Raw genomic sequence first — 56,298 nt, 5'->3', positions numbered from 1 at the left:
GCACCAGGCACGAGAGCCGTTGGTGCCAGTCGTCAGCGACCAGGCATCGGCCAAGGCATCGACGATGACCAGTCCCCGTCCTGATTCGGCTTGGTCGTCGGGAGCGGTAGGAGAAGCGGGTGCGGGGCGGGAACAGCCGCCGTCGGTGACGGTGATCTCGATCTCCAGGCCGACGCTGGCCAGACTCCTGCGGTCGACGCACAGAACCAACGGCGGACTGCCCGAGACGAAGGCGTTCGTCGCGAGCTCCGACCCGATCAGGCGGGCGTCAGCAAGTACGTCCGTCTCAGTGCCGCGCAGCGCCAGCGTTACGGCGCCCCGGGCGACCTCGGCCGCTTCCGGTCCGTACGGCAGATCCGTGATCAGGGTCATCGTGCTGTCGCCAGCGACGCGCCCGCGTCCGGGGGCGGAGGTTGGTCGTCCGGCGTCACGGTCCAGCACATCGCCCGGTCGGCCTGGGGAGGTGCTCGTGTGCTGTTTCAAGGCCCACCTCTTTCTCCGTCGGCTCGGAAGACGGGCGCCTCCGCCGGGATCCAAGAACACAGGAGGGGGACGGTCAGACAGGACCCGATCAGTGGGTCAACTCGGTCAACTTCCATGCGACGGTGGTGAATCGTCCGTCCAGGGGCATCACCATGGGGCCCGCGAAGTGATGGACGAACCACTGGAGCGAAGGGTGGTCGCACGTGGCACCGCAGACAGGCGAGCCCAATGTCGTACTGGCGGGGTGCCTCGACGAACTCGGGTGGAGCCCGAAGGCGCTCGCTCGCAAGCTCAACCGAGTGTTCGGCGCGGGGACGGTGGCCGAGTCGGCGCCGTACCACTGGCGGGATGCCGGCTCCCTGCCGCGCTCGCCATTGCCGATGATGGCCGCCTACGTGCTCTCCCAGGAGCTGGGTAGAAATGTCTCGGTGGCCGAACTCTGGCAGGGCCGTGTGGGCGACTCGTCAGCGCTCGTCCCCGCGGACACGGATCTCGCGCGACCCTGGACCGTGCAGGGCATGGAGGCGATCGTGGAGGACTGGGTGATGGGAGGGCTCGTCGACCGTCGCCGGTTCCTCGCGATCTCGGGCGCGGGACTCCTCGCGATCGTCGCCCAGTACCTCGACGGCACCGCGGGACGCGGTCAGTACACGCCCCGAATGACGTCGTCGCTCGGCACCGATCCGCTCGTGGACCAGGTCGAGCAGCACCTTCCCATGCTCCAGTTGCTCGACGACGAGCACGGAGGGGCACGTCATCTGCCCTACGTCGGAGCACAGTTCCGGGCTGTCGGGCTGCTGATTCGCGAAGGCGGCCACTCTCCGGCTGTCGCGAGCCGTCTGATCCGCGCGCTCGCGGAGATCGGCCAGCTGGCCGGCTGGATGGCCTTCGACGCGGCCGATCACGGACTGGCGCAGCGCTACTTCGTCACGGCGCTCCGGGCCGCGCATCAGGTAAACGATCTTCCCCTGTGCGCCCACATCCTGGGCGACCTCTCCTTCCAGGCGGCGAGTCGAGGACACCCCGCGGACGCCATCGCCCTCGGAGAGGCCGCCCGCCGTGCGAGTGACGCCGCCCCGCTGGCCGTCCGGGCGTCCGTCCTGTCCCGGCTCGCCTACGCGTACGCCGCCGCCGGCCGTGACAACGACTTCGCCCACACTCGTGGCGCTGCCCGCGAACTGATCGCAAGCCGGGACGGCGGCCAAGAAGAGCCTCGCTGGATGTACTTCCTCACCGACAACCACCTGGACTGTCAGGCCGGTTACGGCCTCATCCAGATGGGTCGTGCACAGCAGAAGGCGGAGAGCGGAAAGAAGAGCCGCCGCTTCCTCGCTCAAGGAACCGAGATGCTCAGATCCGGGGCGTACGACGTCCCGCGCGGCGACCCCAGCCAGCGCCGAGCCATGTTCGAGGGAGCCTGGCTGGCCCTGGGCCACAGCGCCCACGGAGACCTGGAGGCAGCCTGCGAGATCGGCCAGATCGCCGCCGACCGCCTCGATGTCGTCCGCTCGCCTCGCAGCGCGGCGCTGCTCCACCAGCTTGCCGCCGACCTCCGCCGCCGTCAGCGCAACCCTCACGTGCGCGGCTTCCTGCCAGCCCTGGAGGACGCCCTCGCCCAACACGCCCCATCGACGCAACCCGGCCGTTAGGGTCAGGGTCATGACCGCAAGGGAGCGCGTTGTCGTCGTCGGGGCTGGGGTGGCTGGGCTCACCACGGCCGTCGTTCTCGCCGAGGCCGGGGCTTCGGTGCACGTGATCGCCGAGCAGGTGCCGGGGGTCACGTCGCTGGCGGCCGGGGCGATGTGGGGGCCTTACCTGGTCGAGCCGAAGGACAAGGTCGACCAGTGGGGACAACGGTCCCTGGAGATCTTCCGGGAACTGGCCCAGGACCCGGCGACGGGCGTCCGGCTCACCAGTGGCATCGAGGCATCCCGCACGGCCGAAGCCGCGCCGGACTGGGCCACCACTTTGCCGGGTTTCCGACCGTGCGAGCGAGCCGAACTGCCGGCCGGATTCACGGCGGGCTACCGGGTCACCGTGCCACTGATCGACATGCCCACCTACCTCGACTACCTCCTGCGCCGGCTCCGCGATGCCGGGGGTGTGGTCGAGCGGCGACGGCTTACCTCGCTCTCGGACGCCGGTCCCGCTGCGGCGATCATCAACTGCGCGGGCCTTGGCGCACGCCACCTGGTCCCGGACCCTGACCTCCGGCCCATCCGCGGCCAGCACGTCGTCGTCACCAACCCCGGGCTGACCGAGTTCTTCTCCGAGGACACCGGCCTCTCCCCGGACCTCCTGTGCTTCTACCCCCATGGCGACACCGTCGTCCTGGGCGGTACAGCGATCGACGGCGAGGGCGATCTGGCCGCCGACGACAAGACGGCGGCCGGCATCCTCGCCCGCTGTGCTGAGGTCGAGCCCCGACTCGCGCAAGCCCGGGTTCTGGAACACCGGGTCGGCGCTCGGCCGACCCGCGCCACAGTCCGCGTGGAGAAAGAGGCACGGGAGGACGGCACCGTGGTCGTACACAACTACGGGCACGGAGGCGCCGGCGTCACGCTGTCGTGGGGGTGCGCCGAGGAGACTCGGATGTTGATCGCCGCCAAGTGATCGCCCCCAGACGTTCGTGGCAGAACGGCAGCCCGGGCGACGGGCCAGTCGGATCGGGTGCACAGCGCCACGAGCCGGAAGATGCCCGACACGGCGATATCGAACCAGCTCACCGTCCTTGACCTGCGGGATCGCCGGTTCTTCCGCGGCAACTCGGGCGGCCCGAAGAAGACGTTCGCCGAGCACACCCCGGATCTGACCTTCCGCCATGGCCAGTGCACCACTCTGTTACGCACCATCCGGGAGGCCATCGCGCTGGCCTCGGCGGCCAGCAGGCGTCCGCCTTGCTGATCTCTCCACGCGGCGATGTCCGTGGACGGGGAGATGACCGGCAATCTCTACCCTGCTTCGGAGTAACCAGCGAGTATCGTGGCACCGGCCTTGAGTACGGCGCACGACCTGCATGGTTATGGCAGCTCCTCTTCCAGCTCGTCGTCCCCTGCGTCGCCGTCACCCGGATCGTGGCTGCCGAAGTCGGGGTGGTCCCTGTCGGCGTGGTGGGCGAGGTGGAGCGGGGCGGAGCGAAGGGTGCGGTGGTCCGTAGCCACCGTCGTCACTCTCTCGAACGTGACCTGCGTCGACGCCGACACCGATGGAATGCGCACGCTCCTCGTCCCCGTGGGTGAGCGACTTCTTTCCGTCCTGCCGCATCGGCCACACCAAGCCCGACCGTCGGGCCTTCCAGGCCGTGACCGACCACTTCCACACGGACCCAAGTGGCCTGATCCACATCGGTGACGACTGGACGTGCGACATCGTGGGTGCCGTCGAAGCAGGGGCGCGCGCCATATGGATCTCGCGCGGAAGGCAGGTCCCCGACGAGTCCCTGCTCGTTTACCACGGTGTGCCTTCGCCGACGACTTGGCGGCAGCCGCCGCCCACGTCCAGGACCTCGCACCTCGGAGCGCCACATGAGCCTGTTCACCGGAACCGCCAGCTACTACCGCCAGTTCCGCCCCGGTATCCCCGAAGACGTCACCGTGGCCCTGGACCAGGCCGCCCCCACCCGGGCCGACGGTCCGCGACGCCTGCTCGACGTCGGCACCGGCACCGGGCTGGTCGCCGAGGCGCTGCTCGGCCGCTTCGACGACATCATCGCCATCGACAACGACGCCGACATGCTCGCCACGGCGGAGTCTGCGCTGCGTCCAAAGGTGTCCGAAGGCACGCGCCTGTCGCTCGTCGAGAGCACAGCCGAGGACTTCGTGCCGCCCGCCGGCTGGGAAGCCGACCTGGTCACGATCTGCCGCGCGTTCCACTGGCTCGACCAGGCAGCCGTCCTGTCGCGCCTGGACGATCAGGTCGCGCCCGACGGTGTCGTGGCCATCTTCGGCGACAGCAGCTTCTGGACCGCGACCAGCCCCTGGAAGGAGGCCGTCCGGGACGTCATCAAGTCGTTCCTCGGCGAGGAACGGCGGGCCGGCTCCGGCACCTTCCAGCACCACAACCGCCCCTACAGCGAGATCATGGAGGAGTCGCCCTTCGACCAGGTCGAGGAGGCACGGATTCCTGTCCACCGCACCTGGACCACCGAGAGCATCCTCGGCTACCTCTACTCCACCTCCTTCGCCGTACCCCACCTCTTCGGCGACCGGCTGCCGGAATTCGAGACCGCGGTCAAGGAGCGGCTCGCGGACTTCAGCGAGGACGACACCTTCCCGGAGGAAAACCAGTTCCTGATCCGCTTCGGGCGGCGGAGCAGGAGGTGACGACCGGGAGCACCAGGCGGGCGTTCGCCGCGCTCACCGCACCGCGTGTGGCGGCGGAGCTCGGCGAGCTGTCCGTCCTCTGCCTGCCGCTCGGGTCGGTCGAACAGCACGGTCCGCACCTGCCGCTGGGCACCGACACCGTCATCGCCGAGCGATTCGCGCACCGTCTGGCCGCGTACTTGGCGGGTCACCACGACCTGTGGGTCGGGCCGGCCATGCCCTACGGCCTCTCGCCCGAACACGCTGTCGCGCCGTGCTGCCGCAGACCTCGCCCGTCACCGCGCACACCTTCAACTACGCGCCCGTCGCGGTCGGCGTCGTCATCGCCTTCTGCGGCATCTGGTGGCTGGCCTCCGCCCGCAAGTGGTTCCTCAACCCGGCCCACCCGCGCAACTCCACGCTGGATCGGAAGGAGGTCGGCGGGAGGGCCGGCGTCCGCTGAGAGGAGCGGCCGGATACGGTGCTTGCCGCGAAACGGCTGAAGCGTGTCGGGCGAGCACCGAAAGCCCCAGGTCGTCGGCGCCCAGCCGCAGTGGGCAGCGGCCCACGCTGACCGAAAACCCCTCACTCCAGGTGATCGCATCTCGACCCGCTGTCAGTGGTGCGTGCTCTCATAGCCTGCGCGCGGATCGTCAACAGCCTGTGGATAGGGGGGAGTTACTCCATGGCGGTAGGGATGGAGGCGTGCGAGCGGGTCGCTGTGCCGATAAGGGCCCTTGCCCGGTCTGCTGAACGCAGCCTGTCGGTTGAGCCGGGGGCGGCCCGATGAGTGGCCGACGTCCGGCGCGGCGTCCTGCACGGCGGCGGCCGGCCCGCCGTTCGAAGAAGCAGGACGACCAGCTGGCCCTGTTGGGCGCGGGGGTCCTGGCGATCGGGTTGGTGATCACCGTTGTGCACTGGCTGCTGGTGCACTGGTGGATCCTTCTCATCGCTGCCGTGGCCGCCGCGGTGGCCGGTGGCCTCTGGCTGCAGCAGGCGCGGCAGCGGGCCGAGTGGGAGCGTGTGCGTGGTCGCGCGCTGCGGATGCGGATCGCGGAGCTGGACGCCTTGGACCACCGCGCGTTCGAGTTCACCGTACGGGACCTGATGCGGCGGGACGGCTGTCAGGCGGAGCAGCTCGGCGGTGCCGGCGACAACGCCTGCGACGTACGCGCCGTCGATCCCATGGGGCGCGTCTGGGTCATCCAGTGCAAGCACCGCCGGGACGGAGACCGGGGCTCCGCCGTCGGGGTCGGTGTCCTGCAGCAGGTCAACGGCACCGCACGGCAGGTCCACGGAGCGGACGTCGCGGTCGTGCTCACCAACGGCCGTTTCTCCTCCAAGGCCATCCCCTGGGGCGCGGAACACCGGATACACCTCGTGGACCGCCGTCTGCTGGGTGAATGGGCGGCCGGCTCCCGACCGCTGTGGGACCTGCTGGACCGCATTCCCCCGCCGCGCCGCCCCACCGCCCTGTCCTGACGCGGGGGCAGGGCGGTCAAAGCGACGGAGCCGCTGGCCGGGGCTCGTCCGCCCCGGCGGCTGCGAACGGGGCAGGTGACGCTGCTGTCCGCTTCGCGCGGCTGCCCCGATCCAGCCATTGACCAGGCACTCCGTCGCCAATCACCGGTGATCGAAACGTGGCGCTGTCGAGTTCCGGCTATGCAGGAAGGCGGGATGTCAGAGTGTTGTGCGCGGGAGGGCTGGCCAGGTGGATCTAAGTATCAACGTGGCGGTTCTGCTTGCTGTCATCATCATTGTGCGATTGCGCCGACGTACGCATGCCCGGAGCCGATTCGATGAGAAGCTGACCGTGGTCATCGTGCTGGTGTTCGGCGTGCTGATCGCACCCACCAGCTTCGGGCAAGGCGTCCTCCACGTCGTGGGCCAACTCGCCCACAGTCTCTCGCAGACCAGCAGCCCTTGAGCGAGTACTCGGCGTACGCGTTGAGAACCACTCAGGGTGCCCCGGCACGCTTGTAGCCAGCCCACAACCGGCCGCCGGCCTGCTCGAGCACCTCGTCCACGACGGCCACGAGGGGCTCGGTTCTCCCGACCAGTACCTCCTGTAGGCCGTGGTGGAGGCGTGTGCTGAGCCCTGGCGCGGCCGTCTCAAGGCGGCATGCCAGCCACTTGCCACCGCCACCCCACGAACCGCCGATGGCCAGCGCGAGCTCGCCTGTGCGTCGGACCAGTTCGGTCGCGATGAACAGACGCTCGCTCTGGTCGCTGCTTCCCGCGAGGTCGTCCAGGAGATCGGTGATCGCGTAGCGGCGGTCGTCGATCTCTTCCGCCGACACCGGGGGCGGTCCGGCGGCGGTCAGCTTCCGGGCCTGTGCGGCGAGGCGCGCTCCGAGTCCGTCAGTGTCGAAGAGCAGCAGCCCGTCGGCACACATCCACAGCAGCGGTGACCGGCGCTTGCGTAGTTCCCGTTCGACGTAGGCGTGCCACGTTGCCTCGGTGTGAACGAATATCTCCACCGGCCAGTCGGCGTACTGGAGGCTCGCCCGGTACGGCGCTGGGCTTCCGTGGAGCAGGACCACGATGTCGAGGTCCGACGTCGCCGTGCGGCGGCCTGTCACGACGCTGCCGCCCAGGAACGCGGCGCGCGCTTCGGGGTGCTGTTCCTCTACGACGGCGCGTGCGGCCTCGATCGCATCCATGCGGCAACTATCGGCACTGCCCCCACCGCGCGCACGCCGTTTTCCGCGGCTGGACCGCGAGGTCTCGTGCTCTACGTCTTTAGTTCGCCGGGGGCAGACAGCGAAGACCCATGAATGACTGGCCAACGCCGCAGCGGCATGTGAACCTGGACGACCTTCTCGCAAAAGCACCAGGTCAGAGAGGTGATTGCCCGTGACTGCGGCACCCCAGGGCCCCGGATTCTCCACCACCGTCGAGGCCCTGCGGCTGCGTGAGTGGCTGCTCGGCCCGGGTCAGGCCACGCTCGTGATAGATCAGTTCTCCGCAGACGATTTCCACCTGGTCGTGGACGACCGCGCGGACGTGCACGTCAATTCAAAGGACGGGCGCTTCTACCTTGGCTGGTTCCCGCTCGGGCGGCCTGGTACCGACGGCGAGGGGTGGAAGATCGCCGTCACCGGTACGGCCAAGGTGCGTGGCTACCAGATGTCCTTCGACACCGAGACGCCGGCGGATGTGGTCGCCGCCGCGGTCGCTCGCGTGCTGGAGACCTCCCGGAGGGCATGACACTCAGAGGCTCGAGTCGGAGCCCTTGGGGGAGCCCGTCGTCTGCCCGGTTAGGGCGAGACGGGGCAGCCCGGCCATCTGCCACCCGGCGCCGCCGCAAGGCCGGCCCGGCACCTCCACCCAGCTGCACGCACCGCTGGCGGCATCAAGCCCCCAACCCCCCAACCCCTTGGAGGCGCACCTGCATCCCGACTTCCCCACCGATCCACCCGCTCCGGCCTGCGTCCCGTCCGCGTACTGGGTCGGTCCCCGGCACCTGGCCGGTGACGACGGACGCCTGTACGACTCCGTTGCTGACGTGCTCGTCGGCCTGGGTTGGACGAGCCTGACGCTCGTGCGCGGGCGCAAGGAGCCGGACGAGGCGCCGGAGGACCGTCAGGTCCTGCGCAGCACTGTCCTGCACATCAGTCCGGATTGCCTGCGGTGGGCGCAGTGGGTCCTGCCGGACGAGCCGTTCCATCTGGGGAATCTGCCGATCGCGTGGCAGGTGTCCGCTCGTACGGATCGGAGCAGCCCGCTCGCCCAGTGGTCGGCCTACTTCACTCCCGGTGTCCCGGGAGAGGTTCTCGCCGACTTCGTTGCCGCGGTCGATGTCCGCGGTCAGCCCGTCCTGCCGTGTGGTGGTCCCGAGCTGGTCCTCGACGCGGTTTCGGCGCATGGTTGGCTGCGCGACGTCGACCAGCCCGGCGCGGGGGCGACGGATCCGACGTTCGCCTCACACATCCGCCTCGGTGAGGTGCCGCCCCTCATCCAGGATGGCGGTCCACTGGCGCTGGTGGCTGAGGCGGACGATGCGGCTCTGGCCGGGTGGCAGGCGTGGGCCGAGCCGGTGCTCGGCGCGGGCTACCTGTGGGGGGCTTCATTCGGCGCCAGCGTGCCGCACGACCTCGTCGCCGCTTTCGCCGGCTCCCTCAGTTCCAGCGCGCCAGTGCTGCGCCGGGTGCTGCCGGAGAGCACACGCGATCGGCTCCTGCGCGCTCCGGCCATCTGAGGGCCGTCCAACGCATTGAAGCCGGGCCTTCCCAACAGGGAGGCCCGGCTTCGTGCTGGTGTGCCTTGTTCGGCGTCTGGGGGGGGCGTCACGGTTCGCGATTGCGGGGAGGGTCCGTCGCTGCGCCCCGTGTTTCGCTGACTTTCGCTGCTCAGCGCCGACGGCTGGGGTCGTTCACGCTGCCCTGCGTCGGCAGCGCGCGGGACGCCGAGGACCCTTGGCGCCGCCTGCTTCCCGCGGGCGTGTCGTGGGGGCGCTCGGGCAGGGCGGGCAGGTGGGCGCTGCGCCGCAAGCGCCAAACGAGGACGTCGCTTATGGAGGTCGCGGTGTCGAGCTCGCGCCGTCGTGCGGCTTCGGTCAGCAGGGCGGCCGGGTCATGGCCGGCTCTGCGAGCGTCGTCGAGTGTGGCGGCCAGGGCAGGCCAGCCAGGTTCGGCCTGGACCCGTTCGGCAAGCTCCGGCAGCACCTGGTGGAGAAGGTCGGCTTGCCGTTGCCGAACACGCTGGGCCATACGGCGGCCTCGCTGCCCGAGGGCCGCCATGGGCTCACCTGCGGCGGCCTGGTAAGCGGCGCGCAGGTGTTCGGCGGCTTGTCGGGCGGCGGCGGCCTGCTGGCTGTGGTGCTTCTTCGCGTGCCAGTTCGCCGCGGCGGTGGCGAGGAAGAAGGCCATGTCGATGAGCATGGCGGTGGTGGCACCGTCTTCGCCGCGGCCGAGGGCCGGTCCGCTGTGGACGAGATCGCGGGCGGCCTGGCGCAGGGCGCGGTCGTTCCCGCGTACGGCCTTCACATGGGAGCGGCTGGCACGCTCGAACACGAAGGCCGCCTCGCGGAGCTCAGCGCGGGTGTGGGCGGCGGAGGTCTTGGCGAGCGCGTCGAGAATCTCCCCCGCCGCGGCGATCTGGGCCGCTGCTGCCCCTTCGTCACCGTGATCAATGACCAGGAGGGCCTGCCAGGTGGCGGCGGTGGCCCGGCGCCGCGCGAACGCGGGACCTGTCACATCCGGCAGGACCGGCTGCTCCGGCCCGGAGCCGTCCGCCGAAACGGCCTCCGCGGGAAGCGTCCACCGTTCGCGGATGCGGGGCAGGGACAGATCGGGTGCGAGAGTGGAGCCCGCATAGAACACCGGCTCCTTCTCACCATTGCGGTCGTCGGGCAGCGCGACCTTGTAGCCGAGCAGGTCGCCCGAGGGCGCGACGCGCTTGCGGATCAGAAGACCGGCGGCGGCCAGCCGGTCGAAGAACTCCTCCTCGCTCGTCGCGCCGGCCACCGCACGCCGTACGGTCTCCCGCAGCTCCTCGCGCGCCGGGCGCTGCCGCCCCTCGCGTTCGGCCTTGTGCCGCTCCGCACTGGTGGCCCGCTTGGCGGCGGTGCCGTCCCCAGGCGCGACCTAGTGCAGGCCGAGTTCCTTTTCGATCAGCCGGCACTCGGCCTGGGCGCGTTTGCCGGAGCGGTGGTGGTTGGGCCGGCGCCCGTCCTCGCGGACCAGGGTGGCGATGATGTGGATGTGATCGTCGGCGTGCCGGACTGCTGCCCAGCGGCAGCCAGCCCCGTCGCCAGGGTCGATGCCGCTGGCGGCAACCACGCGACGGGCGATGTCACCCCACTGCTCGTCGGACAAGATCGGATCGCCGGGGGCGGCACGCACCGAGCAGTGCCAGACGTGCTTGTCGGGACGCTGGTCCGCGCCGAGGAGGGACAGGGGCTGGTCGAGGAGGTGCTGGAGGTCCTTCTTCATGACCGCAGGGTCGCGGCCGGGGTCGGGGGCCATGCCGTCGAAGGAAGCGACCAGGTGCGGGTCGATGTGCTCCTCGTGGGTGCCCTTGCCGTACAGGTAGTGCAGGAGCCCGAGCGTGTTACTGCCCTGCTGGTGGATACGAGGGATCAAGCCGCCTCGCCCTCCTGCCCGTTGGCGACCCTGTCGGCTGCCCGCTGGACGGCCCGCGCGGCACGCTGCAGGTCGGCGAGGGCAGCGGCGAAGTGCGGTGCGTCGACACCGGAGTTGAGCGCCTTGACGGCCTGGTTGACGTTGCTGCCCGCCCAGCCGAGCTGACGACGCACACCGAACAGGGCAGTCAGGACGTCCCGCTCGGTGGCGATGGCCGCTGCGGTCCGGGACTGGTCGCGGGCAGCGGCCAGGGCGGAGTGGGCCAGGAACCCGGCCACGCTCATGCCGACGTGGTCGGCGCCGGCCTGGATGATGGCGAGCTCGTGCTCGTTGAGGCGGACGCTGTGAGCGGGGCGCTGCCTCTTGTCACGCGGACGCGACTTCCCCTTCCTGGCCGCGCCCTTCGGGCGGCCCTTGCCTGGCTGCGATCCGCCCTCGGTCGCAGCCTTCCCGTCCGGCGCCCCCTGGCGCCGGACGGGCCCCGCCACCTCCAGGGCGGGGCCGGGTTCGGGCGCTCCCCCTGCGGGGGAGTGTCCGGACCTCCAACTTGCTCCCGATGGGGCAGGGGTGATCGGCAGAAGGTCTTCGCGGTTGGCGGGGGTGTGGTGGTGCGGGGTGTGCATGGGACCTTTCGGATGGGGGTGTGGTCGGGAGTGTGGGTGCTGTGAGGATCAGTGCGACGGAGCGCTGGCTGCGGCTTTGAGCTGGGTCTTGAACTCGCGGACGACTCGTCCGACGCCGTCACTGGAGACGGTGTAGCCGGCGGCGCGCAGAGCGTTCTCCACCCGGTCGCGTCCGACGCTGCCGGTCTCCTTGTAGATGCGGCGGGTGTGCTTGAGGATGACCTCGTCGGAGGCGCGGGCTTTGCCGTCGTCGTGTTTTTTCCGGGCAGCCTGTTTCCGCTCGCGCCTGCCCGACACGCTGCCCGAGCTGTTGCCCGTGAGCGGTCGGCTGTTTTCGATCTCTGCCCGTGCGGGTAGCCCGTGCGCCGGTCGGGCAGGCTGCGGACGGACAGCTGGAGGCACCTCGTCGTCACCCGAATCTGATGGATGCGGGCGGGCAGTGTCCTCTGCCCGCGGCAGCGGTTCCGGGCGGGCGGGGCGCGGGCGGCTGTGCCCGGATTCACGGGCTGTGTACGAGGCGGGGACCGCCCAGCGCGGCGGCAGCGTGATGGAGGCGAGGTCGAGGGCCTGCTTGCGGGTGGCGAGCTTGCGCAGCAGCAGCTCGTCCTGGAGCGGATCGCCGTCGACGTCGGCCCGCTCCAGGGCCTGGTGCAGGCGTTCTGTCAGGCGTCGTTGCCGTCGCTTCCTGGACTTGTTGCCGCTCGTCGCCTCGGCGCGCAGGATCAGGGCGACGGCCTCGCTCAGCGCGCGGTCGCGGATGAGTCGGGCGGCGTCGGCGTCCTGGTCGGCGATGCCGAGGCGGGCGAGCAGGCGCTCGCGGGCCTGGCGAACGAGGACGGCGGACAGGCTGCGTGAGGCGGCGTCAGGGGTGCGGTGGCGCAGCTCGATGCCCATGGCCAGGTGCCACAGCATCGCGGCCATGACCGGGCCGACGAAGGCTCGCACGGTGCCGCCGACCAGCCCGGACTCGGCGTAGGCGGGCAGGATCTGCACCGCGGTGATGATCCAGGTGAGGGTGCCGGGCAGGCCGGGTGCCTGTTTCGGGCCGTTGAGGTTCTGCCGGGCCATCAGGGCGGTGGCGAACAGGGCCAGCTCGGCGGCGGCGAACATCGCGACGCGCTCGGCGGTGCTGCCCATGTCGAGGTAGTCGGCGGCGAACCGCCAGCTGGTGTCCGCGCTGTAGGCGGTGCAGCCGAGCGCGGCCATGGCCGCGACGGGCACCGCGACGGTGCCGCGCCAGCGTTTGGTGCCGGGCGGCCGACGGCGCTGCTGGCGGATCAGCCATCCGGTGAGCAGGCCGAGCAGCACGAGCGAGACGAGGAGCGCCAGGGCCGGCACCGGGGAGGTGGCCCAGTCCGGGAGGAGCGGCGTGCCGCTGTTTCGGGTGGCCAGGGAAGCGAGGGTCAGAGGCGGCAGGAGGGGTCTCCAAGGTGTAGAGGAACCGGGAGGGCCGGTGATCACGGCGGAGCGGTGAGCGGCCTGCGTGAGGGGCCAGCGCAGGCCAGGCAGGTGTGAGCGCGGGCCGCGCGGCGAGGCAGGCGGGGGCGGCCGGTCAGGCGCCGGGCGCTGTGCGGCGTCGTCGGTCGGGGCCGTCGAGGATGACGCGCTCGGTCATCTCGGCGAGGCGGGAGGCGACGCGGTCACCGAGGGCGCCGCGTAGCTGCTCCATCGGGAGATTGGTGGTGATGAGGGTCGGGAGCATGTGCTCGTACCGGTGGTTGATGAGCCGGTAGGTCAGCTCCTCAGTCCACTCGCTCGTCTTGGCCGCACCGAGGTCGTCCAGGACAAGTAGCGGGCACCGCGCCAGTGTCTGCAGGTCACGTTCGGCGTCCTGGCCGGCGCGGGGGCGCAGGCGCGCGTGGAGGTCGGCGGTGGTGGTCGCTTCCCAGCGCAGGCGGACTCCCTGGGCGAGCAGGGTGCGGATGGCGCCGTACGCCTGGTACGTCTTGCCCGTGCCCGTGGGGCCGGCGATCAGCAGCGACGGACCTTCGGCGATGCCCGGCCCACCGGGGCCGGGGCGTCCGGCGCGGGCGATCTCGTCGGCCCAGACGGTGACCTTCGGGTGGTCGGCCAGGGCTCGGCGGTAGCGGGCGGGGATCCTGGCGTCGGCGAGTTCCAGCGCGGTGACGGGCTCGACGTGCCCTTCCTCGACGGCGGCGGTGGCGAGGTCGATGCCGCGACCGGCAAGGATGCCGTTGAGCCGGTCGGCGAGCGGGCCGACCCGATGGGGCTCGCGGGTGAGGGTGGCGGTCAGAGGTCACCTCCGTAGGCGGCTTCGACATCGGCGGGGTTTGTCCACGCCCTGTGGACAACCGGCGCGGTGGGGGCCGCGTTCATGGCTTCGTGCACGAGGCTCGGCAGCATGCTGGGGTGCAGGCCCTTGGCGCGGTGCAGGGCGAGCCCCGCCCGGACGTGAGCGGGCGCGATGCCCTCCTCCAGCAGCTTGCGTGCCTCCCGGCCGAGATGGCCCAGGACGTTCCCGGGCGGACGGTGTGCGCAAGCGGCGGCGTACTCGGCGATGAGCTGGTTGGCCGAGACGGTGCCGGGTGCGGGGGCGCTCGCGCCCCCCGAAGGGGTATCTCCTAGATCCATGATCCTAGGTCCTAGATCCGGACCGTGAGGCGTCACCGCTCCCTCACTGAATCCTCCCTGCCGTCTCACGGAGGACTCCGTGAAATCGCTCTGACCTGCGGTTTCCTCATTTGGGGCGGGATTCACCGCAGGGTTGTGTACTTGCCCGGAGCCCCCACGGAGGGCTCCGTGAGACAGCGGTGCGGGCTCCGTGATGCCAGCCCCCGCAGCCGGCGCGCCAACGCCCGGCTCGGTGCGAGCCGGCGTGTCGTGGTGCGGGCAGGCGGGAAGGCGGCTCCCGCTGGGGCGGTTGATCTTCTGATGCTGCCGCCAGGTGACGATGTGCAGGTAGCGCTTGTCGTCCGGGCCCTTGTAGCGGCATATCAGCCCGGCGTCGGCGAGCTGGGCGAGATCCTTCTCGACGTCGGCGGGTGTGTGTTCGGGCCGCAGGACCCACAGCTGCCCAGCGATGATCGCGGCGTGGTCGCGGTGGCGGCCCTGGTCGTCAGCCTGGGTGAGCAGACCGAAGAAGGTGCGCTCGGCGGTCAGGGAGACGGCGGCCAGGGACTCGGAGACGAAGGCTTCGGGCTTGATGGTGCGGATTCGTGCCAAGAGGGGCGGTCCTCACTCGGTGACCGGTGGGCTCGGTGCCCACGGTTCACCGTCGGTCGGGGGCGGGACGGGCGTGAAGGGCGGGGATGTCCGGCCGTTGGCGCGGGAGCGTTGATGGCCGCTCGCGCTTTCCGGGCGTCGTCAACATAGCCACACCCAGGTCGCACGAGTCCAGCCCTTACCGGCGCAATCTCTCACGGCAGAAATGCCGCTGGAAAACGAGTCGGCGAGGGCGGTGCGAAAACGGTAGGGCACGATCGCCGGTTGACCAAATAGTTGCCCCGCGTCCCGAGCCAGAAGGATCACATCGGCAAGCCGTTGACGTCCCGTGAGCGACGAAGCTACAACACAACACCCCACGTCAGAGACGGTCTCTGGTGTCGGGACCGGTTCGGGGACCCGGCCTCGCGCCAGTACCCCGACCGCCTCGCTCACCGATTGAGCGTGGCGCAACATAGCCGACGATCCCCGGTTAACCAAACCGGTGAATGCACGCTACAACTGGAGCCATGGCAGCACGATCTCTGGAAATAGGGCCCGCAGGAATGCTGGCGGCTCGCACCATCGAAATCCTCCGCACGGAACGCGGCCTTGGGCAGCGCCAACTCGCCGCGCGATGCACCGCTTTGGGTCGCCCTATGTCCAACACGATGCTGTCCCGCATCGAACTCGCCAAGCGGCGATGCGATATCGACGACCTCGTCGCCATCGCCGAAGCCCTGCAGGTATCACCCGCCGCCCTCCTCCAGGGCCCGGGCGCCGCCTGAGCCGCTCACACATCCGTCCCCGCCCTCGCGACCAGGAGCCGCCCCCTTGCACCGATCCACGCCCGCGCCCGTTCCCCACAGGCCGTCCGACGCCCCTCCGCCCCGCCTCTACCGTCCCGAGGAGATCGCCGACACCCTCGGCTGCTCGGCCTGGTGGGTCAAGGACCGAGCGCGACGGCGCCTGATACCCCACACCCGGGTCGGCCGTGCCTACCGCTTCACCGCCGAGCACCTTGGGGAGATCATCCGCCTCTATGAGGAGCGGCCGGCCCAGCCTACGCAGGCAGCTGCAGGGGCTACCGAGCCGTACTTCACGCGCGGTACGCAGACCGGCTCCCCGCAACCTCACCGCCCTGTCGTTGCCCCGACGACCCGCCTACGGGCCCGCCCGCCGCGCCGGCAGCAGCAGTACAGCACTGTCGCGTGACCCGATCGCATCTGCCGTAGACGAGGACAATTAGGAGGGGGACAGCGGGACGTGGGTTTCGCGGAGAAGCGCGGAAACTACTGGCGCGGCCGGTACAAGGTTGCGCCCGGCAAGCACAACACGGTCGTCGACGACAACGGCAAGGCGATCAGGTTCGCCACCAAGGGCGAGGCCCAACGGGCAGCGGCCGAGGCCGAGAACAAGTACCGGCGCGGCGACTGGCGCGACCCGGCCCTCGGCCAGGAGACCTTCGGCGAGTACGCGAACCGCTGGTACGAGGCCCAGGACCTGGCCGCCTCCACCATGCAGAACTACAAACGCCACATCGAGGAGCACCTCCTCCCCGAGTTCGAGGACAAGGCGCTCGCCGGCATCCTGCGCACGGACGTCGACCTGTGGGAGAAGAAGGAGAAGGCCCTCTACGCGGCCTCCAGCGTCAAGACCTGGCGCTCGACGCTCCACCTGATCTTCGAGGACGCGATCGACGAGGGCCTGATCACGTCCAACCCAGCAGCCCGTCGGCGCGGACGCGGCAAACGCGCTGGCCGCTCCCGAGACCGTGGCCCCGAGAAGGTGGTCACCGACGCGCTCGGCATCCTGCTGACCGCCGAGCGCGCCGCCCTGCTCTCCGGCCGCGACGACGAGTTCGTCGCCGTGGTCCTCAAGGGGTACACCGGCATGCGCTGGGGCGAGATCGTCGGCCTGGAGACCGCGTTCGTCCGCCCTGGAGCCGTCCGTGTCGAGTGGCAGCTGTACGAACTCGACACGGGCGAGCTGGTGCGCTGCCCGCCCAAGGACGACAGCTACCGCACCATCGACTCGATGGACTGGCTGTCCGCGCTGGTCGCCAACCACATCGCCCGCACGAAACCCGTGCCGTGCCCCTGCCACGGAAAGACCTACGTCTTCCGAGGGCAGGGCGCGGCGCGAACCGGGGGTTACCAGGGCGCGAAGCTCGTCGACGTCGCCCGTCGAGCCGGCGTTTCGACCGGCACGGTGTCCAACGTCCTCAACCACCCCGACCGCGTCACCGAGGCCACGCGAGCGAAGGTCGAGCAGGCCATCACGGACCTCCGCTTCGTCCGGGGCGGCGTCGTACCGGAGCATGCCGCCCACTGGCGCAGGAACGGTTTCGCAACCTGGCTGTTCACGCCGGCGGTCTCCGGCTGGTACCCGAAGAAGGCACCCCAGGAGCCACGGCCGGTTCCCCTACTCGGCGAGCCGTGGCCCGGCGTCCCGGCCCGGGGGCGCGGTGCCAGCGATCGGGCCGACGCCTGCTGGCTCCCGATAGCCAAGGGACTCACGCCCCACGGCCTTCGCCACACCCACCGGACGATGATGGAGGACCTGGGAACCGAGAAGGTACTCATGGACGAACGCATGGGCCACATCGACGGCTCGGTCTCGGCACGCTACGCCCACGTCACCCCAGGCATGCGCAAGCGCCTCATGCTGGGGCTGACCGAGCAGTGGGAGGCGGCACTCGACGCGCGTTTGGCCATGAGCGCCACGTCACCAGTGCGCGTACTGAATGACCTCCTGCGGACACGCGGGGTGTCACGTGTGCCCGCCAAGTCGTAGCAAACAGAGTGCTGTGCCCTCCGGCGACCACTGCCGGAGGCACAGCACTATCCCTGTTGCCTGCGCGGGGCTGCGTCAACACGGCGCGGTCGGCCACTCCAGCAATTACGACGATTGCCCAGTAGCGAGGCCAACGGACCTGGCTCAATAGGGACATGGAGATTGGCGAGCACTGGGCCTACCGCGCGAGGCCGAAGGAGCTGGGCAGCCCTGTCAGGCGAGTGGAGATCGTTCGGGTGGGCGGCCGTGGCAGGTCTGGCTGGGTCCATGTCCGGTTCCTGCAAGGGGATGACGCCGGCCTGCAGGAATGGGTCAGTCCCGGCTGCCTCGTAGCACCGTGGTCAGACGTCGACGCGTTCCGCGCGGATGACGAGGAAGAGTTCAGACTGACCGAGGCGTCACGCCACGTACGGGGCAGCACGGACTTCGAGGCCGCGCGCCTGATCCTCGGGTTCGTCCGGCCGAAGAACAGGCTGCGCCTCCGCCGAGGGGTGGCGGACGCGGGAGTTCTGGAACTCGGCCGACTCGACGAGACGGCGCCGCTCATCGGCATGGACGCCACCGCGCTCCGCAGTGACCCTATGGTGCACGAGAACCGTGCCAGCATGTGCCTGGCCGGCTGGTCGGTCACCGAGCGCGTCGCCCGTCAGGTGGCGGGTCGGCTCGCCGACGAGATCCTCCCGGAGGTGGACCGCAAGCAGCAGGACATCGACCAGGAGCGCGCACAGCCCTCCTGGTACTCCTACCGTCGCCGGGACGACCGCAAGTTGGACGCGGAGGCGGCCGTCCTGCGGACCGTCCGGGCGTGGTGCGGCGAGGACAAGGCCGACCGGTACGACGAGCTGGTCGCACTGCGCGCCGAGGCGATCAGGCTCGGCCAGCTGGTGGAGAAGGCGGTCAAGGCCCTACGTGACCGTGGGCACGGCGTCATCGCCTCCACCATTGAGCGCGACCTTGGCGTCCATATCGCCAGCCTTGATCCTGACGTGCGTCGATAGAGCCGCGCCACGGCTCCGGGGCCGGCTTCGGCGTCTCGGGCCGTGCCGCAGGCTGCTGCCTTTCCGGCCGGTGCGGGTGCCAGCCGCCGAGAAAGGGCCGTAGCTGATCTTCGGTCGGCTCCGCGTGGAAGTCGAGAGCGGCCAGGCCCTTGCCCTTCATGGTGGGGTCCAGCCGGTCGGCCTCCGCCTTCCCCCAAGCCGACCACTCCCGCAGCCTCTCGGCCTCGACGGCGTTGTCCGACGTTGCGGCGGCTTCGTCCAGAGCGACGCAGAACGCTCGGATCTCTCCGGCCACCCTCCACTGCTCAAGCGCTGTGCCGAAGTGCTCAGCCCGTACGGCGTGCACCGCCTTGATCGACGCGGCACTGATGGCCGACTCCCACTCTCGCCGCTCGCGCTCCTCCCGCTCCGCTTCCAGACGCCGACGCTCCGCCTCCTGCCGCTCCCGCTTCTCGCGCAGGCGCCGCTGTTCGGCCTCCCGTTCCAGCCGAGCCCGCTCCTGCTCCTCCGCGCGCGCCTTCAGTGCCCAGAAGACCGAACCGACCTGCTCCTCCAACGGCTTCTTGGCGGTGTCGGCCCACTCCTTCTTCCAGCCGTAGCTGTGGCCGTAGCCGTAGCCCGAGTGCTGGCTGATCAGCAGTTCCAGCTCGCCCGACGGCTCGAACCTGTGCGCCGGCGTCACCCGCTGCCAGTCGTACGTACGCCGGCCCGGCTGCTTGGGCACGTACCGGACCTGCTTCTGCCGTTCGCGGAAACTGACCTCGTACGTCCTGCCGTGGACGGTAAGCAGGGGCCTCGGCTGCTTGCGCTTCTTGGACACCGTGATCTCGCCGTGGCGGGCGAGTGCCTGCTCCGCGAGGAGCCGGAGCAGCGAGAGGACTCGGGGCAGGACCTCCTCCGAGATCTCGAAGGCACTGTGGTCCGCAGTGACAGCGGCGATCACGTCCTCGACATCGCTGATCACCCGGCTGCGCGCCAGCCGGATCCGGTTCCACTCGGTGTCGTCCTCCCCGGACACCCTGAGCAGACCGAGGAAGAAGTCCCCCTTCGCCCGGCCGCTGTACTTCAGGTGGTACCCCTCGGGCGCACACTGCCGGGCTGCGTCGAAGGCCCTGCGATAGCGGGCTCGCTCCTGGTCGCTGGGGTTCGGGATCCGGAGGAACCGCCCAGCCTGCTGTACCTCGGCGATCAAGGCTGCTCCGATTTCCGCCGACGACGCCTGTGGGGGCTTGGCGGCGCGTTGCGGCGCCGGCTTCGTCGTGGACGGAGCTGTGTCTTGCTTCTGCGGAGGAGGGGCCGGCCGTGTCCGCTGTCCGGGACCCACCGACCGCTGCTTGCGCGGCGTCGGTTCCGGCCGGTCCGGGTGATGGCCGTGTTCCAGGTAGAAGCGCCCCGCGTCAGTGATCTCCGCCTGCCACTTCCCATCCTGCTTGGGCATGGTGATCAGACGCCGCTCCTTGAGCGCGCGGGCGGTGAGGGCGAACTCTGGGCTGTCCGACGTGACGGGGTCGGATCCGTCCCCGATGCGGGTGAGGAGTGCGAGCTGCCGGTCATTTAACGGAGACCATCGGTGCATGTCGATCGTCGTACCGCCTGTGATCGGCCTAGCACAAGCCGTAGGGATGACCCTTTCCCAGCGTGAGCGGCACAGAGCACGCTCGAAGACGGACGACCGCTCGCTGGGAGCCGCCGGGGAGCCGGTTCTGGAAGTTGGCTCCCAAACGGCTCCCAAAACGGGGCGACAAAGCAAATCAGGCCCGGTGCTGATCTCTCAGTACCGGGCCTGACCTGGTGTTTCTCTGTCGGGGTGGCGGGATTTGAACCCACGACCTCTTCGTCCCGAATGAGGTTCGGTCAGCCCCGCCGCCTGGCCATGTTAGCAACGGCGCAGATCAGCGGCTTGGTTTCGGCGGGGCTGCGTCGGTCTGGGGAGGCGGCTGGGAGAAGATCGTCTCCCAGGATTCTCCCAGGGCGGCTGCCTGCGCGTCGCTCCGCCGTGCCGCGTACGGCTTTGCAGTCGCGTCGCCTGCCGAGGGGACTGCGTCAGGTCAGTGGTCCCGGCCCTTCTCCTTCCACACCGTCACGACCGAGGGTCGCGGGATGCTGCCCGGGCCGTCGGGCCAGTGCGAGGCCGGGTTCTCGGTGGTGGCGCCGTCGAGTTCGCCGGGGTGCTGGGCGGCGATGAGGATGCGGTCCTCGGTGATGATGGGGCCGCAGGTCTCGGCGCCGACCGGGACGGTGAGGAACTGCTTGACGTGGCCGCGCTCGGAGCCCTTGAGGGGGACGGCGAAGAGGCCGTCGTTGGAGCCGAGGGCGTTGCCGTCGGTGGCGAGCCAGAGGTTGCCGTGCTCGTCGAAGGCGATGTTGTCGGGGCAGGAGATCGGGCTGACCCGGCTCTTGTCGTAGCCGGCGAAGTAGGTGGAGGGGTCGGCGGGGTCGCCGCAGACGAGGACGAGGCGCCAGCCGAAGGTGAGGGAGGCGGCGTCGGAGCGGCGCTCCTCCAGTTCGAGGATGTGGCCGTGCTTGTTGCCCTTGCGCGGGTTGGCCTCGTCGGGGCCGGCCTTGCCGGTGGCGCCGCGGTCCTTGTTGTTGGTGAGGGCGACGTAGACGCGGCCGGTGACCGGGTGGGGCTCGACGTCCTCGGGGCGGTCCATCTTGGTGGCGCCGACCTTGTCGGCGGCGAGGCGGGTGAAGACGTACACCTCCTCGGCGGTCATGCCGGGTACGTGCGACGTCGTGCCGCTGGCGAGCGGGATCCACTCGCCGCCGCCGTCGAAGGAGCCGTCCTCGGGGAGCTTCCCGGTGCCGTCGATCTCGGCGGCGGGGCTGTCGCCGGTGAACCGGGCGACGTAGAGGGTGCCCTCGTCGAGCAGGCGCATGTTGTGGGCGCGCGCGGAGGGGCTGTTTCCCTTCCGGTAGGCGTGCTTGGAGACGTACTTGTACATGTAGTCGAAGCGCTCGTCGTCGCCCATGTAGAGGGCCACGCGGCCGTCGCGGGTCAGGCGGGGCTCGGCGGCCTCGTGCTTGAAGCGGCCGAGCGCGGTGCGCTTGCGCGGGACGGAGTGCGGGTCGGACGGGTCGATCTCGACGATCCAGCCGTGGCGGTTGGGCTCGTTGGGGTCCTTGGCGATGTCGAAGCGGTCGTCGAACCGCTCCCACTTGCGGGGGCTCGCGCCCTTCGGGAGGCCGTAGCGGGCGAGGCGCTGCTGGGCGACCGGGTCGGTGACGGCGGCGGCGTTGGCGAAGTACTGGTTGAAGTTCTCCTCGCCGGACAGGACGGTGCCCCAGGGGGTGATGCCGCCGCCGCAGTTGTTGAGGGTGCCGAGCACGAACGTGCCGGTCGGGTCGGCGACGGTCCTGAGGAGCTCGCCGCCGGCGGCGGGGCCGGTGAGGCGGAAGGGGGTGGTGGCCGTGATCCGGCGGTTGAGGACGTCGCCCACCGGCCACAGCCGTCCGGAGCGCCGGTCGGCGCGGACGACGAGGACGGTCAGGCCGTGGGCGGCCCAGGCGGTCTCGACCTGCTCGCGGGTCGGGTTCGCCGGGTCGTAGCCGTAGAACATGATCTCTTCGTCGGTGTACTCGTGGTTGACCACGAGCAGGTGGTGGCCGCGGCCGCGGGGCGCGTCCAGGAGGGCCATGTAGTCGCAGTTGTAACCGAACTGCATGGCCTGGGCGCGGGCGGACTGCCGACGGGCGTCGAAGCGCGGCGCGCCGGGGAGGACCGGGTCGCCCCAGCGGATGACGACCTGCTGGGCGTAGCCCTCGGGGACGGTCACGGCGTCGGCGGTGTTCGGGGCGACCGGCGTGAAGTCGAGGCCGCGCGGCGGGCGGCCGTGGCCCCCGTGCCGGGCGGAGTCTGCGGCGGCCGGGGCCGCGGCGGCCGAGGCGGTGGTGAATCCTGCGGCGCCGGTGGCCATGGCCAGGACGGTCGCGCCCTTGAGCATGCCGCGGCGGGACATCGCCCGCGCGACGACGTCGCCGAAGTAGGTGTTCAGCGTGCGGTTGGGGGCCTCGTGGGAGCAGGCGTTGCCGCACCGGTACCGGCAGGTCAGCGCCGACCGGGCGGTGTTGTGGCTGGGCAGCAGCGGCAGCTCGGTGCGCCGGCTGTCACGGTCGCCGGGTACGGGCTGGTCGGGCACGGTTCCTCCACACGCAAGGGGAGACGGACGGTCCTGCCGCCGAGGACATAGGCGGCCATCGATGGAGGACGCTAGGCGGCGGACACCCGTGGCGCGTGGCCTGAAGGGTGAACTCCGCCCGAACACTGGACGGAAACCGTCGCGGACGACCCCTCCTAGCATCATGATCTGTCTATATAGATGAACGGCTATCGTTCATCGCGGAGGGGTTCCCCGTACATCGGGTGTTCACATAGACGGCCTTCGATCTGGTTGTCCGAACGGGGCGCGCCGCGCACCGGATCCAGAACGCCGGGGCATCCGGCAGACACGAGGGTCGAGAGTCGTGAACATTTCCACTTCGCTGCGCCGGGCCAAGGCTCCCCTGGCGCTGACGGCTGCCGTGATGCTGGCCGCGAGTGCGTGCGGTGGCGGCGACGCGGGTTCGAAGGGCGACGGGGGCGAGGGCGGCAACAAGGAGCTGTCCGGCAAGGTCCTGATCGACGGCTCCAGCACGGTCGCCCCGCTGTCCAGCGCGGCCTCGGAGCTGTACGCGGAGAAGCAGTCCAAGGTCCAGGTCACCGTCGCCACCTCCGGCACCGGCGGCGGCTTCAAGAAGTTCTGCGTCGGCGAGACCGACATCTCCGACGCCTCCCGTCCGATCAAGGACGAGGAGATCAAGACCTGCGAGCAGAACGGCATCAAGTACGAGCAGTTCGCCGTCGCCAACGACGCGCTGAGCGTCGTCGTCCACAAGGACAACACCTGGGCGAAGTGCCTCACCGTCGAGCAGCTGAAGAAGATGTGGGAGCCCGGCTCCAAGGTAAACAACTGGAACCAGATCGACCCCTCCTTCCCCGACGAGCCGCTGAAGCTGTTCGGTCCGGGCACCGACTCCGGCACCTTCGACTACTTCACCGACGAGATCAACGGCGAGGAGGGCGCGTCCCGCACCGACTACAGCGGCAGCGAGGACGACAACGTCATCGTCACCGGCGTCTCCGGCACCAAGGGCGGCCTCGGCTACTTCGGCTTCTCGTACTACGAGGAGAACAAGGACAAGCTCAAGGTCGTCGACATCGACGGCGGCAAGGGCTGTGTCACCCCGAGCGTCGCCGCCACCCAGGACGGCACCTACGCCCCGCTCGGCCGACAGCTGTTCATCTACCCCTCGGACGCCGGCCTGAAGAAGCCGCAGGTCCTGGACTTCGTCGAGTTCTACGTCGAGAACCACAAGAAGATCGCTGAGGACGCCCAGTTCATCCCGCTCAACGCCCAGCAGGAGAAGGACCTCCAGGCCGCCCTCGACAAGCTCAAGGCAGCCGCGAAGTGACGAGCTCCACCACCTCGTCCGCCGCAGGGACCGGTACGCGGTCCCTGCGGCGGGCCCGCCCGCGCTACGGCGAGGCCGTGGTCAAGGCGCTGCTCCTGACGGCGGCGCTGGTCTCGGTCGCCACCACCGTCGGGATCGTCGTCTCGTTGGTCCCGCCCGCGGTGGGCTTCTTCCAGCAGGTCAGCCCGGTGGAGTTCTTCACCGGCACCGAGTGGACCCCGCTCTTCGCCGACAAGAAGTTCGGCGTGCTGCCGCTGGTCGCCGCCACCCTCGTCATCACCGGCATCGCGCTGCTCGTGGCCGTCCCCGTCGGCCTGGGCGCCGCGATCTACCTGAGCGAGTACGCCAACCCCCGCGTCCGCAAGGTCCTCAAGCCCAGCCTGGAAGTGCTCGCCGGCATCCCCACCGTCGTCTACGGCTTCTTCGCCATGGCGTTCATCACCCCGCTCCTCCAGGACCTCCTGCCCGAGGGCTGGCAGCCGGAGGTCCGCAACGGCCTCTCCGCCGGCCTTGTCATGGGCGTGATGATCGTGCCGACGATCGCTTCCCTCACCGAGGACGCCCTGTCCGCCGTGCCGCACTCGCTGCGCGACGGCGCCTTCGCCCTCGGCTCCGGCAAGCGCACGGTGTCCATCCGCGTCGTGGTCCCCGCCGCGCTGTCCGGCATCGTCGCCGCCTGCGTCCTCGGCGTGTCCCGCGCGGTCGGCGAGACCATGATCGTGCTCATCGCGGCCGGCTCGAAGCCCGACTTCACCATCAACCCCCTGGTGGAGATGGAGACCATGACGGCGTTCATCGCCCGCGCCGCCTCGGGCGACGTGCCGGTGGGCTCGATCGCGTACGACACGATCTTCGCGGTCGGCGCGCTGCTGTTCGTCGCCACCTTCCTCATGAACCTGTTCAGCATCCGTCTGGTGCGCAAGTACCGGGAGGTGTACGAGTGACCACCACCCCCACCCAGGCACCGGCACCCGCGGCCCGGAAGCCCGAGCGCGGCCTGCTCGCCGGACCCCGGTTCCGGCCCGGCGAGACCCTGTTCCGCTGGCTGCTCCTGGCCTGCCTCGCCATCGGCGTCGTCTTCCTGGTGTCCCTGCTGACGTACGTCCTCGCCGAGGCGTGGCCCCGCATGGACGCGCGACTGTGGGAGAACTTCCCCTCCGTCCGCCGCCCCGAGAACGCCGGCGCCCAGTCCGCCATCTTCGGCACGCTCTGGGTGATCTCCTTCACCGCCCTGTTCTGCCTGCCCACCGGCATCATGGCGGCGATCTACCTGGAGGAGTACGCCGACCCCGACCGCTGGTACAACCGGATGATCGAGCTGAACATCCAGAACCTGGCCGCTGTCCCCTCGATCATCTACGGCATCCTCGGACTCGGCCTGCTGGCCCGCCAGTTCGCCCTCGGCACGACGGTCCTGACCGCCGCCCTCACCCTGTCGCTGCTCGTCCTGCCGGTCGTCGTCATCGCCTCGCGCGAGGCGATCCGGGCCGTACCGCGGTCCATCCGCCAAGCCTCCCTGGCGCTCGGCGCGACCCAGTGGCAGACCATCAGCCGCCAGGTCCTGCCCGCCGCCGTGCCCGGCATCGCGACCGGCTCGATCCTCGCCCTCTCGCGGGCGATCGGCGAGGCGGCACCCGTCATCATGCTGGGCGCGGTCACCTTCGTGATGTTCAACCCTGAGGGACTGCAGAGCTCCTATACCGTGCTGCCGGTCCAGATCTACAACTGGATCAGCCAGTCCCGCGAGGAGTTCCACCACCTCGCCGCCGCCGCGATCATCCTGCTTCTGGCGCTCCTCCTGCTGATGAACGCCGCCGCCATCTGGCTCCGCAACCGCTACTCCCGCCGCTGGTGACTCCCATGACCTCCCCGACCACCACTCCATCACCACTGGAGACCGCCATGACCGCACCCTCCGACGCCACCGCCGGCGGCACCACCCGGACCGGCGCGAAGTCCCCGGACGTCACCTTCCGCGAGGCGCCCGAACTGACCAGCCCCGTCTTCGAGGTCGGCGGCCTGTCCGTCTTCTACGGCGACCACGAGGCCGTACGGGACGTCAACATGACTATCGGCGAGCGGCAGATCACCGCGATGATCGGCCCGTCCGGCTGCGGCAAGTCCACCGTCCTGCGCTGCTTCAACCGCATGAACGACCTCGTGCCCGGGGCCCGCGTGGCCGGCAAGGTCCGCTACCACGACGAGGACCTGTACGGGAGGGACGTCGACCCGATCGAGGTCCGCCGCCGCATCGGCATGGTCTTCCAGAAGCCCAACCCGTTCCCCAAGTCCATCTACGACAACATCGCTTACGGCCCCAGGGTCGCGGGCGTGAAGGGGAACCTGGACGACCTGGTCGAGGAGACCCTCACCCGCGCCGCGCTGTGGGACGAGGTGAAGGACAAGCTGAAGGGCTCCGCGCTCGCCCTGTCCGGCGGCCAGCAGCAGCGGCTGTGCATCGCCCGCACGATCGCGGTCAAGCCCGAGGTGATCCTCATGGACGAGCCCTGCTCGGCCCTCGACCCGATCGCCACGGCCAAGATCGAGGACCTCATGGAGCACCTCGCCCAGGAGTACACGATCGTGATCGTCACGCACAACATGCAGCAGGCCGCCCGCGTCTCGCACCGTACGGCCTTCTTCACCGCCGACGTCGACGACCACGGCGTCCGCCACGGCCGGCTCGTCGAGTACGACGAGACCGCCCGGATCTTCAGCGCCCCCGCCGACCAGCGGACCGAGGACTACATCTCCGGCCGCTTCGGCTGAGCCGCCCTCCCCGAGCCGCCCTTTGCGCGCCGCCACCGTGAAGGAGAACCACGCGTGACACCCGCAGCACCATGGCCCCCGCGGCCCGCCGCCGAGCGCGGCGGGGGCGGCAAGGCCGACACCAACGGTCCGGGCCTGCTCCTGGCCGAGCCGGACGTCACGCTCGCGGGCCGGGCGGTGGCCCGCTTCGAGGGCGCCGACGTCTCCGTGACCGTCTGCCACGACGGCGCGGAGGCCCTGCTTCAGGTCGGCGTCCGCCACCCGGCCGCCGTCCTGCTCGCCGCCCCGCTGCCCGTGGTCGGCGCCGCGCAGGTCACCGAGCTGATCGCCCGCCTCCACCCGGTCCCCGTCATCGTCGGGGCCGGACCGGACGGAGTGGGGGAGGCCACCGCCGCTCTCGCCGCCGGCGCCGTCGCCATCGTCGCCCGGCCGTACCGCATCGAGGAGATCCTCCCGCTGCTCACCTCCGGCAAGGCCACCGGGGACGGCTCGGCCGACCCCCTGACCGTCGGCGACATCGAGCTTGATCCGGCCGGGTTCCACGTCCATGTACGAGGGCGCTCGCTGAACTTGCCGGTCCGTGAATTCCAGCTGCTCCGCTATCTGATGCAGCACCCCAACCGGGTCATCAGCCGCGCCGAGCTCACCCGCGCGCTGTGGGGCACTGACGCCCTCGACAGCAACACGCTCACCGTCCACATCCGCCGCGTCCGGATGAAGCTGCGGGACGAGGCGGGGAGCTGCTGCACCATCGACGCGATCCGCGGGCTTGGCTACCGGCTCGAATGCAGCACCGACCGGATCCCGGCCCCCTCGGGCGCCTGACGCGACGAGCCACCGGAGGGAGGCGCACCGCCCATGGAGGACCGGCCGGACGACGACAGTTCGTACATCGACCTCCCGGGGCGGGCGTCGCGTCGGCCCCGCTGGGCCGCGGTCAGCGGACGCCACCACGTCCCCACCCTCGGAACCCTCGTCTACCGCAAGCGCTGGTACGCGAAGAGGGTCCGGGTGCGGTTCCGCACGGTCGGGGCGACACGGTGGCAGTCCGGGTCGGCGGACTGGACCACGATCGTGGAGCTGATCACGGCGGGCACGCTCGGCGAGGCCCGGACGCTGGTCTCCTGGTGCCTGAGCGACGACCGCTGATCCCCGCCGCACTCCGCGGCGGGGGTCAGGTGCTGGGGGCCTGCTCGGGCAGCAGTTCGCGGACCAGTCCCTCGACCCTCGTCGCCAGGCCGTCCCGCACGGCCCGCGCGCTCTCGATGTCGAGTCCGCCGAGATCGGGAAGATCCCAGTCGAGATAGCGCCGGCCGGGCCGCACGGGGCAGGCGTCTCCGCAGCCGAGGGTGACCACCACGTCGGCGGCCTCCAGGATCTCCGAGGTCAGCGGCTTGGGAAACTCCTCGCCCACGTCCAGGCCCTGCTCGGCCAGGAGCCGCCGCACGACGGGGGAGATGTCCGCGGCGGGCGCCGAGCCGGCCGTGGCCACGGTGACCGCCCCCGCGGCCCGCTGACGCATGAGCGCGGCGGCCAGCTGCGAGCGCCCGGCGTTCTCCGTGCACACGAACAGCACCTCGGGGACCGGCTTGGGGCTGAGCCCGGCCCCGCGCGCGAGGGCGCTGAGCCGCTGGTCCGCGAAACGCTCGACGAGCGCGGGCAGATAGGTGCGTACCCGGGCCCGGCCTGCGAGCAGACCGGCGCACTCCGCCACGTACCGCTCGACGGTCTCGCGGGAGAACGACCGGCGGTGCCGTGCGGCCAGCCGCCGGGTGATGCGGTCGAGCAGCGCGCTCGTGCTCCGGAGCGGCGGCGTCGACCGCCCGAGGTGAGCCGACTCGTCCACCGCACACCTCCTCGTTCCGGCCTCGTTCCGGCCTGCGGACCCGATCGGCCCGTCTACCAGGATCATAGATGGGTATCTATTTTCTGCACAGGCGCGAGCGAAAGTGAACGCTCGATGAACTCATGGCACGACCACCTTCCGGAGCCTCGTTCCGCTCACCGCCGCTCGTATGGTGAATAGATGGCTATCACTGCAATAGACACGGCGCGGGCCGTGCGCGCTCCGGAGACGGAGGCGTGCAGCCCGCAGCTCGCCTGCCTTCTGATCGACCGGGAGGAGGCGGAGCGGATGGCAGCCATGCTCAAGGCCATCGCCGACCCGACCCGCTTGCAGATACTGCGGCTGATCGAGCGCTCCCCGACGGAGGAGGCGTGCGTCTGCGACCTGACCGAGTGCCTGGGCCTTCGGCAGCCCACGGTCAGCCACCACCTGAAGATCATGACCGAGGCCGGGCTGCTGAGGCGGGACCGCCGCGGCACCTGGGTCTGGTACTCGGTCGACCGTGACGGGCTGCGCCGGGTCCGGGACATCCTCGATCCCGACACCGCCTGACCCGCGTCCCTACGAGAACGGCCCCGGTCCCGCCATCTCGCAATGACGGCGGGACCGGGGCCTGTTCTCGTCCCCTGGCGGCGTGCCCCAGGGGCTCAGCCCGCGAGGAAGCCTTCCAGCTCCCGGATCAGGGCTGCCTTGGGCTTCGCGCCGACGATGGTCTGGGCGACCTCGCCGCCGACGTAGACGTTCATGGTCGGGATCGACATGACGCCGTACTTCATGGCGGTGTCGGGGTTCTGGTCGATGTTGAGCTTGACGATCTCGATCTTGTCGCCGTGCTCGGCCGCGATGGCCTCCAGGGAGGGCGCGAGCTGGCGGCACGGGCCGCACCACTCGGCCCAGAAGTCGACCAGGACGGGCTTGGTGCTCTTGAGGACGTCCGCTTCGAAGGAAGCGTCGGTCACGGTCTTGAGGGCCACGAGGTGCCTCCTGTCGGGATCTGCTGCGGTCAGGCCGTGGCCGTTGCCATGGCCGGGGTCTTGTCGGCGAGAGCGGCGAGGTGGCGCTCGGCGTCGATGGCGGCCTGGCAGCCGGAGCCGGCGGCCGTGATGGCCTGGCGGTAGGTGTGGTCGACGACGTCGCCGGCGGCGAAGACGCCGGGCAGGTTCGTACGGGTGGAGGGCGCCTCGACCTTGATGTAGCCCTCGGCGTCCAGCGCCAGCTGCTCCGTGAAGAGCTCGGTGCGCGGGTCGTGGCCGATGGCGATGAAGAGGCCGGTCGCGTCCAGGTCGCGGGTCTTGCCGGTGAAGGTGTCGCGCAGGACGACGCCGGACAGCATGCCGTTCTCGGACTTGATCTCGGCGATCTCGCTGTCGAAGGCGAAGGAGATCTTGTCGTCGGCGAAGGCCCGGTTCTGCATGGCCTTGGAGGCGCGCAGGGTCGAGCGGCGGTGGACGACGGTGACCGAGCGGGCGAAGCGGGTGAGGAAGGTGGCCTCCTCCATGGCGGTGTCGCCGCCGCCGACCACGACGATGTCGCGGTCGCGGAAGAAGAAGCCGTCGCAGGTGGCGCACCAGGAGACGCCGCGACCGGACAGCTCGTCCTCCTGGGGGAGGCCGAGCTTGCGGTAGCCGGAGCCGGTGGCGACGATCACCGTCTTCGCGCGGTGGACGGTGCCGGCGGAGTCGGTGAGGAGCTTGATGTCACCGGTGAGGTCGACGGAGACGATGTCGTCGTCGATCATCTCGGCGCCGAACCGCTCGGCCTGGGCCCGCATGTTGTCCATGAGGTCGGGGCCGTCGACACCGGTGGGGAAGCCGGGGAAGTTCTCGACCTCGGTGGTCGTGGTGAGCGAACCGCCGACGAAGATCGAGCTGCCGAACAGCAGCGGCTTCAGCTGTGCGCGGGCGGTGTAGAGGGCGGCGGTGTACCCGGCGGGGCCGGAGCCGATGATGACGACCTCGCGGATCTCGCTCATGCGGTCTTCTCCGGGGCGATCTCCTCGATCAGGCCCTCGACGAGCTTCTTGATCTCGTCGCGGATCGGGCGGACGGCCTCGACGCCCTGGCCGGCCGGGTCCTCCAGCGTCCAGTCGAGGTAGCGCTTGCCCGGGAAGACGGGGCAGGTGTCGCCGCAGCCCATGGTGATGCAGACGTCGGACGCCTTGACCGCGTCGATGGTGAGGATCTTCGGGGTCTCGGCGGTGATGTCGATGCCGACCTCGCGCATCGCCTCGACGGCGGCGGGGTTGACCTGGTCGGCGGGGGCCGAGCCCGCGGAGCGGACCTCGACGCGGTCTCCGGCCAGGTGCGACAGCCACGCGGCGGCCATCTGGGAACGGCCGGCGTTGTGGACGCAGACGAACAGGACGGAGGGCTTCTCGGACACGGCAGGTCTCTCTTGTCTCACGACGAAATCAGGCGCAACTGAAATCAGCACCCGATGGTGTCATCCACCACTGATGTGAGAGTATCAGTACATGATGACGTCAGTCGACACTGAGCTGTTGCGGGTGCTGGGCGATCCCCTGCGCCTGCGGATCGTGACCCTGCTCGCCCGCGAGATGCTGTGCACCACCCACCTGGTCGAGGAGACCGGTGCCAGGCAGACCAACCTCTCCAACCACCTGAGAGTGCTGCGCGAGGCCGGGGTCGTCGAGACGGAGCCGTGCGGCCGCTTCACGTACTACAAGCTCCGCCCGGACGTCATCGCCTCCATCGCCGGCCAGTTCGCCGAACTCGCCGAGTCCGCTCGTACCGCTGCCGAGAACAAGAGGGCCTGTCCGTGACCCCCACCCAAGCGCCCGCCCCGACCGAGGAGACCTCGGTCGTCGCGAAGCTTTCGACGCTTGACCGCTTTCTCGCCGTCTGGATCCTCCTGGCCATGGGCCTCGGACTGGGTCTCGGCCGGCTCATCCCCGGCCTGAACGACGCGCTCGCCAAGGTCGAGATCGGCGGCATCTCGCTGCCGATCGCCGTCGGCCTGCTGATCATGATGTACCCGGTGCTCGCGAAGGTCCGTTACGACCGCCTCGACGCCGTCACCGGCGACAAGAAGCTCATGGTGTCGTCCCTGGTCATCAACTGGGTCCTGGGCCCCGCGGTGATGTTCGCGCTCGCGTGGATCTTCCTGCCGGACCTGCCCGAGTACCGCACCGGCCTGATCATCGTCGGCCTCGCCCGCTGCATCGCCATGGTGATCATCTGGAACGACCTGGCCTGCGGCGACCGCGAGGCCGCCGCCGTCCTGGTCGCCCTGAACTCGGTCTTCCAGGTCATCGCCTTCGGCCTGCTCGGCTGGTTCTACCTCGACATCCTCCCTGGCTGGCTGGGCCTCGGCGAGGGCGAGACGCTGGACATCTCCATGTGGAAGATCGCGCTCAACGTCGTCATCTTCCTCGGCATCCCGCTGCTCGCGGGCTTCCTCACCCGCCGCATCGGCGAGAAGAAGCTCGGCCGCGAGTCCTACGAGCAGAAGTTCCTGCCGAAGATCGGACCGTGGGCCCTCTACGGCCTGCTCTTCACGATCGTCATCCTCTTCGCCCTCCAGGGCAAGACCATCACCTCCCAGCCCCTCGACGTGGCCCGGATCGCGCTCCCGCTGCTCGTGTACTTCGCGATCATGTGGTTCGGCACCTTCGCGCTCGGCAAGGCGATCGGCCTGCACTACGACCGCACCGCCACCCTCGCGTTCACCGCCGCGGGCAACAACTTCGAGCTCGCCATCGCCGTCGCCATCGCCACCTTCGGCGTCACCTCCGGCCAGGCCCTCTCCGGTGTCGTCGGCCCGCTCATCGAGGTGCCCGTCCTCGTGGCCCTCGTGTACGTGTCGCTGGCCTGGCGCAAGAAGTTCGCGACCGCCCAGGCGAAGTAAGCCGTCGCACGTCGTCATCCGGTTGGCCCCGTCGCACGCGGGCGGGGCAACCGTGCAGGCAGGAAGGGAACACCGGGACATGGACAGGCAGCTGGACGTGGTCGTCATCGGCGGCGGCCAGGCCGGACTCGCGGCGGGCTACCACCTGCGCCGCCTCGGCCTGGACTTCGTCATCCTCGACGCCCAGTCCACGCCGGGGGGCGCCTGGCAGCACACCTGGGACTCCCTGCACCTCTTTTCCCCCGCCGCCTTCTCCTCGCTGCCGGGCCGGATCATGCCGCCGCAGCCGGGGGAGACGTACCCCGACGCCGCCCACGTCGTCGGCTACCTGACCGACTACGAACAGCGCTACGACCTCCCGGTCGTCCGGCCCGTCCGCGTCGAAGCGGTCCACCGCGACGGCGAGTACCTGCGGGTGGAGAGCGCCGCCGGCGCCTGGCGAGCCCGTACGGTGATCAGTGCCACCGGCACCTGGTGGCGCCCCTTCCTGCCCGCGGTTCCCGGCCGTGCGGAGTTCCGGGGCACCCAGCTCCACACGGTGGAGTACCGCCGCCCCGGCGACTTCGCGGGCCAGAAGGTGATCGTGGTCGGCGGCGGGAACTCCGGCGCCCAGATCGCCGCCGACCTCGCGTACGACACCGAGCTGACCTGGGTCACCCAGCGTCCGGCCCGCTTCCTCCCCGACGACATCGACGGCCGCGCCCTTTTCGACGCGGCGACCGCCCGCCGTCGTGCCCTCGACGAGGGCCGCACCGACACCGGCGGCGTCGCCTCCCTCGGCGACATCGTCGCCGTCCCGCCCGTCCGCGAAGCCCGCGACGCGGGGCTGCTCAAGGCCCAGCCGATGTTCACCCGCCTGACCGCGACCGGCGTCGAGTGGGCCGACGGCACACACGCCGGCGCCGACGCGATCATCTGGTGCACCGGCTTCCGCCCCGCGCTCTCCCACCTCGCCCCGCTCGGCCTGCGAGGCCCGCGCGGCCACATCCCCACCGCGGGCACCCAGGCCCTCCGGGAACCCCGACTCCACCTCCTCGGCTACGGCGACTGGACCGGCCCCGCCTCCGCCACCCTCATCGGCGTCGGCCGCCCGGCCCGTGAGGCCGCCCGCGCGATCGCCGAACTCCTCGACCTGGGCTGACGCCTTGTGGACGGCACCGCTACCCGGCCTTTGCCGTCGCCGCGCCGCAGCGGCAGGCCGGGGGCTGCTCGTCGGTGCGCTGCGAGGCCGGCCCCTTCGTCACGGTCGGCTCAGACCCGCAGGCCGGTGGAACTCCTCACGGTCAGGAGAGCGTGGCGACGACCTCGCGGACCTGGGCGGCCACCTCGGCGGGCAGAGGCGCGTAGTGGATCGAGTGCAACTGCGCCTGCCCCTCCTCGCTCGCCGTGAAGGTGAGGAAGGACCTGAGTGCCGGAAGGCTCTCCGGCTCGTTGCCGGTGTCGCAGACGATCTCGTACGTGACGAGGACGATCGGGTAGGCGCCTTCGGCGGAGGTCTTGTAGTCGAGCCGCAGCGTCAGGTCCCTGCCCTCGCCGACCACCTTCGCCTCCGCGATGCCCGCCGAGGCGCTTTCCGTACTGGGCGCCACCGGGCGGGAGGCACCCGTGTCGACGAGCACCGTGTCGATCTTTCGCTCGGCGGCGAAGGACAGCTCGAAGTAGCCGATCGCCCCGTCCGTCCGCGTCACCGTGGTGGAGACCGCGTCCGAGCCGGGCGCGGAATGGCCGCCCCGGCCATGCCACTTCTTGTCCGCGGGATACGGCCAGGAGTCCTTGGCTGCTGCCTTCAGGTAGGCGTTCAGGTTCTGGGTGGTTCCGGAGTCGTCGGCGCGGTGCACCGGGGAGATGGCGAGGTCGGGCAGCTTCGCCTTCGGGTTGAGGCGCTGGATCGCCGGATCGTTCCAACGGGTGATGCGCGTGTCGAAGATGCGGGCGAGCGTGGGCGCGTCCAGGACCAGCCCCGTCAGCCCGGGCACGTTGTACCCGACCGCGACGGGCCCGCCGAGCATGGGAAGATCGAGCGCCTGTCCGCCAGGACAGACGTCCTCGGTCAGCACCCGGTCCTCGTCCGACAACGCCTCGTCCGTACCGCCGAAGGCGGTGGCCCCGCGCTGGAACTGCGCGACCCCGGCGCCGGACCCGAGCGGGTCGTAGACGAGCTGTACTCCCGGACAGGCTTGCTGGTACTGCTCCATCCAGCGCTTCATCGCGTTCTGCTGAGCCGTCGACCCCGAGCCGCGCACCTGGCCGGCGTCGACGCACTCGACGTCCGGCACCGTCCCTGTGGGAGACGGTGCCGACTCGTCGCGCGTGCCTTCCGAGCCGCAGGCCGTGAGGAACAGCGTGCCCACGACCAGGGCGGCGGCCCGTCCCCTCCATCGATACGTCCCTCGGTACGCCCGTTCCGTACGTAGACGCTGGCCCATGACTCCCCTTCGGACACGCGGATGAACGGCCACGGTGCACTCCACCGCTCCGATAAATAGATGCTCACCGATATGACTGAGGGGTGGATGGAACCCAGACGAACAGATGGCGTCACCACGGCGACCTCCGGGTGATCAAGCCAGCTCCGGTGGCTTTCTGGGAGGATGGTCATGGTGCACCCGCCTGGTGGAGGAGGTCCCCGTGACGCCTGATATCGGTTCCGGCCCCGGCCGGGAGGCGCCTTCGCTGACGATCACCGTGGATGACGGCCGGCAGGCGTCCCTCGCGTTCTCCGGCGGCCTGGACGCCCGTATGAACCTCGCCTTGGAGGAGCGGCTCGGCGACCCGGCCCTACGGGAGGTCCGCGCCTGGCTGCTGGACCTCCATGATCTCCAGAGCATGGACCTCGCCTGTGCCTATGCCCTCAGGCGCGCGGCCACCGAGCTCTCGCCGCCCGCCGGGATTCGTGTGCGCGGCGCGAGCCCCGGCGTCCGCCGGACACTTCACGACGCCGGAGCCGACGCCGTCATGACCTTCGGGGGCTGATCGCCGCCGGTCGTCAGATCGCCGCGGCCTGGGTGAGCAGGCGGCCCATGGCGGCGAGGACTGCGGGCTCGACGCGGTAGTAGACCCAGGTGCCGCGCCGCTCGGAGGAGAGCAGCCCGGCCTCCTTCAGCTTCTTCAGGTGGTGGGAGACGGTCGGCTGGGAGACGCCGACGTCGGAGATGTCGCACACGCACGCCTCGCCGCCCTCGTGGTGTCGGGCGCAGAGTAGATGTCAGTGAGACGCAGAGATCTGTCAGTGGCCGCGGGGCGCGTACATGAGGACGCCCATTCCGATGAGACAGATGACGGCGCCGGTGATGTCGTAGCGGTCGGGGCGGTAGCCGTCGGCGACCATGCCCCAGGCGATCGACCCGGCAACGAAGATGCCGCCGTACGCGGCGAGGATGCGCCCGAAGTTGCCGTCCGACTGGAGCGTGGCGACGAAGCCGTACAGCCCGAGCGCGATGACGCCGGCGCCGATCCAGATCCAGCCCTTGTTTTCGCGTACGCCCTGCCAGACCAGCCAGGCCCCTCCGATCTCGAACAGGGCGGCGACGATGAACAGGGCGATGGAACGGGCGACGAGCACGGCAGCGGGGTCTTTCTGGCAGCGGATGAGCGTGGGGAAGTTGGTGGTGGGCCGGTCAGGCGGCCGGGCCGAAGAGGTCGGTGAGCAGGCCCGTGCCGCCGGCGGGGGCGCGGACTTCGAGGTGCAGCTCCTGGCCGTCGAGGTGGAGGCGGAAGTCGAAGAAGGGGCAGCACTGCTGTTCGTCAGCGGCGAGTGAGGCCACCGCGGCGGTTCGCGCGGCGGGCAGGGTGAGCCGAAGGCCGTCGGGGATGGCGGTTCGTACGGCGCCGTCGATCGCCTCGTGCCACTGGGCGGTGCGTTCGTGCAGGCTGTCGCCGGTCAGCGAGCAGGCCACCGGGGCGGTGCGCCATCGTTCCGCGTCCTGCTCGGCGGCCTGGCGGCTGGGCGAGAGGACGACGTCCACCGGCCGGGCCCCGGCGGGCGAAGAGGGGGCGAGGAAGCCGCATCCGGGGTCGCAGGGCTCGGCCCGGTCGGGCAGCGCGTCGAGGTGGGCCAGGGCTGTGTGCAGCGAGGCGGTGAACGCGGCCAGCTCGGCGGCGCGGACCTCGGCCTCGGCGAGGCGGGCGGCGATCCGCGGCCGCAGGTCCGCCTTGACGTCCTTGCAGGCTCCGGCCTGCCACACCGCGAGGAGTTCGACGATCTCCTCCAGGGGCAGCCCGAGGTGCTTGGCCGCGCCGATGAACGCGAGGCGCTCGACCGCGTCCTCGCCGTACATCCGGTAGCCGGCCGGGGTGCGGTCGGCGGACAGCAGCCCGGCGCTCTCGTAGAAGCGCAGGGTGGTGGCCGGGACGCCGCAGCGTTCGGCGAGCTGGGAGATCCGCATCGTGCTCACACTCCGACGGTAGACCTTCTACCTGGCTCGAAGGTCAAGCGTCCCGGCCGGTGGAGACGGCTTCGTCGTACGCGGCGAGCGTCCGGTACAGGGTGGAGCGGCCGACGCCGAGGTGCCGGGCGATTGAGGTGACGGGCTCGTGGGCGTCGCGGCGGCGCAGGGCGACGGCGAGCATGTCGCCGTCGACGGCCGGCGGGCGGCCTCCGTGGTTGCCGTTCGCCGCGGCGGTGTCCAGGCCGATGAGGGTCCGCTCGTGGATGAACTCCCGCTCGACCTCCGCCATGGCGGCGAACACGACGAAGAGGACCTTGCCAGCGCCCTGCGGGTCGTACATCCCGGCGAGCGGGCCGCTGAGGATCTCCAGGCGGTGGTCGCGTTCGGCGAGGTCCTGTGCGGAAGTGATGAGCTCGATCATGTTGCGGCCGAGGCGGTCGAGCATGGTGACGGTGAGGGTGTCGGCCGGGCGCAGGTCGGCGAGGGCGGCGTTGTACTCGGGGCGGATCTTCTCCCGGGTGCCGATCTTCTCAACGTAGATCCGTACGCAGCCGGCCTTCTTCAGGAGGCGGACCTGTCCGGCGAGGTCCTGGCCCTTGCTGGAGACGCGGGCGTAGCCGATGCGGTCGCCGGCCCGCGCGAGGAGTGCGGGGTCGAGGTCGGGTTCGGGGCCGGGCTGCCAGGTGCGGCCGGGCCCGCGCGCGGCGGGGATGCGGATCGCGGGCCCGGACTTCAACGCGGGGATCTTGGCGTACCGGCCGGTGTGGTAGTCGACGGCGACGACGCCGGAGTTCGCCCGGCACACCGACCCAGGCGGCGCCCCGCACCGCGGGCACGGCTCGCGCTCGATCAGCTCGGCGCGGGCGATCTCGTCCAGGTCGCCGTCCACGTGTTCCCCTCCCGCCCGGCCGCTCGACGCGGCCGTCCCGAATCCCCGTCTCACTTCTCCGCCGCGACCGCAGGTTTCGGGACGCCTTTCGGGACGCTTCCCGCGACCCGGCCGCCCCGGCGGGCGACCGTCCCGGAATCGGTCGTTTCCGGGACGCACGGGCGAGCGAGCGCCGTACGGAGTTCCGGCCTGATCGCGCGCCGTCATGATCAGCGTGGTCGGGCCCGGGGTGACTGCCCGCCGATCACCCCTCGTTCACTCGTACGGATGAACGGGCGAGGTGTCCCGAACACGTTTCGGGACGCTGTCGGAGACTTCCGATCATGGAGGGGGCGGAGGGGTCGAAGCGTGCTGCGGCGGTGGCCCGGCTGATCCAGCTGCGGGACGCCGAGCAGCTGTCGGCCGCGCACGTGCGCCTGGCCGCCGAGGGCCTCGGTGTCAGCGAGCGCACGGTGTGGCGGTGGCTGGCCGCGCCCACCCACGTCCCCGAACACCGCGGGCCTGAGCCGTACGTGCTGAGCGAGACGGACCGGGAGGCGTACGCCCTGTACCGGGGGAACGTCGCCGCCGTGCACCGCGCCCGCCAGGCCGTGGTCGACGGCGACGGGACTACCGCCGGCGCCCCGGTCCCCGACTTCCTACGCGAGGGCTGGGCGGGCGCCGCCCCCGTCGCGCTGCGCACGATGCAGGTCGCCTTCAACCGCGAGCTCACCCCGGCCGAGCGGGCCGCGTGGAAGGTCGGCGAGTCCGGGCGCCGGGCGAAGTCGGTGTACCTGCGGCGCCCGGAGCCGGCCACCATCGCCGCTGCCCTCGCGCCCTGGGCCGGAGCCGCTCTCGCCGGTGTCCTCGGTGGTTACGGCGGACTGTTCCTCGCCCTGAGCGGAAGCTCCCTCGCGGCGGCCCTCCTGGTGACGAGAGCCACCCCGCGAGAGAAGGCGGGGTCTACCGGGGTCTGATGCGCACGAGCGCCCGACACGGCACGGTGGCGTCGCCGACTGCTCCCTGAAGTGGGCGACGGAGATCACGAGCCGGGCTGTCCCTGGCGTTCATTTTCGGAACACGGCGGTGTTCTGAAACCGAAGAAGCTCGCCGTTCTGAAACGGAACGGGTTCGGCGCTCCCCGAGGGAACTCGCCAGGGCGACTGCCGCCATGGATATGCCGGACCGCGGCCATTCCGCAGGATGTATCGTCTGCCGATATCGGGACCCGTAACCCCCGTCCCCTGCCAGCGAGGAGTGCGCCCATGAGCAAGCCGCCGTCCGGCGGTGTCCCGGACGAGTTGCAGCGCAGACTCGGCGTGCACGACGCGTGCTGATCGGCCTCGGATCGATGATCGGCGCGGGGATCTTCGCCGCGCTCGGCCCGGCGGCCCGCTCGGCCGGCTCGGGGCTGCTGCTCGGTCTGGCCCTGGCCGCCGCCGTCGCGTACTGCAACGCGACCTCCTCAGCCCGTCTGGCCGCCCGCTACCCGGCCTCCGGTGGCACCTACGTCTACGGCCGCGAACGGCTCGGCGACTTCTGGGGTTACCTCGCGGGCTGGGGGTTCGTGGTCGGCGAGACCGCCTCCTGCGCGGCGATGGCCCTGACGGTGGGCTCGTACGTGTGGCCCGGCCAGGCGCATGCGGTCGCCGTGGCGGCGGTGGTGGCGCTGACAGCTGTGAACTACGCCGGCGTGCAGAAGTCCGCACTTCTCACCCGCGTGATCGTCGCCGTCGTTCTGGCGGTGCTCGCCGCCGTCGTGGCCGCCGCCCTCACCTTCGGCGAGGCCGATGCCGTGCGGCTGGACGTCGGTGCGGACGCGCCCCTCGGCGGGGTGCTTCAAGCGGCGGGCCTGCTGTTTTTCGCCTTCGCCGGGTACGCTCGCATCGCCACCCTCGGCGAGGAGGTCCGCGACCCCGCCCGCACAGTCCCGAAGGCGATCCCGCTCGCGCTGGGCATCACTCTCGTCGTCTACGCCGTCGTCGCCGTCTCCGTCCTGATGGTGCTGGGGCCGAAGGGGCTGGCCGAGGCCGCGGCGCCGCTGTCGGAGGCCGCGCGGGCCTCGGGTGCCGACTGGCTCGTCCCCGTCGTCCGTGTCGGTGCCGCCGTCGCCACGCTGGGCTCCCTGCTCGCCCTGATCCTCGGCGTCTCCCGCACCACCCTGGCCATGGCTCGTGACAGGCACCTGCCGCACGCGCTGGCCGCCGTGCACCCCCGCTTCAAGGTGCCCCACCGCGCCGAGCTGGTCGTCGGCGCCGTGGTGGCCGTGGCCGCCGCGACCGCGGACCTGCGAGGGGCGATCGGGTTCTCCTCCTTCGGCGTCCTCGTCTACTACGCCATCGCCAACGCCTCGGCCTGGACCCTCACCCCGGACGAGGGTCGGCCCCACCGCCTGATCCCCGCCGCCGGTCTGGCCGGCTGCCTCGTCCTGGCCTTCGCCCTGCCCGTGTCCTCGGTCGTCTCCAGAGCGGCGGTGATCGCTCTGGGCGCCGCCGTCTACGGGCTGCGCCGAGCTGTCGCCGCGCGGGGCTGACGCCCAGCCGTTCCTCCTCCCGGGGGAACGGCCGCGGTGAAGGTTGCTCCCGGCCCCGGCGTCGCCGGACGATGTCCGTGACCCGAAACCCGGCCGAAGCGAGGTGCCGTGCCGTGACCCGGCTCCAGGAGTGGCAGGAGCGACTGGCCGGCACGAGTGCCCCGCGTGCGGTCGTCCTCATCCGCCTGTACGTGGGCGCGGTCTTCCTGTCGGAGGGCGTGCTGAAGTTCCTGCGTCCCGGCCAGCTCAGCAGCGGGCGGTTCGACAAGGCCGGCATTCCCGCCTCCGGAGTCCTCGCCCCGATGGACGGCTTCTTCGAGATCGCCTGCGGGCTGTTGGTCCTCGCAGGCTTCCTGACCCGGCTCGCCACCGTGCCGATGATCGTGAACATGCTCGGCGCGTTGCTGATCACCAAGCTGCCGATCCTGTGGGGCGACGCCGCGCTGTTCGAGGGGAAGTCCGGCTGGTGGCACTTCGCCCACGAATCACGGACCGACTTCGCGCAGCTCTGCGGCAGCCTCTTCCTGTTCGTCGTCGGGGCCGGCGCCTGGTCCCTCGACGCCCGCCTGACCCGAACCCGAACCCGAACCCGTACCCGCTCCGTCCTTCCGGAGCGGGCGACCGCACGCGGCTGATCAGGCCGAAGCGTCGTCGCCGAGAACCTCGCGGGCCAGTTCCTTCAAGGCCCGGCGGTCTTCCGCCAGGGCCTGCTTCCCGGCCTCGGTCGCGGTGTAGACGCGCCGGGTCCGGCCGTCGACGACCCTCTGCTCGGAAGCCAGCAGCCCGTCGGCCTCCAGCCGGTGCAGCGTCGGGTACAGGGTGCCCGGGCTGATCCGGTAGCCGTGGCGGGCCAGCTCCTCGGTCATCCACGCGCCGTGGATCTCCTCCACGGCCGCGTGATGCAGGATGTGCAGCCGCACCGCACCCCGCTGGAACTCGCGCACTGTGGCCCACCTCCGATGGTGACGGAACCGATATCGGAGTCCGAGTCTAGGCCGTCTGCATCGACCCTGGCCTCGACATGCACCGCCGGTCGCAGCAGGTGATGCAGCGGGCGGCGGGATGTCGGGCCTGGGGCCCGTCAGGAACCAGAGGAGCCCGCGGCTGGTCGGCGACCTGGGTCACAGCGTGCTCCGCGAGGGCGACTGCCTCCTTCCCGGTCATTCCGAAGCGCGGATCGCCCTCTCGCGGAGCTCCTGGGCCTCCGGGATTCCGTCGTACCGGCGCAGGCGGACGCGCATGTCCTGGAGGGCGGCCTGGACCTTGACCGAGCGGATGCCGTCGGCGCAGTCGAGGAAGTCGCGCCAGGTGGCCAGGGCTCCGTCGACGTCGCCTTGGCGGAGGCGGACGCCGCCGAGGTCGGCGAGGACGATGGCACGGGTGCGGCGGCGGTCGAGGCCGTGGATGTCGAGGGCGAGGTGGAGGTGTTCCTCGGCGGCGTCGAGGTCGCCGAGGCGGGCGAGGATCATGCCGGATTCGTGGGCCCAGCGGCCGGGGGAGTAGTGGGCGGCCCAGGAGTCGCCGGGCGCGGCGGCCGGCTTGCCGATGGCGGTCTCGGACAGGGTGAGGTGTTTGGCGGCCATGCGGCGGTCGTCGTCCTGGGCGGCGGCGTTGGCGAGGGTGGCCTCGTAGTAGGCGACGGCTCGGGGGTTGTCGAGGTGGCGGCCGTAGTCCACGCAGGCTTCGCCGAGCTGGACGGCTTCGGCGCGGTAGCCGAGGGCGACGCACTGCACGGCGAGGCCGCGGAGGGCCGTCGCCGACAGTTCCGGGTCGCCGGCTTCGGCGGCGAGGCGGAAGGCGTGGGCGTAGTAGCGCTGGGCGAGTCCGCGGAGTTCGGGGGTGTCGCCTTCGTCCTGGGCCATCCAGCCGGCGAGGTGGACGAGCTGGGAGGTGGCGGCGAACAGGTCACGGCCGGTGGCTTCGGTGAAGCGGCCTTCCAGCCAGGGGGCGACGTCCTGGGTGAGGTAGCGGACGGCCAGGTGGCGGGCGTGGCCGCCGCCGAGTTCAGAGGCGGAGTCGCCGAGGGCCTTGACCATGTGGCGTACGGCCGCCACTTCGCCCTGGCCGACGCGGACGGCTCCGGGGGCGGCGGTCTTGGTCCGGCGGGTGATGCTGTCCATGTCGGGCAGGCCGAGTGCGGACAGCGCGTATCCGCTGGAGGCGAGGATGAACTCCCGACGTTCCACGTCGCTCCTTCCCAGATGCAGGACTGATGCCACGGTATCCGTGTGGAGGGCCGCAGGCGTGGGCTCCGGAAGGTTGATCGCCTCGGGGTCCAGTGCCAGCACCCGCGCGATGTAGGGCCACCAGTGGCCGGGGGTGCGTTCGCCCTCGATCCACCGCCGGGCGTGCTGGCGCTGGAGGCGGCGCGGGTCGCCGCATTCGGCGATGCCGAGTGCGCGGGCCAACTCCGAAGGGCCCCAGCCTCGTTCCTGGCAGGCCCGCTTGATCAGTTCCGCGACGGCCGGGTTCCTCGGCACCCCGTCATCCTCCCCACCTGGATTACGCGGGATTACGCAGGACTACATCCTGGGCCCTGTCCCGGGAGCGCGGACCGTCGTTCACTGAACATCACCCCGCAGATCTCCGAATGGCTCGAACCAGCCCTGTCCAGGGCCTGTTGGAGCCTGCCCGGACGCGTGAGAGGACCGATGGTGGCGATGCCCACGGACATTGCACCGACTCGCACGATCCCGCCTCCGCGATGGCCCGGTGCGGCACAGCACCCCGCCGTACGAGAGGCGGTCCGGTGAGCCGTTCCCCGTTACCCGACCCGCTGGAGACGGTCCTGAGCTGGATCTGGGCCCTCGGTACGGCTGCCGGACTCACCACGGTCGGCCTTCTGGCCCACACGGAGCACTCCTCCGTGCAGGTCCCGTTGGCGTGGCCGGCGCTCAGCGCCGAGGACGTTCCGACGGCCGACGGCCCCGGATAGGTACTCCGGCGTTCTCGCCGCACAACCGCGACGGCGCCTCGCCGGCGTACACGCTCCGCATCCCCCAGCGAAGGGAAGCCGATGTCCAGTCCGTACAACAGCGACACGTATCCCCTCCCCGTGTCGGTCGCGTTCAGCGGCCCCGACAACACCGGGAAGACCAAGCAGATCGGAATCCTCGCCCGGCGCATGGGCCCGGCCGCGACCTCCGCGGGCCCGCTCGACCACTACGACCCGCGCTGGGCCGCCATTAAGGCCGGCGGCATGGCCCGCTGGTGGTTCGAGACCGGCCCGGTCGAGGAGATCGCCGACGTCCTCGCCACCTCCTACCTCGAACGCTCCCGACACCCCTTCTCCGCGCCGGTACGCCTGCTGGACCGGGGCATCCCAATGCTGGAGGCGTCCGTCGCCGCCACCGTCGCCGTACGGGAGGACCTAGACGCCGCGCAGGCCACGGACCGGGCCCGACTCCTGCTGGCCCTGTACGAGACCGACCTGAGGTCCGTCGAGGAGAACGAGCACGCCCTCCTCCTCCTGCACTGCGACGACCCCGAGGAAGGCACCCGCCGGAGTCTGGCCCACGAGGCAACCGTCACCGGCACCTACGCGGCGTACCAGCGCCACCTCCACGAGCAGATCAACCGGCTCGTCGACGACGGACGCTTCCCGATGGCGATCCGCATCGGCGACCGGCCCACCGTCGCCATCCAGGACGAGGTACGCCGGCTCCTGGCCCCGTTGCATCCGGAGGTGCCCGGCCGGGCCCTGGCCGGAGTCCATGTCACCGCGCTGGGCGGCATGTCGGAGAGCGGGAAGAGCACGGCCGGCGAGTACCTGCGCACCCAGCATGGCCACGCCCGTCTCAAGATCGGGTACCTGATCGAGGAGGGGGCCGGCCGGGCCGGGATTCGCGACCCGTACCGGCTGGGACCGGTCGTGCAGGCCGAGCTGATCGTGGACGCGCTGGACCGCTTCTGCCAGGCCCACCACTTCCTCGACTCCGTCAGCATCGAGTCGCTGCACGACGTCGACTCGACCGCCGAACTCGCCCGGATGCTCGGCCCCCAGCTCACCATCGTCTACCTGGACGCCTCCGAGACCACCCGCACCTGGCGGGGCACCGCCGGCGCCCAGGACGTCACCGACCGCGACCTGGTCAAGGCCGCACGGGGTGCGGACAAGATAGCGTCCCTCGCCCACGAGGTCATCGCCAACGACGGGCCGCGCCTGGAGCTGGAGCGGCGGCTGGACCGCATCGTGCTCGACCGCCGTTGGCCGGAGCACCAGCCCTCCATGATGCCGGTCAACGCGCTCGGGCTCCCCGTGCACCTGGAGTCCTACCTGGCTGAGTTCCTCGACCGCACCACCGGCCTGCGCCCGCTGATCGACCTGCTGGCGGTCACCGGCAGCGGCGCCCGGGGGAAGTACCAGCACGGCTGGAGCGACCTCGACGTCCTGGTCGTGGCCGATGCCTCTTCCCTGGGAGAGATACGCCAGATCCTCGCGGACCTGGAGGCGGAGCTCGGCGGGGTCAAGCTGGGTATGACCGTGCTGACCCGGGCCGAGTGCCGGGCCGGCGCCGTCACCTCCCGGCTCCTCCACGTTCTCGCGCTCATCGGCAGCGGGGCGCTGGTCCCGCTGTGGGTCACCCCCGGGCTGGCCCTGCCCGCTCCGGACGCGGCCACCGACGTCACGGCGAGCCTGCGCGACGGCATCCAGGCCGCCATCGAGATCCGTCGCCAACTCCTCAAGGGAACCCCCGACCTCCGTGGCCTCTACAAGGTCACCGCGCTGCTCGCGAAGATCCAGCTCCGCTTCAGCGGGATCGAGTGCCCCTCCGACGGTGACGCCCTTACCGTCCTCCTCGACGCCAGGCGGCAGGACACGAGCCTGGTCACCACCGCCCGTACCGACCGGCCCGCCACCGAGGCGCTCGCCCGCCTCGTCCTCCAGGCGTGGCTGGACACCCTCCCCGGGGAGACGCGGTGAGCACTCGACGGTTCTCGACGGCAGCGGGCGTCTTCCACAAGCCGGCGGCGACTCGCGAGCAGGCCGAAGCCGAGGCGAGGGGATGGGCGCAGCTCTCCTCCCGCATCGCGGTCCCGGCCCTTCACGGGCAGATCGCGTTACCGGACAGGCAGCTCCTCGCCTACGAGGACGTCTTCGCCACCGGCCGGTGCGAGCTGCTCCTGGGAGACGTGATCGCCCTCGCCGACCGTGACCCGGCCGTACAGCCCCGCCTGGACCGCCTCGTGGACGGCGTCTGCGCCGACCTGCGGGCGGCGGCCGAGGAGACCGGGAAGAACGTGCCGTTGGCCGAGTGCGTACCGGACCTCTACCTCGACCGCATCCGCCCCGGGGGCCGACTGGACCGCTGGTACCTGCGCCGCGACCTGCCAGTCGCCCTGCCCCACACCGATACGACCCTCACCCTCCGGGACCTGGCCGACTTCACCCTCACCGCCAACGGCAGACCGCTGACACTGAACGTCGCCGCCACCATCGACCGCCTCCGTGACGTCCTGGCCTCCGACCGCCGCCTGCGCGCCGGCCTGACGCAGGGCGACCCCACCGAACCCAACATCGCCGACCCGCTGTGCTGGCTCGACTTCGAGTTCGCCGGCCGCAACACCGTCGTGGGCGAGACCGCCAACCTGCTCTGGTACCTGATGGCGCTGGGCGGCTGGCTCGTCCCCCGCTACCAGCCCGACGTGTACGCCCGCACCCTCCGCCTCGCCCTGCCGCCTCTGGCCCGCCCGCGCGTCGAGCACCTGGAACTGCACCGGAGCAGTCGGCACATCGACGTCCGGTACTCCTGGAACACCGACCCCGGCCGCGCCGCGGCCCTCACCCGCGCCCTGGACGGCCTCCGCGGCGAGCACGGCGGTGGCCTTGAGGAGATCCGGGCCTTCCTCGCCCTGCGCATTCTCGGCGTCATCCCGCCTTCCCGACTGACCGGACACGACCTCCTGCTCGTCCTGATCAAGCTCGCCGAGAGCCAGGACCCACACACGACGACCGACACCTTCTTCACCACCACGCAGACCACCCACTCCCACCCCGGTGAACGGAGCAGCAATGTCCCTACACCTGCTTGAGACCCCTCTCCAGGCCCGGCCGCTCCAGGGCCGCAACGCCCTCGTCACCGGCGGGGCCACCGGCATCGGTGCCGAGATCGGGCGGGCACTCGCCACCGCCGGAGCGACCGTCGCGGTCAACCACCTCGGCCAGGCCCCCGACGCCCACGCCCTCCTCGCCGCCTTCGAACGCGCGGGCAGCCCCGGGATCGCGGTCAACGCCGACCTGACCGACCCGGGCTCCGTCCGGACCATGGCCGACCTCGTCAACGCCGAGATCGGGCCCGTCGACATCCTGGTGAACAACGCTGGCTCCTACCCCCGCGTCGCCTGGCAGGACACCGACGAGACAGCCTGGAACTACTCCCTCGACGTGAACCTCACCGCCCACTACCGCACCTGCCACGCGCTCACTCCCGGCATGATCGAACGCCGCTGGGGCCGGATCGTGAACATCGGCAGCGTCAACGCCCGCGCCGGCCGGACGAACCTCGTCGCGTACAGCACCGCGAAGGCCGGGATGCTGGGCCTGACCCGCTCCCTCGCCCGCGAACTGGGCCCGTACGGGATCTGCGTCAATACGGTCCTGCCCGGGGCTATCCAGGTCGAGGCCGAGAACACCATCCCTGCCCAGCACCGTGTCCGGCCGGAGGACCAGATCAAGCGCCAGTGCGTCCCGCGCCGGGGCCGGCCCGAGGACGTCGCGGCCCTGGTGGCGTTTCTCGCGGGCCCCTCCGCCTCGTTCATCACGGGGCAGTCCGTCCACGTCGACGGCGGATGGCTGCTGCACTGAGACTGTCAACAAGCAAGGAGAACAACCGAAATGATCGAACGAGTCCGTGCCGTCCTCGTCACCGCCGACGACACGATGCTGGTCATCCGCCGCACCAGGCCCGGCATCCCCGAGTACTGGGTCCTGCCCGGTGGCGGCGTCGAACCCGGCGACGAGTCCCGGGAGGCCGCCCTCCATCGGGAGATCCACGAGGAGGTCGCGGGGAAGGCCGACATCATCCGCCTTCTCCACACGATGGAGACCGACGACGAGCGCCAGCTCTTCTACCTGGCCCGCATCGCCACCTGGTCCTTCGACGACCGCACCGGTCCTGAGTTCAGCGCCGAGGGCCGCGGTGAGTACGCGCTGGAGGAGATCCCGCTGACCCTGGAGGGGCTCGACGGCATCGACCTCAAGCCCGAGGAGATCGCCGACGTCCTGCGGGGAGCCATCAGCGCCGGAACCCTCAGGGCCGAGGCATCACTCTGAGCCTTCGAGTACGCCAACGCGCCATCGGGGTCGGCTTTGAGATATGCCGACCCTGATGGCGTTCCCGTGTGCTGCCGGCTCGGCACCACGCTTGCTGGCGACGGCCGCCCTGTTCACAAAATGAACGGGCGGCCGTTCAGAAAATGAACGTGGCCGCCGTTCAGAAAATGAACAGGTTGCGGCCTGTCCCTCTCGGAGCGGAACAGGTCGGCCGGTCAACGCCGACGCATGTGAGCTGGCTGCTGCACGGTGGCTGGTGCGGCGGCCGACGGGTGCGTCGGGGTGGTGGGCCGGTGCGTGGTGCTGCGGGCCATGGCTGCCTGGGCTCGGGGGCCGGGTGCGTGGCGTTGGCCGAGGCGGTGGATGCGCCAGGTGAGGGTGCGGGCGGGGTTGCGGGCGTCGTCGAGGGTGCGTTGGCCGAGGGCCTGGTCGAGGAGGGTGGTCGGGTTGTGGCCGGCCGTTTCCGCGTTGGCGAGGGCGGTGGCGAGGGCGTCCCAGGCGGGGTCCTGGAGGATGCGGTCGGCGTGTTCGGGGACGGCCTGCTGGAGGTGTCGGGCGTAGCGCTGCTTGGTCTGCATGCCGGGGGTGCGGCGGGCAAGGTCGTGAAGGACCGGGACGGCGACCTGGGTGTACGCGGTCTGGAGGTGGACGAGGGTCTGCCTCGCTGCCGCTTCCTGCTGGGCGTGCTGGTGCTTGCGGTGCCAGTGCTTCGCGAAGGCCACGGCGATGAGGGCGGCGTCCAGGAGCATCGCCAGGCCGGCTCCGTCGCGTGTCGGGGCGGGGGTGTGCAGGATCGTCTGGACGCTGCGGTGCAGGGCGCGGGCGCTGTCGAGGTCGGCGGTGATGCGGGAGCGGGTGGCGCGCTCGAAGAGGGCGGCGGCCCGTTCGAGTTCGCTCCTTGCCGAGGCCGGGGCGGTGAGGGGCAGGAGGTCGAGGGTTCCGCCGAGGGCGACGAGCTGGCCTTGGGCGATGGGGTCGCTGCTGTGGGTGAGGTGGTGGGGGATGCGTTCGGTGGCGGCGGTGGCCTGGTGCCAGGGGTCGGTCGGCGGGGCGGTGACCGGTTCGGCGCCGGTGTCGGTGAGGCGGTGGCGGATCTTGGGCAGGGAGAGGTCGCCGGCGAGGGTGGAGCCGGAGAACCACACCGGTTCGCCGTGCTTGTTGAGGTCGCCGGGCAGGGCGACGCTGTAGCCGAGGATGTCGCCGGACGGACCGGTCTTGGGACGTACGTCCACGCCGGTCACTTCCAGGAGCGCGAAGAACTCCTTCTCGCTGGAGGCTGCGGCCACCGCCCGGCGGACGCGCTGGCGCAGGATCTCGCGGGTGGTGGTGTCCTGGCCTTGGCGTTTGGCCTTGAAGTGTTCCTTGCTGGTGGGGCGTTTGGAGGCGGTGCCGTCGCCGGGGTTGAGGCGGCGCAGGCCGAGGTCGGCTTCGATCTTGCGGGCTTCGCGTTGGACGGCGCGGATGTCGTGGTCGCGGCGGGGGCGGCGGCCGTCCTGACGTACGAGGGTGGCGGCGATGTGGATGTGGTCGTCGGCGTGGCGGACCGCGACCCAGCGGCAGGCTTCCTCGTCGCCTTCGGGCGCGATGCCGGCGGCGGCCACGATCCGGCGGGCGACGTCCGCCCACTGGGCGTCGGTCAGGATCGGGTCCTCGGGCGCGGCGCGGACCGGGCAGTGCCACACCGTGGTCGTCGGTGCCTTGTCGCCGAGCATCTTCACGGGCTGGTCGAGCTGCGCGGCGAGCTGCTCCTCGACCTGTTTCGGGTTGCGGTGGGGGCTGCGGCCGGGGTCGGGGGCGAAGCCGTTCCAGGACGCGACCAGGTGCGGGTCGGTGTGCTCGTTGGCGGAGCCCGGCCCGTAGAGGTAGCCGATCAGGCGACGTGTGGCGCGGTCGCCCTTGCCAAGGATGATCTTCGGGATCACGTGGTCACCGCCCCGAGGTCACCTGGGCGACGGCCATGTCGATTTCGGCGATCGACGCCTCGATCCGGTCAAGGAGCCGCGTCACGATGTCCGAAGCGGGCCATGCCCCGTCCTTATTGAGGTGCCAGGCGAGCTGGTTGAGGTTGCCGCCGATTTTGCCGAGTTGCCCGTTCGCGGCCATCAGCGCCTTGACCATGGCCCGGTAGTCGGCGACGGCGGCGGTGGGGTCGTCGGAGCGGGCGGCGGCGAGCGACGTCTCGGCGACGTAACCGCCGACCGGCATGTGGCTGAGGTGAGCGGCTGTCGCGAGCAAGGTGAACTCGTCGTCGCTGTAGCGCGGGTGGACGCGCTTCTCGCGCAGCGTGGGCTCGCGAAGACGGCGGCGCGGCGCAGGCGGCGACGCGGCTTCTCCCCGAGTCGGCTCCCCCGGGCCGGCCGACCCCGGCGCCCCCTCGGCGCCGGAAGCCTCCGCCTCCCCTGGGGCGGAGGCCGGGTAAGGACTCCATAGCCGACAACTTGCTGCGCGGTTGAGGCGGGTGGTCATCTCCTGCTGAGTGGTGCGGAGTTCATGGTGTGGGTCGTGCATGTTTGGTCTCTGTGCCTTTCTTCGTCGCGCGGATGGCTGGTGAGGGCATTCACGCGGTGACGGGTGCAGACGGGCCGGACGGCTGCGGGCTCCGTCGGCGTCGGCGGGTAGGCCACCGTGCTCGGTCCCCGTTTCTGGTCCCTTGGCGCCCCGTCCCCGCTCCGTGGGACCGGTCCCCCAGAGGCATCGGTCCCCGCGGGTGGTCCCGTGTCCGGGACCGCCACGTAGCGGGGACGGTCTCCGCCTTGGCCGGTCCCGGGCCGGTGTCCTTTCTCGGTGTCATCTCGTTCCGTAGGGGACCGAAGCGGGACGGTTCCCGCGGGTGAGATCCCCCGAGACCGGCTCGCGTGCCGCAGGGGGGACCGGCCTCGTGGCGCCCTGAGTAGCGGTTTCGTGCCTGTGGCTGCAGGTTGCACCCCGGTCCCACCAGCCTCGTCGGTCCCCGGCGCAGGTCTTCACGGTCCCCGGTCCCCGGTCTGCCGTGACCTCCGGCCGGAGCCCGGTCCCCACGCGCGTCGGGGACCGACGGATCGTCAGGGGGACGGTCCCCGCGGGCAGGGACGGTCCCGTGGTCGGACGGGGGCGGTCCCCGTTTTCGGCGGGATCGGTCCCCGCGGACGGTCCTCCGCTGGATCTGTCAGGGTCCCCGCGGGCCGGGGACCGGGGACCGCGTGGTGGTCCCGTGCCTCAGGTGAGGGCCGGGCAGTCGTGTTATGCGGTGTCTCCCTTGGGCTGGCCGCGCCGGGGGCGGACCAGGGTGGGCGGGCGGGTGAGGGCGAGGAGGACGCCGGACGGCCCGGGAGGTCAGGGCGCGGGGTGGCGTCTGCGGTCGGGGCCGTCGAGGATGACGCGTTCGGTCATCTCGGCGAGGCGAGAGGCGACACGGTCCCCGAGGGCGGTGCGGAGGTCGGCGGTGGGGAGGTTGGTGGTGATCAGGGTGGGGCGCAGGTGCTCGTACCGGTGGTTGATCAGCCGGTAGGTGAGCTCCTCGGTCCACTCGCTGGTCTTGGCCGCGCCGAGGTCGTCCAGGAGCAGCAGCGGGCAGCGTGCCAGGGCCTGCAGCTCGCGTTCGCTGTCGAAGCCGGAGCGGGGACGCAGGCGGGCGTACAGGTCGGCGGCGGTGACGGCCTCCCAGCGCAGGCGGACCCCGGCGGCGAGGAGGGCGCGGATGGCGCCGTATGCCTGGTGAGTCTTGCCGGTGCCGGTGGGGCCGGCGATCAGCAGGGAGGATCCCTCTGAGATTCCCGGTGCGCCTGCCGGTCCGGGGCGGCCGGCGCGGGCGATCTCGTCGACCCAGGCGGTGACGTGGTGGTGGTCGGTCAGGGCGCGCCGGTAGCGGGCGGGGATGCGGGCGTCGGCCAGCTCCAGTGCGGTGCCGGGCTCCGGCGGCGGCTCGTGCGTGGCGGCGGTGGGGCCGATGCCCCGCTGGGTCAGGATGGCACCGAGTCGGTCGGCGATCCGGCCGACCTGGTGCGGGTCCCGGGTGAGGGTGGCGGTCACAGGTCACCTCCGTAGGCTGCGGCGACGTCGGCGGGGTTGGTCCACGGCCGGTGGGTGGCGGCGGACGTGGGCGTGGAGGCGTTCATGGCCTCGTGGACGAGGCTGGGCAGGGTGCTCGGGTGCAGGCCCTTGGCCCGGTGCTGTGCGAGACCCGCCCGTACGTGGTTGGCGTCGATGCCCTCGTCGAGGAGCTTCTTCGCCTCGCGGCCGAGGTGGCCGAGGACGTCCTGCGGCGGGCGGTGGGTACAGGCGGCGGCGTACTCGCCGATCAGGTCCTTCGCCGAGACCGTCTGCGGCGCGGGGGCGCTCGCGCCCCCCAACGGGGTAGTTCCTAGATCCCTGTTCCTAGGTCCTAGATCCGGACCGTGAGGGCTCACCGCAGGCTCCGTGAGTCCTCCCCGCGTCTGCGGCGAGGACTCACGGAATCCGCTCTGACCTGCGGATTCGACGTTCACGGATGTCTCCGTGAGTCCTCCCTGTCGAGTCACGGTGTGCTCCGTGACCGCTCCGGGCACCCGCGGTGAGGTCTCACGCGGAACGCCGAGGTCGTGGTGCGGGCACGGGGGATTGCGGACGCCACTCGGGCGGTTGATCTTCTGGTGCTTGGCGAAGGTGACGATGTGCAGGTACCGCTTGCCGTCGTCGCCCTCGTAGCGGCAGATCAGCCCGGCCCCGTCGAGCTGGGTGAGGTCGTCCTCGACCTCCACCGGGCCGTGTTCGCGGCGGAGCGACCACAGCTGGCCGGCGATGACGGCGGCCTGGTCGCGGAGGCGGCCCTGGTCGTCGGCCTGGGTGAGCAGGCCGAAGAAGGTCCGCTCGGCGGACAGGGACACGGACGCGAGGGACTCCGACGCGAACGCCTCGGGCTTGATGGTGCGGATACGGGCGATGTCGATCGACCACAATTCGAAATCGGGAAGGGGCAGGGAATCCGGCGGCGCCGGGGTGCGTGGACAACACAGCCACACCCGGTGCGTGAAAGTCCAGACTTGGTTCTGGAACCCTTCACAAGTCGTCTCGCCCGTGGCCCGGTGACCGTAGACCAGAAATCCCGGTTGACGAAACCATCGCCGGAAATCGCCGTGTGATCCGCATCGCTCACGGCAGACAGGAATGCCCTTCCGGACCGGTAGGCGCGCAAGCTACAACACCACCCATGCCGCCACGCCCCCTCGAAATCGGACCCGCCGGACACGCCGCCGCCCACGCCATCGAACGCACCCGCACCACCCGCGGCTACTCCCAGCGCCAGCTCGCCGCCCGCGTCACCGCCCTCGGCCGCCCCATGACCTTCACCGCGCTCTCCCGCATCGAACGCACCGTCCGCCGCTGCGACATCGACGACCTCGTCGCCATCGCCGCGGCCCTCGGGGTCGCCCCGCAGGCCCTTCTCGCTGGCGCTCTCGCACCCCCAAGGGTGGCCGGGGCGGGCGAAACATAGCCGACGATCGCCGGTTAGCCAAACCGGGAATTCTCTGCATCATTGTCCTGTCGTCGAACCCGCCTGCCCGTTATGGGGATCTCTTGTCGAGTCCCCGGATTGGAAATCCCTCGTTGTCCGCTCCTCGAATATCCTCCGCACTTCCTCGCCTCCACTCAGCCCGAGAGGTCGCCGAAGCCCTCGGCTGTTCCGTCTGGTGGGTCAAAGAGCGCGCCCGGCGCCGCCTCGTTCCCTTCGCCTATGTGGGCGGGGCCTATCGCTTCACCGCGGAACACGTCGCGGAAATCGTGCGGCTTCACGAGGAATTCCCCGCACGTGCGCCGCAGCGACCCGCCCCGCCCGCCCCCGCGCCGTCCCACCGCGAGCCCCGCGCCGTCCCGACCGCGCCCGCGCTCACCGCCCGGCCCCCGCGCCGACTGCTCAAGGCCCTGCCTCAGGCCCAGTCGCAGGCCAAGTACGACATCACCGCCTAGACAGCCTCAGCGACAGAAGGGAGGGAACACTTGGGGTACGCGGAGAAGCGCGCCACCTACTGGAGGGGCCGGTTCAAGCAGGCCGACGGCAAGTACGGCACCGTCTCCGATCCGACGGGCGCCGTGGTCAAGTTCGCCACCAAGCGCGACGCCAAGCAGGCGGCGGACGCCGAGGAGGTCGCCGTCCGCCGTGGCGAGTGGCGGGATCCGTCCGCCGGCCAGGAGACCTTCGGCGAGTACGCCAGCCGCTGGTACGCCGTCCAGGACCTGGCCGCGTCCACGATGCAGAACTACCGCCGCCACATCGAGGAGCACCTGCTTCCCACCTTCGCGGGCAAGGCCCTCGCGGGCATTCTCCGCTCGGACGTGGAGCGGTGGGAGAAGGAGGAGAGGGCCGTGTACGCCGCCTCCAGCGTGAAGACCTGGCGTTCGACCCTGCACCTCATCCTTGAGGACGCGATCGACGAGGGCCTGATCACGTCCAACCCGGCCGCCCGCCGGCGCGGACGCGGCAAGCGCGCCGGCCGCTCCCGCGACCGCGGCCCCGAGAAGGTCATCATCGATCCGCTCGGTGCCCTGCTGCTTGCCGAGCGAGCTGCCCTCCTCTCCGGACGGGACGACGAGTTCGTGGCCGTGATCCTCAAGACGTACACCGGCATGCGATGGGGCGAGATCGTCGGCCTGGAGACCGAGTACGCGCGCCCTGGCACCGTCCGCGTCGAATGGCAGTTGTACGAGCTCGACACCGGCGAGCTGGTGCGCGTGCCGCCGAAGGACGACAGCTACCGCACCATCGACGCCACGGACTGGCTCTCGGCCCTCGTCGCCGACCACATCGCCCGTACGAAGCCGGTCCCGTGCCCCTGCCACGGCAAGACGTACGTCTTCCGGGGCCAAGGAGCGGCCCGCACCAGCGGACACGGCGGCGCGAAGCTCGTCGACGTCGCCCGCCGTGCGAGCGTGTCCACCGGCACGGTCTCCAACGTGCTCAACCACCCCGAACGCGTACGGGAGGAGACGCGCGCCCAGGTCGAACTCGCCGTCGCCGAACTCGGCTTCGTCCGTAACGCTGCGCCCGCCCACGAGGCCGCCCACTGGCGCCGCAACGGCTTCGCCACCTGGCTCTTCCAGCCCGCCGCCACCGGCTGGTACCCGAAGAAGGCACCCCAGGAGCCGCGCCCCGTTCCGCTCCTGGGCGAACCCTGGCCCGGCGTCCCCGCCCGAGGCCGTGGCGCGAGCCAGCGTGCCGACGCCTGCTGGCTCCCCGTCGCCAAGGGCCTCACCCCGCACGGCCTGCGTCACACCCACCGCACCGTCATGGAGGACTTGGGCACGGAGAAGGTCCTCATGGACGAGCGAATGGGCCACCTCGACGGCTCCGTCTCGGCCCGCTACGCGCACGTCACCCCAGGCATGCGCCGCCGCCTTCTCGTCGGCCTGACCGAGCAGTGGGAGACGGCCCTCGCCGCCCGCCGCGCGATGTGCCCCCACTCGCCGGTACGCGTGCTGGACCGGCTCCTCGCGCTCGCGGCGTGAGGAGCGGTGTCAAGGGCGGCGGCGTTGGTCGCATCGTGCCGGCAGACGCGGCGCGGAAGGCTCGGCTCCGCTGCGGAGTCAGCCGCCGAAGGCCGCCTGGAACGCGCTCTGGCCAGCCTCTACGAGCATGGCCAGTCCGGGAGTCGCCGTGCCGATGTCCGTGAGTGCCGTCTGCAGCCGTTCGTATGCGGCGCGGACCCTGCCCGGTTCGGGCTGGTCTGCGGTCGCCGCCTCCTCCAGCACCTCGGCGTCCATGATGATCTGGTCCCGCTGACCATCGGCCGTGCCAAGGGCGGGTGCGAACTGTCTGACCATCTGGGCGAACTCCGCCAGCTTGGACGCGTCGAGGCCGATGTGGTTGTGCTGGACGACGTGCTCCTGGGAGCCGACGACGAAGCCCTGTGATTGGGTGATGTTGTAGGTGTCGCCGCCCTTCGGCTGGCGGTTCAGGTGGTCGTTCACGCTTCCTCCGGCGAGTACGCAACGTGTGCCGGCCGAGGTGATTCCGACCATGGCGCCGTTGTCGGTGGAATGGATCTGCACGAGGCTGTGGTCAGCCAGATAGTCCAGCGCGCCGAGAGCCTCGTCCTCGGTCAGTGGGACCCCGGCGAAGGTGCACTGCGGGTCGTCGGCGTAGGACACGACCGCGACGGCCGAGTCCCGTCCGCCGGTACGCAGCACCCACTGCAACAGCACGTCACAGGCGTGCCGGAAGCGGGCGACGGCGTCGGTGCGGAGGTCGAGAAGACGCTTGGCCTCCAGCACGCCGTCGTCCGTGGGATAAACCTCCGAGTCCCCGCCGCCGAAGGTCTCCACGACGCGTACGAGCCCGAGCCTCTTCAGACGCAGCGCCATCTCGGCGGCCTCGTCGACGGGAAGCCCCTCGCGTTCGAGGAAGTCGGCTACGTCGACGAAGCGACCGGGGTCCCGACGGGAGGCGTCGTACAGCCAGACGAGGAGACGGGACAGGTAGGGGTCGCTCTCGATCCCGCTTGCGCTGGAGAGCGCCAGAGCACCCAGGCGTGGAGCGTCGAGCTCGATGGGGACGCGCACGGGGTACTTCCGGTTCGCCCGCTCGAACTCCTTGGCGATCTCCTTCTGCATCTTCTCGATGCCGCGCCTGTCGATCTTGAATCCAGCCAACCGGGGCCTCCTGGGGGGTACTGATCCACCCAGGCTAGGCCGCGCCACTGACAATGGAGGCTTCGCGAGCGCGTACGTCGCCGGACAGCGCGTCATCTGCTGAGCGCGGCGCCACTCGCTCCCTGCCGGGAGACCCCGACCAAGATCGTCTCCCAGATTTCTCCCAAACGATCTACAAAGCCAGTCAGGGGCCTGATTCGATCTCTCGAATCAGGCCCCTGACCTGGTCATACTCTGTCGGGGTGGCGGGATT

57 protein-coding genes, 1 tRNA gene and 5 pseudogenes (2 of these 63 cut by a window edge) are annotated in these 56,298 nt (G+C 70.8%); 36 read left to right on the top strand and 27 right to left on the bottom strand.

Going from position 1 to position 56,298, the window contains the following annotated elements; translation table 11 throughout:
• Positions 1-372: the 5' portion of an ATP-binding protein gene (locus QK442_RS24375; protein ID WP_282696172.1), read on the bottom strand. 42 nt of this gene lie to the left of the window's left edge; 372 of the gene's 414 nt are visible here — the first part of the coding sequence; the start codon lies at positions 370-372; its stop codon lies off the left edge, out of view.
• A 314-nt stretch (positions 373-686) separates the two neighbouring features.
• Between QK442_RS24375 and QK442_RS24370 the strand changes: the two genes are divergently transcribed.
• The 3 genes from QK442_RS24370 (at position 687) to QK442_RS24360 (ending at position 3,387) form a co-directional block, all read left to right on the top strand.
• Positions 687-2,132 (top strand): carph-isopro domain-containing protein, encoded by a 1,446-nt coding sequence (locus QK442_RS24370; protein ID WP_282696171.1) that lies wholly within the window; start codon positions 687-689, stop codon positions 2,130-2,132.
• A gap of 10 nt (positions 2,133-2,142) precedes the next feature.
• Positions 2,143-3,096: an FAD-dependent oxidoreductase gene (locus QK442_RS24365; RefSeq protein ID WP_282696170.1), complete on the top strand. Its 954-nt coding sequence runs from the start codon at positions 2,143-2,145 to the stop codon at positions 3,094-3,096.
• Positions 3,097-3,177: 81 nt separating this feature from the next.
• Positions 3,178-3,387, top strand: coding sequence for a hypothetical protein (locus QK442_RS24360; RefSeq protein ID WP_282696169.1), 210 nt, complete (start codon positions 3,178-3,180; stop codon positions 3,385-3,387).
• A gap of 116 nt (positions 3,388-3,503) precedes the next feature.
• On the opposite strand, the gene QK442_RS24355 is transcribed toward QK442_RS24360, so the two are convergent.
• Positions 3,504-3,644, bottom strand: coding sequence for a hypothetical protein (locus QK442_RS24355; RefSeq protein WP_282696168.1), 141 nt, complete (start codon positions 3,642-3,644; stop codon positions 3,504-3,506).
• A 363-nt stretch (positions 3,645-4,007) separates the two neighbouring features.
• Between QK442_RS24355 and QK442_RS24350 the strand changes: the two genes are divergently transcribed.
• The 5 genes and pseudogenes from QK442_RS24350 to QK442_RS24330 all read left to right on the top strand — a co-directional run bounded on the left by QK442_RS24350 (position 4,008) and on the right by QK442_RS24330 (position 6,711).
• The gene (locus QK442_RS24350; protein WP_282696167.1) at positions 4,008-4,805 is read left to right on the top strand and encodes a class I SAM-dependent methyltransferase; all 798 of its coding nucleotides are present in this window, start codon (positions 4,008-4,010) and stop codon (positions 4,803-4,805) included.
• Positions 4,802-5,002: pseudogene (locus QK442_RS24345) on the top strand (creatininase family protein); the annotation flags it as partial. The gene QK442_RS24350 and the pseudogene QK442_RS24345, both read left to right, overlap by 4 nt.
• Positions 5,003-5,058: 56 nt before the next feature.
• Positions 5,059-5,247: pseudogene (locus tag QK442_RS24340) on the top strand (amino acid permease); the annotation flags it as partial.
• A 323-nt stretch (positions 5,248-5,570) separates the two neighbouring features.
• A complete protein-coding gene (locus tag QK442_RS24335; protein WP_282696166.1) occupies positions 5,571-6,266 on the top strand; it encodes a restriction endonuclease in 696 nt (231 codons plus the stop codon).
• 229 nt (positions 6,267-6,495) lie between these two features.
• The gene (locus tag QK442_RS24330; RefSeq protein WP_282696165.1) at positions 6,496-6,711 is read left to right on the top strand and encodes a hypothetical protein; all 216 of its coding nucleotides are present in this window, start codon (positions 6,496-6,498) and stop codon (positions 6,709-6,711) included.
• Between the two features lie 31 nt (positions 6,712-6,742).
• Here the strand turns inward: QK442_RS24330 and QK442_RS24325 are convergent, their stop codons facing one another.
• Positions 6,743-7,447 carry a nucleotidyltransferase domain-containing protein gene (locus QK442_RS24325; protein ID WP_282696164.1) on the bottom strand — a complete coding sequence of 235 codons (705 nt, stop codon included), beginning with the start codon at positions 7,445-7,447 and terminating at the stop codon, positions 6,743-6,745.
• 193 nt (positions 7,448-7,640) lie between these two features.
• Between QK442_RS24325 and QK442_RS24320 the strand changes: the two genes are divergently transcribed.
• Together QK442_RS24320 and QK442_RS24315 are read left to right on the top strand one after the other, a co-directional pair.
• A complete protein-coding gene (locus QK442_RS24320; protein ID WP_282696163.1) occupies positions 7,641-7,994 on the top strand; it encodes a DUF317 domain-containing protein in 354 nt (117 codons plus the stop codon).
• Positions 7,995-8,163: 169 nt separating this feature from the next.
• Entirely contained in the window at positions 8,164-8,985 is an 822-nt protein-coding gene (locus tag QK442_RS24315; protein WP_282696162.1) for a DUF317 domain-containing protein, read from the top strand.
• 256 nt (positions 8,986-9,241) lie between these two features.
• On the opposite strand, the pseudogene QK442_RS24310 reads toward QK442_RS24315, so the two are convergent.
• The 5 genes and pseudogenes from QK442_RS24310 to QK442_RS24290 all read right to left on the bottom strand — a co-directional run.
• A pseudogene (locus QK442_RS24310) lies at positions 9,242-10,870 on the bottom strand (relaxase/mobilization nuclease domain-containing protein); the annotation flags it as partial.
• A complete protein-coding gene (locus tag QK442_RS24305) occupies positions 10,867-11,358 on the bottom strand; it encodes a mobilization protein (RefSeq protein ID WP_282696161.1) in 492 nt (163 codons plus the stop codon). The gene QK442_RS24305 and the pseudogene QK442_RS24310, both read right to left, overlap by 4 nt.
• A gap of 183 nt (positions 11,359-11,541) precedes the next feature.
• Positions 11,542-12,831 carry a hypothetical protein gene (locus QK442_RS24300; RefSeq protein WP_282696191.1) on the bottom strand — a complete coding sequence of 430 codons (1,290 nt, stop codon included), beginning with the start codon at positions 12,829-12,831 and terminating at the stop codon, positions 11,542-11,544.
• Positions 12,832-13,045: 214 nt separating this feature from the next.
• The gene (locus QK442_RS24295; RefSeq protein ID WP_282696190.1) at positions 13,046-13,747 is read right to left on the bottom strand and encodes an ATP-binding protein; all 702 of its coding nucleotides are present in this window, start codon (positions 13,745-13,747) and stop codon (positions 13,046-13,048) included.
• A complete protein-coding gene (locus tag QK442_RS24290; protein WP_282696160.1) occupies positions 13,744-14,676 on the bottom strand; it encodes a hypothetical protein in 933 nt (310 codons plus the stop codon). The genes QK442_RS24295 and QK442_RS24290 overlap by 4 nt, the downstream gene beginning before the upstream one ends.
• Positions 14,677-15,185: 509 nt before the next feature.
• Here QK442_RS24290 and QK442_RS24285 point away from each other — a divergent pair.
• The 4 genes from QK442_RS24285 (at position 15,186) to QK442_RS24270 (ending at position 18,449) form a co-directional block, all read left to right on the top strand.
• Entirely contained in the window at positions 15,186-15,443 is a 258-nt protein-coding gene (locus QK442_RS24285) for a helix-turn-helix transcriptional regulator (protein WP_282696159.1), read from the top strand.
• A 46-nt stretch (positions 15,444-15,489) separates the two neighbouring features.
• Entirely contained in the window at positions 15,490-15,870 is a 381-nt protein-coding gene (locus QK442_RS24280) for a helix-turn-helix domain-containing protein (protein WP_282696158.1), read from the top strand.
• A 51-nt stretch (positions 15,871-15,921) separates the two neighbouring features.
• On the top strand, positions 15,922-17,451 hold the full coding sequence (locus QK442_RS24275) for a LacI family DNA-binding transcriptional regulator (RefSeq protein ID WP_282696157.1): 1,530 nt from the start codon (positions 15,922-15,924) through the stop codon (positions 17,449-17,451).
• A gap of 155 nt (positions 17,452-17,606) precedes the next feature.
• Positions 17,607-18,449 (top strand): PE-PGRS family protein, encoded by an 843-nt coding sequence (locus QK442_RS24270; RefSeq protein WP_282696156.1) that lies wholly within the window; start codon positions 17,607-17,609, stop codon positions 18,447-18,449.
• Here the strand turns inward: QK442_RS24270 and QK442_RS24265 are convergent.
• Positions 18,379-20,025: a PE-PGRS family protein gene (locus QK442_RS24265; RefSeq protein ID WP_282696155.1), complete on the bottom strand. Its 1,647-nt coding sequence runs from the start codon at positions 20,023-20,025 to the stop codon at positions 18,379-18,381. The genes QK442_RS24270 and QK442_RS24265 overlap by 71 nt on opposite strands.
• Before the next feature lie 472 nt (positions 20,026-20,497).
• Positions 20,498-22,588 (bottom strand): PhoX family phosphatase, encoded by a 2,091-nt coding sequence (locus QK442_RS24260; RefSeq protein WP_282696154.1) that lies wholly within the window; start codon positions 22,586-22,588, stop codon positions 20,498-20,500.
• Positions 22,589-22,913: 325 nt separating this feature from the next.
• Between QK442_RS24260 and QK442_RS24255 the strand changes: the two genes are divergently transcribed.
• The 6 genes from QK442_RS24255 to QK442_RS24230 are packed head-to-tail and all read left to right on the top strand — an operon-like array spanning position 22,914 to position 27,818.
• Positions 22,914-23,900, top strand: coding sequence for a PstS family phosphate ABC transporter substrate-binding protein (locus tag QK442_RS24255; protein ID WP_079169107.1), 987 nt, complete (start codon positions 22,914-22,916; stop codon positions 23,898-23,900).
• Entirely contained in the window at positions 23,897-24,844 is a 948-nt protein-coding gene (pstC, locus tag QK442_RS24250) for a phosphate ABC transporter permease subunit PstC (protein ID WP_282696153.1), read from the top strand. Before QK442_RS24255 ends, pstC begins: the two co-directional genes overlap by 4 nt.
• Positions 24,841-25,755 carry a phosphate ABC transporter permease PstA gene (pstA, locus tag QK442_RS24245; RefSeq protein WP_282696152.1) on the top strand — a complete coding sequence of 305 codons (915 nt, stop codon included), beginning with the start codon at positions 24,841-24,843 and terminating at the stop codon, positions 25,753-25,755. The genes pstC and pstA overlap by 4 nt, the downstream gene beginning before the upstream one ends.
• Positions 25,756-25,802: 47 nt before the next feature.
• Positions 25,803-26,669 (top strand): phosphate ABC transporter ATP-binding protein PstB, encoded by an 867-nt coding sequence (pstB, locus tag QK442_RS24240; RefSeq protein ID WP_282696151.1) that lies wholly within the window; start codon positions 25,803-25,805, stop codon positions 26,667-26,669.
• 54 nt (positions 26,670-26,723) lie between these two features.
• Positions 26,724-27,494, top strand: coding sequence for a response regulator transcription factor (locus tag QK442_RS24235; protein ID WP_282696150.1), 771 nt, complete (start codon positions 26,724-26,726; stop codon positions 27,492-27,494).
• A 33-nt stretch (positions 27,495-27,527) separates the two neighbouring features.
• The gene (locus tag QK442_RS24230) at positions 27,528-27,818 is read left to right on the top strand and encodes a hypothetical protein (protein WP_282696149.1); all 291 of its coding nucleotides are present in this window, start codon (positions 27,528-27,530) and stop codon (positions 27,816-27,818) included.
• 25 nt (positions 27,819-27,843) lie between these two features.
• On the opposite strand, the gene QK442_RS24225 is transcribed toward QK442_RS24230, so the two are convergent.
• Positions 27,844-28,515, bottom strand: a complete 672-nt coding sequence (locus tag QK442_RS24225; protein WP_282696148.1) for an arsenate reductase ArsC — start codon at positions 28,513-28,515, stop codon at positions 27,844-27,846.
• Between the two features lie 180 nt (positions 28,516-28,695).
• Here QK442_RS24225 and QK442_RS24220 point away from each other — a divergent pair, with 180 nt between their 5' ends.
• A complete protein-coding gene (locus QK442_RS24220; RefSeq protein ID WP_071281549.1) occupies positions 28,696-29,067 on the top strand; it encodes a metalloregulator ArsR/SmtB family transcription factor in 372 nt (123 codons plus the stop codon).
• Positions 29,068-29,162: 95 nt separating this feature from the next.
• On the opposite strand, the gene trxA is transcribed toward QK442_RS24220, so the two are convergent.
• Genes trxA through QK442_RS24205 form a run of 3 tightly spaced genes read right to left on the bottom strand, consistent with a single transcriptional unit; the run spans position 29,163 to position 30,897 of the window.
• Positions 29,163-29,489: a thioredoxin gene (gene trxA / locus QK442_RS24215; RefSeq protein ID WP_282696147.1), complete on the bottom strand. Its 327-nt coding sequence runs from the start codon at positions 29,487-29,489 to the stop codon at positions 29,163-29,165.
• 29 nt (positions 29,490-29,518) lie between these two features.
• Positions 29,519-30,487 carry a thioredoxin-disulfide reductase gene (trxB, locus tag QK442_RS24210; RefSeq protein ID WP_282696146.1) on the bottom strand — a complete coding sequence of 323 codons (969 nt, stop codon included), beginning with the start codon at positions 30,485-30,487 and terminating at the stop codon, positions 29,519-29,521.
• Positions 30,484-30,897 carry an arsenate reductase ArsC gene (locus QK442_RS24205; RefSeq protein ID WP_071267274.1) on the bottom strand — a complete coding sequence of 138 codons (414 nt, stop codon included), beginning with the start codon at positions 30,895-30,897 and terminating at the stop codon, positions 30,484-30,486. Before QK442_RS24205 ends, trxB begins: the two co-directional genes overlap by 4 nt.
• Before the next feature lie 91 nt (positions 30,898-30,988).
• Between QK442_RS24205 and QK442_RS24200 the strand changes: the two genes are divergently transcribed.
• The 3 genes from QK442_RS24200 (at position 30,989) to QK442_RS24190 (ending at position 33,523) form a co-directional block, all read left to right on the top strand.
• Positions 30,989-31,297, top strand: coding sequence for a metalloregulator ArsR/SmtB family transcription factor (locus QK442_RS24200; RefSeq protein ID WP_282696145.1), 309 nt, complete (start codon positions 30,989-30,991; stop codon positions 31,295-31,297).
• Entirely contained in the window at positions 31,294-32,382 is a 1,089-nt protein-coding gene (arsB, locus tag QK442_RS24195) for an ACR3 family arsenite efflux transporter (RefSeq protein ID WP_071267278.1), read from the top strand. The genes QK442_RS24200 and arsB overlap by 4 nt, the downstream gene beginning before the upstream one ends.
• 79 nt (positions 32,383-32,461) lie before the next feature.
• Positions 32,462-33,523, top strand: a complete 1,062-nt coding sequence (locus tag QK442_RS24190; protein WP_282696144.1) for an ArsO family NAD(P)H-dependent flavin-containing monooxygenase — start codon at positions 32,462-32,464, stop codon at positions 33,521-33,523.
• Between the two features lie 142 nt (positions 33,524-33,665).
• Here QK442_RS24190 and pstS read toward each other — a convergent pair whose 3' ends face one another.
• On the bottom strand, positions 33,666-34,658 hold the full coding sequence (gene pstS, locus QK442_RS24185) for a phosphate ABC transporter substrate-binding protein PstS (protein ID WP_282696143.1): 993 nt from the start codon (positions 34,656-34,658) through the stop codon (positions 33,666-33,668).
• A 352-nt stretch (positions 34,659-35,010) separates the two neighbouring features.
• Here pstS and QK442_RS24180 point away from each other — a divergent pair, with 352 nt between their 5' ends.
• A complete protein-coding gene (locus tag QK442_RS24180; protein ID WP_282696142.1) occupies positions 35,011-35,355 on the top strand; it encodes a hypothetical protein in 345 nt (114 codons plus the stop codon).
• A 13-nt stretch (positions 35,356-35,368) separates the two neighbouring features.
• Here QK442_RS24180 and QK442_RS24175 read toward each other — a convergent pair.
• The 4 genes and pseudogenes from QK442_RS24175 to QK442_RS24160 form a co-directional block, all read right to left on the bottom strand.
• Positions 35,369-35,566, bottom strand: a pseudogene (locus tag QK442_RS24175) (metalloregulator ArsR/SmtB family transcription factor); the annotation flags it as partial.
• A gap of 42 nt (positions 35,567-35,608) precedes the next feature.
• Complete coding sequence (locus QK442_RS24170) at positions 35,609-35,944, bottom strand: YnfA family protein (protein WP_282696141.1); 336 nt, start codon at positions 35,942-35,944, stop codon at positions 35,609-35,611.
• Positions 35,945-35,999: 55 nt separating this feature from the next.
• Positions 36,000-36,767 carry a MerR family transcriptional regulator gene (locus tag QK442_RS24165; protein ID WP_282696189.1) on the bottom strand — a complete coding sequence of 256 codons (768 nt, stop codon included), beginning with the start codon at positions 36,765-36,767 and terminating at the stop codon, positions 36,000-36,002.
• A 43-nt stretch (positions 36,768-36,810) separates the two neighbouring features.
• Positions 36,811-37,659: a recombinase family protein gene (locus QK442_RS24160; RefSeq protein ID WP_282696140.1), complete on the bottom strand. Its 849-nt coding sequence runs from the start codon at positions 37,657-37,659 to the stop codon at positions 36,811-36,813.
• A gap of 323 nt (positions 37,660-37,982) precedes the next feature.
• Here QK442_RS24160 and QK442_RS24155 point away from each other — a divergent pair, with 323 nt between their 5' ends.
• The 3 genes and pseudogenes from QK442_RS24155 (at position 37,983) to QK442_RS24145 (ending at position 40,806) form a co-directional block, all read left to right on the top strand.
• On the top strand, positions 37,983-38,615 hold the full coding sequence (locus QK442_RS24155) for a hypothetical protein (RefSeq protein WP_282696139.1): 633 nt from the start codon (positions 37,983-37,985) through the stop codon (positions 38,613-38,615).
• Between the two features lie 288 nt (positions 38,616-38,903).
• Positions 38,904-40,171: pseudogene (locus tag QK442_RS24150) on the top strand (APC family permease).
• 113 nt (positions 40,172-40,284) lie between these two features.
• Positions 40,285-40,806 (top strand): DoxX family protein, encoded by a 522-nt coding sequence (locus QK442_RS24145; RefSeq protein ID WP_282696138.1) that lies wholly within the window; start codon positions 40,285-40,287, stop codon positions 40,804-40,806.
• On the opposite strand, the gene QK442_RS24140 is transcribed toward QK442_RS24145, so the two are convergent.
• Positions 40,807-41,115, bottom strand: a complete 309-nt coding sequence (locus QK442_RS24140) for a PadR family transcriptional regulator (RefSeq protein ID WP_282696137.1) — start codon at positions 41,113-41,115, stop codon at positions 40,807-40,809.
• 216 nt (positions 41,116-41,331) lie between these two features.
• Positions 41,332-42,651: a tetratricopeptide repeat protein gene (locus tag QK442_RS24135; protein WP_282696136.1), complete on the bottom strand. Its 1,320-nt coding sequence runs from the start codon at positions 42,649-42,651 to the stop codon at positions 41,332-41,334.
• Between the two features lie 269 nt (positions 42,652-42,920).
• On the opposite strand from QK442_RS24135, the gene QK442_RS24130 reads away from it, so the two are divergent.
• The 5 genes from QK442_RS24130 (at position 42,921) to QK442_RS24110 (ending at position 47,444) form a co-directional block, all read left to right on the top strand.
• Positions 42,921-43,106: a hypothetical protein gene (locus tag QK442_RS24130; protein WP_282696135.1), complete on the top strand. Its 186-nt coding sequence runs from the start codon at positions 42,921-42,923 to the stop codon at positions 43,104-43,106.
• An 81-nt stretch (positions 43,107-43,187) separates the two neighbouring features.
• On the top strand, positions 43,188-45,095 hold the full coding sequence (locus QK442_RS24125) for a nucleotidyltransferase domain-containing protein (protein WP_282696134.1): 1,908 nt from the start codon (positions 43,188-43,190) through the stop codon (positions 45,093-45,095).
• Positions 45,092-46,204, top strand: coding sequence for a hypothetical protein (locus QK442_RS24120; protein WP_282696133.1), 1,113 nt, complete (start codon positions 45,092-45,094; stop codon positions 46,202-46,204). Before QK442_RS24125 ends, QK442_RS24120 begins: the two co-directional genes overlap by 4 nt.
• The gene (fabG, locus tag QK442_RS24115; protein WP_282696132.1) at positions 46,185-46,976 is read left to right on the top strand and encodes a 3-oxoacyl-ACP reductase FabG; all 792 of its coding nucleotides are present in this window, start codon (positions 46,185-46,187) and stop codon (positions 46,974-46,976) included. Before QK442_RS24120 ends, fabG begins: the two co-directional genes overlap by 20 nt.
• Positions 46,977-47,006: 30 nt before the next feature.
• Positions 47,007-47,444 carry an NUDIX domain-containing protein gene (locus tag QK442_RS24110; RefSeq protein WP_282696131.1) on the top strand — a complete coding sequence of 146 codons (438 nt, stop codon included), beginning with the start codon at positions 47,007-47,009 and terminating at the stop codon, positions 47,442-47,444.
• 215 nt (positions 47,445-47,659) lie between these two features.
• Here the strand turns inward: QK442_RS24110 and QK442_RS24105 are convergent, their stop codons facing one another.
• The 4 genes from QK442_RS24105 to QK442_RS24090 all read right to left on the bottom strand — a co-directional run bounded on the left by QK442_RS24105 (position 47,660) and on the right by QK442_RS24090 (position 52,342).
• Complete coding sequence (locus tag QK442_RS24105; protein WP_282696130.1) at positions 47,660-49,366, bottom strand: relaxase/mobilization nuclease domain-containing protein; 1,707 nt, start codon at positions 49,364-49,366, stop codon at positions 47,660-47,662.
• A gap of 4 nt (positions 49,367-49,370) precedes the next feature.
• Positions 49,371-49,679, bottom strand: a complete 309-nt coding sequence (locus QK442_RS24100; protein WP_349239678.1) for a plasmid mobilization relaxosome protein MobC — start codon at positions 49,677-49,679, stop codon at positions 49,371-49,373.
• Between the two features lie 1,077 nt (positions 49,680-50,756).
• Entirely contained in the window at positions 50,757-51,452 is a 696-nt protein-coding gene (locus QK442_RS24095; RefSeq protein WP_282696129.1) for an ATP-binding protein, read from the bottom strand.
• Positions 51,449-52,342 carry a hypothetical protein gene (locus tag QK442_RS24090; RefSeq protein WP_282696187.1) on the bottom strand — a complete coding sequence of 298 codons (894 nt, stop codon included), beginning with the start codon at positions 52,340-52,342 and terminating at the stop codon, positions 51,449-51,451. Before QK442_RS24090 ends, QK442_RS24095 begins: the two co-directional genes overlap by 4 nt.
• Positions 52,343-52,608: 266 nt before the next feature.
• Here QK442_RS24090 and QK442_RS24085 point away from each other — a divergent pair, with 266 nt between their 5' ends.
• From QK442_RS24085 to QK442_RS24075, 3 genes are all read left to right on the top strand, one after another.
• Positions 52,609-52,893 (top strand): helix-turn-helix transcriptional regulator, encoded by a 285-nt coding sequence (locus QK442_RS24085; protein WP_282696128.1) that lies wholly within the window; start codon positions 52,609-52,611, stop codon positions 52,891-52,893.
• Between the two features lie 113 nt (positions 52,894-53,006).
• Positions 53,007-53,366 carry a DNA-binding protein gene (locus tag QK442_RS24080; protein ID WP_282696127.1) on the top strand — a complete coding sequence of 120 codons (360 nt, stop codon included), beginning with the start codon at positions 53,007-53,009 and terminating at the stop codon, positions 53,364-53,366.
• Between the two features lie 30 nt (positions 53,367-53,396).
• A complete protein-coding gene (locus tag QK442_RS24075) occupies positions 53,397-54,902 on the top strand; it encodes a LacI family DNA-binding transcriptional regulator (RefSeq protein WP_282696126.1) in 1,506 nt (501 codons plus the stop codon).
• Positions 54,903-54,980: 78 nt separating this feature from the next.
• Here QK442_RS24075 and QK442_RS24070 read toward each other — a convergent pair whose 3' ends face one another.
• Together QK442_RS24070 and QK442_RS24065 are read right to left on the bottom strand one after the other, a co-directional pair.
• Positions 54,981-56,045, bottom strand: coding sequence for a hypothetical protein (locus tag QK442_RS24070; RefSeq protein WP_282696125.1), 1,065 nt, complete (start codon positions 56,043-56,045; stop codon positions 54,981-54,983).
• Positions 56,046-56,282: 237 nt separating this feature from the next.
• Positions 56,283-56,298, bottom strand: a tRNA-Pro gene (locus QK442_RS24065) (it continues 58 nt past the right edge of the window).

This window comes from Streptomyces sp. CC208A (assembly GCF_030010625.1).
Lineage (GTDB): Bacteria > Actinomycetota > Actinomycetes > Streptomycetales > Streptomycetaceae > Streptomyces.
This window is presented reverse-complemented; position numbering and strand designations above follow the sequence as displayed.

Excerpts from the sequence above, each read along its gene's own strand:
- QK442_RS24265 (WP_282696155.1), bottom strand. The coding sequence starts at position 20,025 with ATGCACCGATGGTCTCCGTTAAATGACCGGCAGCTCGCACTCCTCACC.
- QK442_RS24085 (WP_282696128.1), top strand. The coding sequence starts at position 52,609 with ATGCCGCCACGCCCCCTCGAAATCGGACCCGCCGGACACGCCGCCGCC.
- QK442_RS24200 (WP_282696145.1), top strand. The coding sequence starts at position 30,989 with ATGATGACGTCAGTCGACACTGAGCTGTTGCGGGTGCTGGGCGATCCC.
- QK442_RS24220 (WP_071281549.1), top strand. The coding sequence starts at position 28,696 with ATGGCTATCACTGCAATAGACACGGCGCGGGCCGTGCGCGCTCCGGAG.
- QK442_RS24270 (WP_282696156.1), top strand. The coding sequence starts at position 17,607 with ATGGAGATTGGCGAGCACTGGGCCTACCGCGCGAGGCCGAAGGAGCTG.
- QK442_RS24230 (WP_282696149.1), top strand. The coding sequence starts at position 27,528 with ATGGAGGACCGGCCGGACGACGACAGTTCGTACATCGACCTCCCGGGG.
- QK442_RS24335 (WP_282696166.1), top strand. The coding sequence starts at position 5,571 with ATGAGTGGCCGACGTCCGGCGCGGCGTCCTGCACGGCGGCGGCCGGCC.
- trxB (WP_282696146.1), bottom strand. The coding sequence starts at position 30,487 with ATGAGCGAGATCCGCGAGGTCGTCATCATCGGCTCCGGCCCCGCCGGG.
- QK442_RS24125 (WP_282696134.1), top strand. The coding sequence starts at position 43,188 with ATGTCCAGTCCGTACAACAGCGACACGTATCCCCTCCCCGTGTCGGTC.
- QK442_RS24285 (WP_282696159.1), top strand. The coding sequence starts at position 15,186 with ATGGCAGCACGATCTCTGGAAATAGGGCCCGCAGGAATGCTGGCGGCT.
- fabG (WP_282696132.1), top strand. The coding sequence starts at position 46,185 with ATGTCCCTACACCTGCTTGAGACCCCTCTCCAGGCCCGGCCGCTCCAG.
- QK442_RS24325 (WP_282696164.1), bottom strand. The coding sequence starts at position 7,447 with ATGGATGCGATCGAGGCCGCACGCGCCGTCGTAGAGGAACAGCACCCC.
- QK442_RS24360 (WP_282696169.1), top strand. The coding sequence starts at position 3,178 with ATGCCCGACACGGCGATATCGAACCAGCTCACCGTCCTTGACCTGCGG.
- QK442_RS24365 (WP_282696170.1), top strand. The coding sequence starts at position 2,143 with ATGACCGCAAGGGAGCGCGTTGTCGTCGTCGGGGCTGGGGTGGCTGGG.
- QK442_RS24110 (WP_282696131.1), top strand. The coding sequence starts at position 47,007 with ATGATCGAACGAGTCCGTGCCGTCCTCGTCACCGCCGACGACACGATG.
- QK442_RS24155 (WP_282696139.1), top strand. The coding sequence starts at position 37,983 with ATGGAGGGGGCGGAGGGGTCGAAGCGTGCTGCGGCGGTGGCCCGGCTG.
- pstB (WP_282696151.1), top strand. The coding sequence starts at position 25,803 with ATGACCGCACCCTCCGACGCCACCGCCGGCGGCACCACCCGGACCGGC.
- QK442_RS24165 (WP_282696189.1), bottom strand. The coding sequence starts at position 36,767 with ATGCGGATCTCCCAGCTCGCCGAACGCTGCGGCGTCCCGGCCACCACC.
- QK442_RS24350 (WP_282696167.1), top strand. The coding sequence starts at position 4,008 with ATGAGCCTGTTCACCGGAACCGCCAGCTACTACCGCCAGTTCCGCCCC.
- QK442_RS24190 (WP_282696144.1), top strand. The coding sequence starts at position 32,462 with ATGGACAGGCAGCTGGACGTGGTCGTCATCGGCGGCGGCCAGGCCGGA.